At 64.9% G+C, this 53,510-nt stretch carries 39 protein-coding genes, 3 tRNA genes and 2 pseudogenes (1 of these 44 only partly in view); 17 read left to right on the plus strand and 27 right to left on the minus strand.

What is annotated here, in order from left to right; all coding sequences use genetic code 11:
• The 6 genes from ACODS5_RS14650 to ACODS5_RS14675 all read left to right on the plus strand — a co-directional run.
• Nucleotides 1–12,008 carry the 3' portion of a hemagglutinin repeat-containing protein gene (locus ACODS5_RS14650; protein WP_489109005.1) on the plus strand. The gene continues 1,111 nt to the left of window position 1, outside the view, so only the last 12,008 of its 13,119 coding nucleotides appear in the window; its start codon lies off the left edge, out of view; it ends in the stop codon at nt 12,006–12,008.
• A gap of 15 nt (nt 12,009–12,023) precedes the next feature.
• The gene (locus ACODS5_RS14655) at nt 12,024–12,758 is read left to right on the plus strand and encodes a hypothetical protein (protein ID WP_134690124.1); all 735 of its coding nucleotides are present in this window, start codon (nt 12,024–12,026) and stop codon (nt 12,756–12,758) included.
• A gap of 256 nt (nt 12,759–13,014) precedes the next feature.
• Nucleotides 13,015–13,200 (plus strand): putative toxin, encoded by a 186-nt coding sequence (locus tag ACODS5_RS14660; protein ID WP_372239486.1) that lies wholly within the window; start codon nt 13,015–13,017, stop codon nt 13,198–13,200.
• A 305-nt stretch (nt 13,201–13,505) separates the two neighbouring features.
• The gene (locus ACODS5_RS14665; RefSeq protein WP_134690126.1) at nt 13,506–14,057 is read left to right on the plus strand and encodes a DUF6990 domain-containing protein; all 552 of its coding nucleotides are present in this window, start codon (nt 13,506–13,508) and stop codon (nt 14,055–14,057) included.
• Nucleotides 14,058–14,239: 182 nt separating this feature from the next.
• Nucleotides 14,240–14,614 (plus strand): hypothetical protein, encoded by a 375-nt coding sequence (locus ACODS5_RS14670; protein ID WP_134690127.1) that lies wholly within the window; start codon nt 14,240–14,242, stop codon nt 14,612–14,614.
• Nucleotides 14,615–14,785: 171 nt separating this feature from the next.
• Nucleotides 14,786–16,996 (plus strand): TonB-dependent siderophore receptor, encoded by a 2,211-nt coding sequence (locus tag ACODS5_RS14675; RefSeq protein WP_489109006.1) that lies wholly within the window; start codon nt 14,786–14,788, stop codon nt 16,994–16,996.
• A 190-nt stretch (nt 16,997–17,186) separates the two neighbouring features.
• Here the strand turns inward: ACODS5_RS14675 and ACODS5_RS14680 are convergent, their stop codons facing one another.
• From ACODS5_RS14680 to ACODS5_RS14720, 9 genes are all read right to left on the minus strand, one after another.
• Entirely contained in the window at nt 17,187–18,551 is a 1,365-nt protein-coding gene (locus ACODS5_RS14680; protein WP_489109007.1) for a lysine N(6)-hydroxylase/L-ornithine N(5)-oxygenase family protein, read from the minus strand.
• Nucleotides 18,552–18,626: 75 nt separating this feature from the next.
• Nucleotides 18,627–19,076: a GNAT family N-acetyltransferase gene (locus ACODS5_RS14685; RefSeq protein ID WP_134690130.1), complete on the minus strand. Its 450-nt coding sequence runs from the start codon at nt 19,074–19,076 to the stop codon at nt 18,627–18,629.
• A gap of 15 nt (nt 19,077–19,091) precedes the next feature.
• Nucleotides 19,092–19,526 carry a VOC family protein gene (locus ACODS5_RS14690; RefSeq protein WP_134690131.1) on the minus strand — a complete coding sequence of 145 codons (435 nt, stop codon included), beginning with the start codon at nt 19,524–19,526 and terminating at the stop codon, nt 19,092–19,094.
• 2 nt (nt 19,527–19,528) lie between these two features.
• Complete coding sequence (locus ACODS5_RS14695) at nt 19,529–21,205, minus strand: non-ribosomal peptide synthetase (protein ID WP_489109008.1); 1,677 nt, start codon at nt 21,203–21,205, stop codon at nt 19,529–19,531.
• Nucleotides 21,206–21,217: 12 nt separating this feature from the next.
• A complete protein-coding gene (locus ACODS5_RS14700) occupies nt 21,218–22,144 on the minus strand; it encodes a 3-oxoacyl-[acyl-carrier-protein] synthase III C-terminal domain-containing protein (RefSeq protein WP_489109009.1) in 927 nt (308 codons plus the stop codon).
• 114 nt (nt 22,145–22,258) lie between these two features.
• On the minus strand, nt 22,259–22,735 hold the full coding sequence (locus tag ACODS5_RS14705; protein ID WP_489109010.1) for a cupin domain-containing protein: 477 nt from the start codon (nt 22,733–22,735) through the stop codon (nt 22,259–22,261).
• Nucleotides 22,736–22,839: 104 nt separating this feature from the next.
• The gene (locus ACODS5_RS14710) at nt 22,840–23,412 is read right to left on the minus strand and encodes a biliverdin-producing heme oxygenase (RefSeq protein ID WP_134690133.1); all 573 of its coding nucleotides are present in this window, start codon (nt 23,410–23,412) and stop codon (nt 22,840–22,842) included.
• A 107-nt stretch (nt 23,413–23,519) separates the two neighbouring features.
• Entirely contained in the window at nt 23,520–24,305 is a 786-nt protein-coding gene (locus tag ACODS5_RS14715; RefSeq protein ID WP_134690134.1) for a sulfite exporter TauE/SafE family protein, read from the minus strand.
• A 264-nt stretch (nt 24,306–24,569) separates the two neighbouring features.
• Entirely contained in the window at nt 24,570–25,172 is a 603-nt protein-coding gene (locus tag ACODS5_RS14720; protein WP_134690135.1) for a helix-turn-helix domain-containing protein, read from the minus strand.
• A gap of 113 nt (nt 25,173–25,285) precedes the next feature.
• On the opposite strand from ACODS5_RS14720, the gene ACODS5_RS14725 reads away from it, so the two are divergent.
• The 3 genes from ACODS5_RS14725 to ACODS5_RS14735 all read left to right on the plus strand — a co-directional run bounded on the left by ACODS5_RS14725 (nt 25,286) and on the right by ACODS5_RS14735 (nt 27,985).
• Nucleotides 25,286–26,446 carry an NAD(P)/FAD-dependent oxidoreductase gene (locus ACODS5_RS14725; protein WP_134690136.1) on the plus strand — a complete coding sequence of 387 codons (1,161 nt, stop codon included), beginning with the start codon at nt 25,286–25,288 and terminating at the stop codon, nt 26,444–26,446.
• Nucleotides 26,436–26,816, plus strand: coding sequence for a RidA family protein (locus tag ACODS5_RS14730; protein ID WP_134690137.1), 381 nt, complete (start codon nt 26,436–26,438; stop codon nt 26,814–26,816). Before ACODS5_RS14725 ends, ACODS5_RS14730 begins: the two co-directional genes overlap by 11 nt.
• 104 nt (nt 26,817–26,920) lie before the next feature.
• Nucleotides 26,921–27,985: a YkvI family membrane protein gene (locus ACODS5_RS14735; RefSeq protein ID WP_134690138.1), complete on the plus strand. Its 1,065-nt coding sequence runs from the start codon at nt 26,921–26,923 to the stop codon at nt 27,983–27,985.
• 75 nt (nt 27,986–28,060) lie between these two features.
• Here the strand turns inward: ACODS5_RS14735 and ACODS5_RS14740 are convergent, their stop codons facing one another.
• From ACODS5_RS14740 to ACODS5_RS14750, 3 genes and pseudogenes are all read right to left on the minus strand, one after another.
• Nucleotides 28,061–28,801, minus strand: a complete 741-nt coding sequence (locus tag ACODS5_RS14740) for a methyl-accepting chemotaxis protein (RefSeq protein WP_372239487.1) — start codon at nt 28,799–28,801, stop codon at nt 28,061–28,063.
• A gap of 114 nt (nt 28,802–28,915) precedes the next feature.
• A pseudogene (locus ACODS5_RS14745) lies at nt 28,916–29,947 on the minus strand (HAMP domain-containing protein); the annotation flags it as partial.
• Between the two features lie 135 nt (nt 29,948–30,082).
• A complete protein-coding gene (locus ACODS5_RS14750; RefSeq protein WP_489109011.1) occupies nt 30,083–30,982 on the minus strand; it encodes a LysR family transcriptional regulator in 900 nt (299 codons plus the stop codon).
• Nucleotides 30,983–31,085: 103 nt separating this feature from the next.
• Between ACODS5_RS14750 and ACODS5_RS14755 the strand changes: the two genes are divergently transcribed.
• The gene (locus ACODS5_RS14755) at nt 31,086–31,514 is read left to right on the plus strand and encodes a PACE efflux transporter (protein ID WP_134690141.1); all 429 of its coding nucleotides are present in this window, start codon (nt 31,086–31,088) and stop codon (nt 31,512–31,514) included.
• Between the two features lie 221 nt (nt 31,515–31,735).
• On the opposite strand, the gene ACODS5_RS14760 is transcribed toward ACODS5_RS14755, so the two are convergent.
• Together ACODS5_RS14760 and ACODS5_RS14765 are read right to left on the minus strand one after the other, a co-directional pair.
• The gene (locus ACODS5_RS14760) at nt 31,736–32,731 is read right to left on the minus strand and encodes a hypothetical protein (protein ID WP_489109012.1); all 996 of its coding nucleotides are present in this window, start codon (nt 32,729–32,731) and stop codon (nt 31,736–31,738) included.
• 166 nt (nt 32,732–32,897) lie between these two features.
• Nucleotides 32,898–33,341: a GNAT family N-acetyltransferase gene (locus ACODS5_RS14765; protein WP_489109013.1), complete on the minus strand. Its 444-nt coding sequence runs from the start codon at nt 33,339–33,341 to the stop codon at nt 32,898–32,900.
• 89 nt (nt 33,342–33,430) lie between these two features.
• Between ACODS5_RS14765 and ACODS5_RS14770 the strand changes: the two genes are divergently transcribed.
• The gene (locus ACODS5_RS14770) at nt 33,431–34,015 is read left to right on the plus strand and encodes an isochorismatase family protein (RefSeq protein WP_489109014.1); all 585 of its coding nucleotides are present in this window, start codon (nt 33,431–33,433) and stop codon (nt 34,013–34,015) included.
• Nucleotides 34,016–34,138: 123 nt separating this feature from the next.
• Here ACODS5_RS14770 and ACODS5_RS14775 read toward each other — a convergent pair whose 3' ends face one another.
• The 4 genes from ACODS5_RS14775 to ACODS5_RS14790 form a co-directional block, all read right to left on the minus strand.
• Nucleotides 34,139–34,825, minus strand: a complete 687-nt coding sequence (locus tag ACODS5_RS14775; RefSeq protein ID WP_489109015.1) for a GntR family transcriptional regulator — start codon at nt 34,823–34,825, stop codon at nt 34,139–34,141.
• Between the two features lie 18 nt (nt 34,826–34,843).
• Nucleotides 34,844–35,545, minus strand: a complete 702-nt coding sequence (locus ACODS5_RS14780) for a FadR/GntR family transcriptional regulator (RefSeq protein ID WP_489109016.1) — start codon at nt 35,543–35,545, stop codon at nt 34,844–34,846.
• A gap of 70 nt (nt 35,546–35,615) precedes the next feature.
• Nucleotides 35,616–36,926 carry a C4-dicarboxylate transporter DctA gene (locus tag ACODS5_RS14785; RefSeq protein ID WP_134690149.1) on the minus strand — a complete coding sequence of 437 codons (1,311 nt, stop codon included), beginning with the start codon at nt 36,924–36,926 and terminating at the stop codon, nt 35,616–35,618.
• A 210-nt stretch (nt 36,927–37,136) separates the two neighbouring features.
• Nucleotides 37,137–37,451, minus strand: a complete 315-nt coding sequence (locus ACODS5_RS14790) for a helix-turn-helix domain-containing protein (RefSeq protein ID WP_134690150.1) — start codon at nt 37,449–37,451, stop codon at nt 37,137–37,139.
• Nucleotides 37,452–37,727: 276 nt separating this feature from the next.
• Between ACODS5_RS14790 and ACODS5_RS14795 the strand changes: the two are divergent.
• The 3 genes and pseudogenes from ACODS5_RS14795 to ACODS5_RS14805 all read left to right on the plus strand — a co-directional run.
• Nucleotides 37,728–38,009 (plus strand): annotated as a pseudogene (locus tag ACODS5_RS14795) (PAS domain-containing protein); the annotation flags it as partial.
• Nucleotides 38,010–38,183: 174 nt separating this feature from the next.
• On the plus strand, nt 38,184–39,293 hold the full coding sequence (locus ACODS5_RS14800) for a methyl-accepting chemotaxis protein (RefSeq protein ID WP_489109022.1): 1,110 nt from the start codon (nt 38,184–38,186) through the stop codon (nt 39,291–39,293).
• 12 nt (nt 39,294–39,305) lie between these two features.
• Nucleotides 39,306–40,988 carry a putative bifunctional diguanylate cyclase/phosphodiesterase gene (locus ACODS5_RS14805; RefSeq protein WP_134690152.1) on the plus strand — a complete coding sequence of 561 codons (1,683 nt, stop codon included), beginning with the start codon at nt 39,306–39,308 and terminating at the stop codon, nt 40,986–40,988.
• A 4-nt stretch (nt 40,989–40,992) separates the two neighbouring features.
• On the opposite strand, the gene ACODS5_RS14810 is transcribed toward ACODS5_RS14805, so the two are convergent.
• From ACODS5_RS14810 to folD, 9 genes are all read right to left on the minus strand, one after another.
• Nucleotides 40,993–45,804, minus strand: coding sequence for a dermonecrotic toxin domain-containing protein (locus tag ACODS5_RS14810; RefSeq protein WP_489109017.1), 4,812 nt, complete (start codon nt 45,802–45,804; stop codon nt 40,993–40,995).
• Nucleotides 45,805–45,900: 96 nt separating this feature from the next.
• Entirely contained in the window at nt 45,901–46,392 is a 492-nt protein-coding gene (locus ACODS5_RS14815; protein ID WP_489109018.1) for an Lrp/AsnC family transcriptional regulator, read from the minus strand.
• 13 nt (nt 46,393–46,405) lie between these two features.
• Nucleotides 46,406–47,224, minus strand: coding sequence for an ABC transporter ATP-binding protein (locus ACODS5_RS14820; RefSeq protein ID WP_256660233.1), 819 nt, complete (start codon nt 47,222–47,224; stop codon nt 46,406–46,408).
• Between the two features lie 4 nt (nt 47,225–47,228).
• Entirely contained in the window at nt 47,229–47,942 is a 714-nt protein-coding gene (locus tag ACODS5_RS14825; RefSeq protein ID WP_134690155.1) for an ABC transporter permease, read from the minus strand.
• The gene (locus ACODS5_RS14830; RefSeq protein WP_134690156.1) at nt 47,939–48,646 is read right to left on the minus strand and encodes an ABC transporter permease; all 708 of its coding nucleotides are present in this window, start codon (nt 48,644–48,646) and stop codon (nt 47,939–47,941) included. Before ACODS5_RS14830 ends, ACODS5_RS14825 begins: the two co-directional genes overlap by 4 nt.
• Before the next feature lie 96 nt (nt 48,647–48,742).
• Nucleotides 48,743–49,525 carry an ABC transporter substrate-binding protein gene (locus ACODS5_RS14835; RefSeq protein WP_134690157.1) on the minus strand — a complete coding sequence of 261 codons (783 nt, stop codon included), beginning with the start codon at nt 49,523–49,525 and terminating at the stop codon, nt 48,743–48,745.
• A gap of 249 nt (nt 49,526–49,774) precedes the next feature.
• Nucleotides 49,775–50,821: an ornithine cyclodeaminase gene (ocd, locus tag ACODS5_RS14840; RefSeq protein ID WP_489109019.1), complete on the minus strand. Its 1,047-nt coding sequence runs from the start codon at nt 50,819–50,821 to the stop codon at nt 49,775–49,777.
• Between the two features lie 19 nt (nt 50,822–50,840).
• On the minus strand, nt 50,841–51,758 hold the full coding sequence (ctlX, locus tag ACODS5_RS14845) for a citrulline utilization hydrolase CtlX (protein ID WP_489109020.1): 918 nt from the start codon (nt 51,756–51,758) through the stop codon (nt 50,841–50,843).
• Between the two features lie 225 nt (nt 51,759–51,983).
• Nucleotides 51,984–52,838, minus strand: coding sequence for a bifunctional methylenetetrahydrofolate dehydrogenase/methenyltetrahydrofolate cyclohydrolase FolD (gene folD / locus ACODS5_RS14850; protein WP_134690160.1), 855 nt, complete (start codon nt 52,836–52,838; stop codon nt 51,984–51,986).
• A 253-nt stretch (nt 52,839–53,091) separates the two neighbouring features.
• On the opposite strand from folD, the gene ACODS5_RS14855 reads away from it, so the two are divergent.
• The 3 genes from ACODS5_RS14855 (at nt 53,092) to ACODS5_RS14865 (ending at nt 53,423) form a co-directional block, all read left to right on the plus strand.
• Nucleotides 53,092–53,168: transfer RNA gene (locus ACODS5_RS14855), tRNA-Arg, on the plus strand.
• A 40-nt stretch (nt 53,169–53,208) separates the two neighbouring features.
• Nucleotides 53,209–53,284: transfer RNA gene (locus ACODS5_RS14860), tRNA-His, on the plus strand.
• Nucleotides 53,285–53,338: 54 nt separating this feature from the next.
• Nucleotides 53,339–53,423, plus strand: a tRNA-Leu gene (locus ACODS5_RS14865).
• The last annotated feature ends 87 nt before the right edge of the window (nt 53,424–53,510 follow it).

Consider the following 53,510-nt stretch of genomic DNA (forward strand, 5'->3'; position numbering starts at 1 on the left):
TCGAAGCCGGGGTCAATGCCGACAACAGCCGCAACGCCAGCGGCGACGTGCGCCTGAACGCGCAGCACATCGACAACCGCGGCCAGAGCGTGGTGGCCAGCCGCGACCTCAGCGCCAGTGCCGTGCAGACCCTGAGCAACCAGGGCGGTACCCTGAGCGGCCAACGCCAGCTGAGCGCCAGCGCCGAGACCCTCGACAACCACGACAAGGGTCGCCTGCTCAGCGCTGGCCAGGCCAACCTGCAAGCTGGCCGGCTGTTGAACGGTCAGGGCGGCTTGATCAAGGCCGACCAGGCCATCGAGGCGCGCGCCGGACACCTCGACAACAACGCCGGTGAGGTGCTCAGCCAGGGCCGCCTGAGCGCGCAGGTCGAGACGCTGGACAACCTCGCCGGCACCTTGAACGCCGGCCAGCACCTGGGCCTGACCGCCAGCGCCGCGGTGGACAACCGCGGTGGCCAGCTCACCAGCGTGCAGACCCTCGCGCTCAAGGCCGGGCAGGTGAACAACAGCGCCGCCGGGCGCATCGCCAGCAACCAGGCGTTGAGCGCCAATGTGCGCGGGCTCGACCAGCATGATGGCGGCCGCCTGACCAGCCTCGGCGAGCTGCGCCTGGACCTCGACAAAGGCCACCTGAACAACCGCGGTGGCTTGATAAATGCCCCGCGCCTGATCCTGAACAACCTCGACAGCGTCGACAACCACCAGGGCGAGATCTCCAGCGCCGAGGCCTTCGCGCTGGTGGCGCGCAACCTCGACAACAGCCTGGGCAAGCTGCTGGGCAACCAGGGCCTGAGCGTGCGTCTGGACGAGGCGCTGAACAACGTCGGCGGCCTGGTTTCGGCCAGCGGCATCAGCGTGCACGCGGCCAGCCTGGGCAACCATGACGGCATCGTCACCAGCCGCGCCGACCTGGCCCTGACCCTGGCCGGTGCCAGCGACAACCAGGACGGCGAGATCTCCAGCGCTGGCAGCACCACCCTCACGGGCGCCAGCCTGGACAACCGCAACGGCCAGGTCAGTGGCGACGGTGCCTTGAATCTGGCCCTCGGCGGCGCTCTGGACAACCGCGACGGCCTGCTCGGCTCCGCCGGCAAGATCGACCTCGAGGCGGCCAGCCTGGACAACCGCGAGGCCGGCAAGCTGGTCGGCGACGCGGCCTTGAATGCCCGCATCGAAGGCCTGCTGGACAACCAGCAGGGCGAGATCATCGTCAAAGGCGCCATCGACCTGCGCGCCGCCAGCCTGGACAACCGCGCCGGCAAGCTGCGCGCCGACCAACAGGCCGTGCTCAACGTCGACCAGTTGGACAACCGCCAGCAAGGGTTGCTCAACAGCCTGGCGGCGCTGACCTACAACGGCACCCGGCTGGACAACCGTGGCGGCCTGCTGATTGCCGCAGGCCCGGTGCGCCTGCAGGGCGCCAGCCTGGACAACAGCGGCGGGCGCATTTCCAGCCAGCGCGCGCTGGTGGCCCAGGTGACCGAGGTTACCAACCATAAGGGCGTCATGGCCGCCGATGGCGATCTGAGCGTGAGCGGCACCCGCCTGGACAACGGCAACAGCGGCAAGCTCGGCAGCAAGCAGGCGCTAAAGCTGGAGGTGGCCGAGGTCGACAACCGTGGCGGCGAGCTGTCGAGCCAGACCGGGCTGACGGTCAAGGGCGCCAAGCTCGACAACAGTGACAGCGGCAAGCTGCTCGCCGGTGGCGACCTCGAGCTGAAGGTGGGCGAACTGCTCAATCGCAATCAGGGCCTGCTGTCTGGCAAGGCCACGGTGAAAATCGTCGGCCAGCGCCTGGACAACGGCCAAGGCCGCCTGGTTACCCGCCAGGCCCTGGACATCCGCCTGGACGCCGACCTGGACAACCTGCTCGGCGTGATCAGCGCCGACGGTCGCCTGAGCGCCAACGTTGGCCGCCTGGACAACAGCACCGGCAAGCTGTCGAGTGTCGATGCCCTGGCCGTGACCAGCCAGGGCGCGTTGCTCAACCGCAACGGCTCGATCATCGGCGACGCCAGCCTGACCCTCGCCAGCCAGACACTGGACAACAGTGAGGCCGGCCTGCTCAGCGGCCAGGGCGCGGTCAAGGTCGACACCGGCACCTTCGACAACGGCGCCGGTGCGCGGTTGGTCAGTGGCGATCGCCTCGACCTGACCACCGGCCAGCTCAACAATGGCCAGGGCAGCCGCATCGCCAGCGAAAAAGCCTTGGTCGCCAGCGTCAGCGGCCTGGCCCAGGACGGTGGCGAGTTGTTCAGCAAGAGCGCCCTGACCCTCGACCTGAACCAGGGGCGCCTGCGCAACCACAAAGGGTTGATCAACGCGCCGCTGCTGGTGCTCAAGCAACTGGCCGAGGTCGATAACCAGAGCGGCGAGATTTCCAGCGCCCAGGCCTTCACCCTGGCGGCCCGCAGCCTGGACAACAGCCACGGCAAGCTGATCGGCCAGCAAAGCCTGACCTTGCGCATCGAGCAGGTGTTGAACAACCTCGACGGCCTGGTTTCGGCCAATGGCCTGGACCTGCGCAGCCACAGCCTGGACAACAGCCAGGGGCTGATCAGCAGCCGGGGCACGCAGAACCTGGTGATCGACAGCGTGTTGAACAACCAGGACGGCACGCTGATCGCCGACCAACGCCTGGACCTGCAGGCTGGCACGCTGACCAACCAGCAAGGGCTGGTGTCCGGCAAGCGCGCACTGCAGGCCAAGGTTGGCAACCTCGACAACCAGGCCGGCCAACTGCTGGCCGGGGAAGACCTGCAACTCAGTGGCGAGGTGCTCGACAACCGTCAGGGCGGCCAGGTGGCGGCGACCCAGAGCCTGGGCCTGCAAGTGGCCAAGGTGGACAACCGTGGCGGCGAGCTATCGGGCAAGGTCGACGTGACCCTGGTTGGCGCACGCCTGGACAACAGCGACGCTGGCAAGGTCCTGGCCGAGGGCCAGTTGCAACTGACCGTGGCCGAGCTGATCAACCGCAACAAGGGCCTGCTTTCAGGCAAGGCCGGCCTGACCCTGAGCGGCGCCAGCCTGGACAACACTGGCGGCCTGCTGCGCAGCCAGCAAGCGCTGGCCGCGAGCCTGAGCGGCAAGCTGGATAACCGCGATGGCCAGATCGACGCCGAAGGTACCCTGGGCCTGGCCAGTGCCAGCCTCGACAACCGTGCCGGCGGTATTTCCAGCGGCGGCGCGTTGAGCCTCGAACATAGGGACGAGATCCTCAACCAGGGCGGCGAACTGCTCACCGATGGCACGCTGCTGCTCAAAGGCGGCCACCTCGACAACAGCGACCAGGGCATCATCAGCGCCAAGGGCGCGGCCACCGTCACCACCAGCAGCCTGGACAACAGCCGCAAGGGGCGCCTGGACAGCGCCGCCAGCCTGACGCTGGTCAGCGGCCAATTGACCAACCGCGATGGCGGCCGCCTCGGCAGCAACGGCGCGGTGAGTGTCAGTGTCAGCGGCCTGGATCAGCAGGGCGGCCAGCTGTTCAGCCATAGCGCCCTGACCTTGGACCTCAACCACGGCCTGCTGGACAACCGCCGGGGCCTGATCAACGCGCCGCTGCTGGTGCTCAAGCAGCTCGATGGGGTCGACAACCAAGGTGGCGAGATATCCTCGGCCCAGGCTTTCACCCTGGCTGCCCGTAGCCTGGACAACAACGCTGGCAAGTTGCTGGGCAACCAGGCGCTGACCCTGCGCATCGACCAGGCCCTGAACAACATCAAGGGCCTGGTGGCGGCAGCGAGCGTCGATGCCCAGGCCGCCAGCCTGGATAACCGCGGCGGTACCCTGGCCAGTCGCGGCGATCTGCGCCTGCAACTGGCCGATGGCCTGAACAACGGCCAGCAAGGGCTGATCAGCGCAGTGGACAAGTTGGCGATCAGCAGCCGTGCGCTCGACAACCAGGGCGGGGCGCTGCTCGGCAGCGCCATCGCCATCGACCTGGGCAGCGCCACGGGTGACCTGAACAACGACGGCGGCCTGATCAAGACTGAGGGCGTGTTGACCCTCACGCATCTGCGCGACCTGAGCAACCAGGGCGGCGAGTTGTCCACCCAGCAAGGCCTGGTGCTCGAGGCTCGCAACCTGGACAACAGCGCCGGCAAGTTGATCAGCAGCGCCCAACTCACACTCAACGCCCAGCGCCTGCTCAACCAGGCCGGCCTGGTCTCGGGCTGGCAGGGGCTGAACGTCACTGTCGACAGCCTCGACAACCGCAACCTGGGCACCTTGTCCAGCCGCAGTGGCGCGTTGCAGGCGCAGGTCGGCGGCGACCTGCTCAACAGCGGTGGTGGCGCCTTGGTCAGCCAGCAGGCGCTGACGGTCAAGGCCGTCAACCTGGACAACAGCGCCAAGGGCATCCTCTCCAGCGGCGCCAATCAACACCTGGATATCACCGGCCGGCTCGACAACGGCCAGGGCGGCCTGATCGACAGCGGCGCGGCCCTGACCCTCAAGGCCATGACCTTGGGCAACGTCGCCGGTGCTATCAACGCCCAGCAGGCCCTGACGCTCAACGCCACCACCCTGGACAACAGCGGCGGCACCCTGGTCGGTAATGGCGCGGTCAGCCTCGACCTGCTCGGCGCCTTGACCAATACCCAAGGCAAGCTGGCCAGCGCCGGCCCGCTGCGCATCGAGCGTGCCACCCAGGTCGGCAACCAGGGCGGGCAAATCGTCAGCCAGGGCCTGCTGAGCCTGCTGGCCGGCAGCCTCGACAACCGCAACCGTGGCACGCTGGCGTCCAGCCAGGCCTTGACCCTGAGCGTGGCCGGCGCCGTGCAGAACGACGCCGACGGCCTGATCTACAGCCAGGGCGGCGACCTCGAGGTACACGCCGCCAGCCTGAGCAACGCCAAGGGCACGCTGCAAGGGCAGGGCGCCCTGCAACTGGTGACCGGCGATATCGACAACCAGGGCGGGCGGATTCTCGCCGACAGTGGCAACCTCGACGTCAGCGCCGGCCAACTGGACAACCGTGGCGGTGTGCTGGCCAGCCTCAAGGGTGGCGTGAGCGCCGACCTGCGCGGCGTGCTGCGCAACGGCTATGACCTGAACAACAACCGCCAGGGCGGCGTGACCCAGGGCCAGTTCCTGACCCTCAAGGCCCTGGGTGGCATCGATAACTATGGCGGGCGTATTTCCGCCCAGGGCGGCGACGCCAAAATCACCACCGCCGACTTCGACAACCGTAACGGCGGCTTGTACGCCAAGGGCCTGGTGCAGGTCAGCGGCGGCAATTTCGACAACAGTGGCGACAACCACGGCCAGATCGGCGGCCAGCGCATCGACCTCGACCTCAGCGGTGCGCTGAACAACCGCTCGGGCATCATCGAAAGCGACAGCACCCTGGCGATCAAGGCCGCCAGCCTCGACAACCAGGCCGGCCAACTGCGCGCCCTGGGCAACAGCGGCGCCACTCGCCTGCAGATCGGCGGCCAGTTCGACAACCGCAACGGCACCCTAGAAACCGCCAACACCGACCTCAGCCTGGGCGTCGGCAGCTTCCTCAACGGCGGCGGCAGCCTGCTGCACGTGGGCAACGGCACCTTCGATATCGCCACCGCCCATGTCACCGGTGCCGGCGGCAGCATCGTCACCCGTGGCGGCCTGACCCTCAACGCTGGCAGCTGGCGCAACAGCAACGTCATCCAGGCCGGGCGCCTGACGGTCAATGTCGGCGATTTCAGCCAGACCGCCAGCGGCCAGCTACTGGCCAGCCAAGCGCTGGTCGGCAGCGGTGGCAACTGGAGCAACGATGGCCTGATCGCCAGTGACGGCAGCCTCAGCCTGAATCTGGGCGGCACCTATACAGGCAGCGGCCGCCTGAGCAGCCGTGGCGACCTCGGCCTTGGCGCCGGGCAGCTCAACCTTGGCGGCACCGGCAGCATCGCCGGCGGCGGCGCGACCAGCGTCTCGGTTGCCGGGCAACTGAACAACGCCGGGCGCCTGACCTCCGCGGCCGGCCTCAGCCTTGGCGCCGGCGCCGTCAACAACACCGGCACCCTGGGCGCGGCGCAGAACATGACCCTGACCACCGGCGCCCTGGTCAACGACCATGGCCTGCTGTTCAGCGGTGCCGACATGGGCCTGCGCGTCGACAGCCTGAACAACAGTTACGCCGATGTGTACAGCCTCGGCAGCCTGACCATCGACCGCGACGGCCAGGGCAGCTTGGCCAGCCGCATCGTCAACAGCTCGGGCTCGCTGCAAAGCGATGGCTCGATGAGCCTGGCCGCCAGCACCATCGAGAACGTGCGCGCGGTGCTCAAGACCGACAACAAGGGCGTGTACACCGCCCGCATCGGCGAAGTCGCCTGTATCGAGGGCTACAACGCCGGCGACTGCGGCGGCAAGCGCAACCATGTCTGGGAAATCGTCCAGCGCGACAAGTTCGATGTCACCGAGGCCAGCGCCGCGTCGAGCATCACCACGGGCGCCAACCTCACGATCCGCGGCGGCGACCTGCTCAACAGCAGCAGCACCATCGCTGCCGCCGGCAGCCTGGTGGCGTCGGTGAACAACCTCACCAACAGCGGCGTGGAGACCGGCGAGACCGAGACCACCCGTATCTTCCGCTCGGCGCGCACCAAGAACGCCGGCGGCTGGTACAGCGTCGCCAACTCGGTTACCAGCAAGTACTGGTACGAGAGCGCGGGCTACAACCCCAACGACCTGGGCGGCCTGCAAGGCGCCCTGGCCGGCTTCATCGGCATGACCGAAGCGGAGCTGGTATCGCTGGGCAGCAGCCGCAAGCTCGCAGGCGGCGACCAGAGCTACGCCGGGGTGATGCAGGCCGGCGGCGCGGTGAGCATCACGGCCGGCAACAACATCAGCAACAGCGTGGTACGTCCGGGCTACGACTACATCGGCAGCGGCGCGCGCACCGACACCTCGGCGCCGGGCACGGCGTTCTCCACCCGGATCAACCTCAACCAGCAGTTGCCGCCAGACCTGGCCCAGCAGCAGGTCAATCCGCTGGCGCTGCCCGGCTTCAGCCTGCCGAGCGGCCAGCATGGCTTGTTCCGCCTGAGCAGCGACGCAGGCAGCGTGCCGGCCAACAGCGGCCCGCAAACCTGGACCCTGGGCGGCGCCAGCCTGAGCGCGGTGCAACGCCAGCAACCGCTGCCGCTGGCGCAGGCCCGCGATATCAACCTGGCCGACGCCGCCCAGGCGGCCGCGCGTCGTACCGAACTGAGCACCGCCAACCGCGTCCCGGTGGGCAGCATCGGCGAGGCCAGCGCCCTCGACACCGCCTTGCCTGGCAGCGGCAACGGCCCGCTGTTGCCGGGGCGATCGTCGGTAGATGACGCCATCAGCCAGGCGTCGACCCTGGCCGGCCAGGCCCCGGCGCCGATCAGCATCGACCGGGTGCAGGGCCTGCCCGACAGCAGCGTGCGCAGCAACCCGCACAAGTACCTGATCGAAACCAACCCGGTACTCACCGACCTCAAGCAGTTCATGAGTTCGGACTACCTGCTGGGCAAGCTCGGCTACGACCCCGACCTGAGCGCCAAGCGCCTGGGCGACGGTTTCTACGAGCAGAAGCTGGTGCAGCAGGCCGTGGTCGCGCGCACCGGCCAGCGCTTCATTGGCGGCCAGGACACCGACGAGAAGCTGTTCAAGTACCTGATGGACAACGCCATCCAGAGCAAGCAGCAGCTCAACCTGGCGGTGGGCGTCAGCCTGACCGCCGAGCAGGTGGCGGCCCTGACCCACGACATCGTCTGGCTGGAAAACGCCGAGGTGAATGGCGAGCAGGTGCTGGTGCCGGTGCTCTACCTGGCCCACTCCAACGACCGCCTGGCGCCCAACGGCGCGTTGATCGCCGGCAGCGACGTCAACCTGATCGCCGGGCAGAACCTCGACAACGTCGGTACCCTGCGCGCGAGCAACAACCTCTCGGCCCAGGCTGGCAACAACCTGGTCAACAGTGGCCTGGTCCAGGCCGGCAACCGCCTTGACCTGCTGGCGGGCAACAACCTGGTGAACAAGGCCGGCGGCATCATCGCCGGGCGTGACGTGAGCCTCACTGCCACCCAGGATGTGATCAACGAACGCACGCTGACTTCGCACCAGAGCAGCAACGGCAGCTATGCCCAGCGGCGCGACTTCGTCGACAACGCAGCCCGGGTCGAGGCGGCCAACAACCTGGCGATCAATGCCGGGCGCGACCTGGTCAATCGTGGCGGCGTGCTCGAAAGTGGCGCCGACACTAGCCTCAAGGCCGGGCGCGATGTCAGGTTGACCGCGGTCGAGCAAGTGGTCAGCAACGACCAGGGCGTGCGCTCCAACGGCCTGAGCGTGACCCAGAACGGCGCGAGCCTCAAGACCGGACGTGACCTGGCCGTCAGTGCCGGGCGCGATATCACCGCGGTCGCCAGTGCCATCGAGGCCAAGCGCGATGTAGCGATGACCGCGACCGGGGACCTGAGCCTGGTGTCCGCCGCCAACGAGCAGCATTCGGCGAGCAAGACCAGGAAGGTCACCAGCCAGGAAGATCATGTCCAGCAAGTGGCCAGCACCGTGCTGGCCGGCGGCAACGTGACGCTCAAGGCCGGCGATGACCTGAGCCTGAGCGCCAGCCGGGTGACCGCGGGCAATGAGGCGTATCTGTATGCCGGCGGTGACGTGAACCTGGTCGCCGAGGAAAACAGCGACTACAGCTACTACCGCAAGACCAAGACCAGCCGCTCCGGACTTTCGAGCAGCCAGAAAACCCGCATCGACAGCAGCAATGCGGTCACCCAGGAAGGCTCGTCGGTCAGCGGCGACACGGTGGCGATCCGCGCCGGGCAGGATATCGGCGTCTCGGCCAGCAGCATCGTGTCGACCCACGACACGCGCCTGGTGGCGGGTGGCAACGTGCAGATCGAGAGCGCCACGCAAACCTTCGAGCAGAGCCAGTCGACTTCGAAGAAAAAGTCCGGCCTGCTCAGCAGTGGCGGCATCGGCTTCACCCTCGGCTCGACCAGCCTGGAGAACACCTCCACCAGCAAGACCGAGAGCGGCAAGGCCAGCACCGTCGGCAGCGTGCTCGGCAGCGTGTCCATCGAGGCCGGCAAGGACCTGGGCATCAAAGGCTCCGAGGTCATCGCCGGCAAGGACATCACCCTGGTCGGGCAGAACGTCGAGATCGTCGCGGCCGAACACCACAATACCAGCGAGCAGACGTCCAAGAGCAAGAGCAGCGGCCTGACCCTGGCCTTGTCCGGCACGGTCGGCAGCGCCGTGGACGCCGCCTACCAGACCACCAAGCAGGCCACCCAGGAAGAAGACAGCCGGCTCTCGGCCCTGCAAGGCATCAAGGCCGGCCTGACCGGCATCCAGGCCTGGCAGGCCGCGCAGGAAAATGGCGGCATGACCTCGGAGAACGCCGGCCAGTTCGTTGGCGTCTCCATCTCGCTCGGCGGGCAGAAGTCCAGCTCGCGCCAGACCCAGGAGCAGACCGTCAGCCAGGGCAGCAGCCTGACCAGCGGCAACGACCTGACCATCGTCGCCAAAGGCAACCAGGCAGACGCCACGGGCGGCGATATCCATGTGCAGGGCAGCAAGCTCAAGGCTGGCAACGACCTGTCGCTGGAGGCCGAGCGCGACATCTTGCTGGAGGCCGCGGCCAACACGCAGAAGCTTGACGGCAAGAACAGCAGCAGTGGCGGCGCCATCGGCGCCAGTATCGGTGTCGGCCCGAACGGCGGTGGCCTGAGCATCTTCGCCAATGCCAACAAAGGCAGCGGCAAGGAGAAGGGCAACGGCACCACCTGGAGCGAAACCACCCTGGATGCCGGTCACCAGGCCAGCTTGCTCAGCGGGCGGGATACCACGCTCAAGGGGGCGCAGGTCAACGGCGACAAGGTGGTCGCCGATGTGGGGCGCGATCTGACGCTGCAGAGCCTGCAGGACACTGACGACTACAAGTCCAAGCAGCGCAACGTCAGCGGCGGCGCGAGCGTTACCATCATTGGCGCCGGCGGAGCCAGCGGCAACCTCAGCGTCAGCCAGAGCAAGCTCGACTCCACCTACAAGAGCGTGCAGGAGCAGACCGGGCTGTTTGCCGGCAAGGGCGGTTACCAGGTCGAGGTGGGCAAGCACACCCAGCTCGACGGCAGCGTCATCGCCAGCACCGCCGAAGCCGACAAGAACCGCCTGAGCACCGGCACCCTGGGCTGGAGCGATATCAAGAACAAGGCCGAGTTCAAGAGCGAGATGGCCAGCGCCAGCATCAGCGGTGGCAACAGCGGCTCGAGCGGTTTCACCAGCAACATGCCGACCGGCACGCTGATCGCCTTCAACCACAGTGGCAGCGCCAGCGGCACCACTTCGTCGGCGGTGTCCGACGGCACCCTGCAGATCCGCGATCCAGACCAGCAGAAGCAGGACGTCGCGACCCTGAGCCGTGACGTCGAGCATGCCAACGACAGCATCAGCCCGATCTTCGACAAAGAGAAAGAGCAGCGGCGTCTGCAGCAGGTGCAGTTGATCGCCGATATCGGCAACCAGGTGTCGGACATCGTGCGCACCCAGGGCCAGCTCAAGGCCAAGGAGGAAGGCCGTGCCGAGCTGAAGGCGCGTGGAGTCGAGGAGCCGGGGAAAGGCGCGAGCCAAGAGGCGCTACAGGAGTACCAGAGAAAGCTGGCGGGTACCGATGCTTACCAGAGGATCATGGGTAAGTACGGTACCGGAAGCGATTATCAGAAGGCGACTCAGGCGGTCACAGCGGCGCTACAGGGCCTTGCCGGGGGCAACATCGGCGGTGCGCTTGCGGGCGCGTCGGCGCCATACCTGGCCGGGGTGATAAAGAGGGTTGCTGGTGACAATGAAACTGCACGGATCATGGCGCATGCGGTTCTAGGTGCAGTTGTCGCCCAGGCGCAGGGGAACTCGGCGGCGGCGGGTGCGGCGGGGGCGGCAGGCGGTGAGCTGACTGCCCGATTGATCACCCAGCAACTGTACGGCACCAGTGATACCAGTGCCCTGAGTGAAGAGCAAAAGCAGACAATAGCCGCGCTATCGACCTTGGCGGCTGGTTTCGCAGGCGGTGTTGCGAGCGGTAATGGCACGGATGCTATTGCGGGTGCTGGGGCAGGCAAGAATGCGGTGGAGAACAACCACTTAGGAACCGGCGCCAACATTTTTGGCTACCAGCTGGGCCAGAACCAAATAGCCGAGTTCAGTCAGGAACTTAAAGCTTCCTGTGGTGATGCAGGTGGCTCGCAAGATTGCCTGAAGACATATGACAAGTGGAAAGAAACCTCCTATCGGCAAGGTGGCCTGGATACGAAAGAGGCGCAAGCGGGCTGGGAGGAGTTCGTACAGGCAGTTTACACAGATAAAGTGTTACCCCTGTGTAAAGGCAACGCTGCTTGCGAGCGGAATGTCGCTACTCATATGGCTGTCACAACGATCACCTATGCGGGCGACAGCGCAGGCATAGGGCAAGCGGTGGGTGAGGCCACCCGAGCCGTCAACCTGGCCAATGGGAACTGGGTTCGTACGGGATTGCAAGTCGTAGAGGATGCAGGTTTACTAGCTACGCTTGGCAGCATGGCGGGGGTGTTCTCAAAAGCAGGTAGTGTCGGAGCAAAAGGGGGAGGGGCTGCCGGAAAGTTAGAGACTCCCAAAATCACGATGAACCGCCAGAACGGCTCAGCATTTGAGAAACAAGTAGTTGATGCGTTCAGTCATGTGGGGGGTACGAAAAATACAACTCTGGTAACTGTTCAACTCCCTAATGGAAAGCAGGTAACAACAATCCCAGATATGTGGGGTAGAAATACTGGTGGGTTGCTCGAAGTCAAAAATGTTAAAAATCTATCTATGTCTGACCAGTTGCGCGCACAGTTGCAGTTAGCCGAAATGACTGGGCAGCCATTTAATTTGGTTGTAAGTCCACGGACACAGAGTATTTCTGCACCGCTAAAGGCAAGGATAGATGCAGTTACAAGTAAGGTTGGTGGAGGTATATACAGATATGATCCTTCTACTAAATTGCTGTCAGATTTCTAATTTATTTGGTGGGTTATGCTGCGCATCTCTGTAATAACAAATTTTGATACTACAAATTGGATTGTTGGGAGTCAGGTTCTTTCGGCATTTTCAGAACGGGATTCAAAGCTTATTCCGGAAAGCTTATTTCAATGGGAAAGTCGCATTGCTGACTTTGAAAATGTTCCTGCTTGTGAGGCACATTGGGCTCAAATGGCGACAATGCAGGTTCAGGGTTCAAAAATGGAGTTTCCTATAGGGCTCCGCTGGAAGAGAAAAAAGGTAGCAAAGTATGATGCGGAGATTAGTCATACTCATAGGAATGTGAAGGGCGAGCAAATAGATGGTTCACTTATTGTGCAAGCACAATTTAATAGTAAAATCGATTGGTTCAGTGTTTTTCGAGAGACATGCTTAGCTATGAGAGCAAGCTATGCTCTGATGCATGTTTTTCATGAAAGTGAAGCCGTTAATGTAAGGCCTGGGACTTCGGAGAGCTATTTTCTTTCTGGTGTTCTACATCGTGGCACGATACCGAATATTGGCTGGGCAGTATTTTATGGTGAAGAATTCGCTGGGTCAGTTGACGTTGATCGAATTGCAGGTGCAGGATTTCCTATTGAAAAAATAGGCAGCGGTTACTTGGTAAGAGTTACAGAAAATATTCAAGATGTTGTGAACGATTTCCCTCTTTTTTCTAGGCGTCGTGCTGAGCTCAAAGCTTTGTTTCGGGAGGGTTTTTTTCTCATCCAAGACGAGCCCCTAATCTGAGTGCTTATTTATCTGATCTCTTGGAGCAAAAGGCGCAGGGGTTGTAATTGAAGTTCCGCAGATTACCCTCAATCGCCAAAATTGCACTGCGTTTGAGCGACAAGTCGTGGATGCATTCGACCATGTGGGTGGGGTGAAAAAATACAACTCCCGTAACTGTTTAGCTTCCTAATGGTGCGCAAGTAACAACGATTCCTGACTTGTGGGGGAAAACGTAGGAGGTCTGTTAGAGGTTAAAAATGTCCAGAACCTTTCAATGTCTAGCCAGTTGCGGGCGCAGGTTAAAGTTGCAAGCGACACTGGTCAGCCTTTGAATCTTGTTGTGAGTCCTAGAACAAGCAATGTCTCTGGGGAACTCATACGTCAGGTGAGAAGTGCTGGCGGTGATGTTTTTAGATGTGATCCGCCACGGGCGACTTGGCGAGGTTTTGATAATATATGAAGTCAGGGATATCGAGTGAGTGGCAAGGAAATATCCTTCGGTAGATCCTGTGGTACGGGGCGTTGTAGGCCGGATATTGTGGCTGAAGCGCCTGATGGAACGATTAGGATAATTGAGGTTAAGACGGGTAACGCTGATCTAAGTATCTGGTAGTCTGAAATTTCCCCGCAGATTCGTGATGGCAGCTCAATTCCTAGAGGGCAGGTGGCTGAACGTTTCGGTCTTATTCCAGGCAAGCCACTCAGAGAGCAAGGCTATCCCAATGGAATTCCGGTTGAGATCATGAATTTTCCAGGTGCTAAGTAGTGAAGGAAATAGAGATATTGCCAGCTCTAGAGGGGCTTGGCTGGAGATGCGGCAAAGATGAGGTTGGGGATTGTTTTTGCCTAATGGACGTTGGCGATGTCCAGGTTCAGATTATTCCGGCTATAGGGAAGCGCTCTGATCATTTTAGGGTTTCATTAATGCCATCTGTTTCTACAAGGAGTTTTACGGCGGCAGCTGCATTCGTTTTGGGTGAGGCCCGTGATTATGTACCGATCATTGTGAGTAATGACGTGCCGGAGAAAATAGTCGATTTCTCGCTGGATGATGTCGTTAGACTTTCTCGAAGTGCTATATCTTGGGCGTCTGCTCAAGATATAGAAAAAGGCTTGGCAGCTTATAGAGCTTTGCCAACAAATTCGAAGGGCGCTATGCCGTTGCGGCACTTGGCCGCGTTGGCGATAGCTGGAGACGTTAGCTGTCTTGCACACTATCAGTTCAGCTTCGAGCAGGGTGACAGATTAGGGTTTGTTCCGTATATCACCCAAGACATGATAGCGCGCGCTCTCTTGATTGCGCGAGATGTGCGTTGACGCTAATCACCCAACGCCGGCCCCGCGCCGGTGTTGTTCTATTTGCGCTCAGCGGCAGGCAGTAGCTGCCCATCCACATCGAGCATCCAGCCGGTTGCACAGAGCCGTTTCGCATGCTTAGCATGCGCCCCCTCCGCCCACGGCCATGCGGGATCAATGGCCGGTTCAAGGACCATGGACGCATGCTGGCGCTGTTTTCCCGTTTGCTGCTTCACGCGCTCGCCTGCGTGGCGTTTCCCTATCTGCTCGCGCTGGGCTTCGACCTGTATCGCCAGCATGTCGGCCCACCACTGGCTCGTGGTGTCGGCGTGGGCCTGGCCACGATGCTGGTGTTCTACACCTTCGTGTTCTGCAACCTGCTGATGGTGGTGATCCCCCGCCTGCTGATCCGTTGGGCGTTGACGGGCCTGCTGGCGCTGCTGGTGCTGTTCTACTTCAACCCCCATCACCCCGTGCGCGCCCTGGGCTTTGCCGCAGTCTGCGTGGCGCTGTGCGCAGCGGCGATCCTGCTGACCGGGCCGCTGACGGCCTGGTTGCGGGCGACCCTCAAACGCTGAAGACGGGCAGGGCGCAACCTGTAAATTTCGTAAATAAGATTTAAATGCATATGAGAATATCTATATTTACCATCCCTGACGGTTCCCCAGGCCCTGCCTGAGCGACCGGTGGGCGAGGGGCCCGCCGGTTCGGAGCCCTGCCATACGCCCACGCTTTCAGGAGATGTACCGATGCAACCGAGCACCTCACCTCGCCGTCTGGCCCTGGCGCTGATGACCCTGGCTTCACCGACCCTGGCCCTGGCGGCCGTGGAGGTCGAGGACAAGCGCGGTGGCGCGCTGGTGATCGAGGACACCTTGGTCACCGCCGAACGCGAGGCGCGCCAGGCGCTGGGTTCGTCGATCATCACCGCCGAGGACATCCAGCGCCGGCCGCCGGCCAACGACCTCTCCGACATCATCCGCCGCGAGCCTGGGGTCAACCTCACCGGCAACAGCGCCAGCGGCGCGCGGGGCAACAACCGGCAGATCGACCTGCGCGGCATGGGCCCGGAAAACACCCTGATCCTCATCGACGGCAAGCCTTCGAGCGCACGCAATGCCGTGCGCTACGGCTGGAACGGCGACCGCGATACCCGCGGTGAAACCAACTGGGTGCCGGCCGAGGCGGTCGAGCGCATCGAGATCCTGCGTGGTCCGGCGGCGGCGCGCTACGGCTCCGGCGCCATGGGCGGGGTGGTCAATATCATCACCAAGCGCCCCACCGAGGAGCTCAAGGGCAGCCTCAACCTGTACACGCAAATGCCCGAGGACAGCGCCGAGGGCGCCAGCCGCCGGGCCAACTTCAACCTCGGCGGTGGGCTGACCGACAACCTCGGGTTCCGTGTCTATGGCGGCCTGGCCAAGACCGACGCCGACGACCTGGACATCAACGCCAAGCACGCCAACAGTGCCTTGGTCGCTGGCCGTGAAGGGGTGCGCAACAAGGACATCAACGGCCTTTTGAGCTGGAAGCTCAACGACGAGCATCGCCTCGAGGCCAGCGCCGGCTACAGCCGCCAGGGCAATATCTACGCGGGCGACACCATGAACAGCAACGGCGGCGGCAATCCCGAGCTGATCTCCAGCCTGTACGGCCACGAAACCAACGTGATGCAGCGCAACACCTACGACCTGACGCACCTGGGCGACTTCGCCTGGGGCACCAGCAAGACCGTGCTGGCCTACGAGTACGTGCGCAACTGGCGCCTCAACGAAGGCCTGGCCGGCGGCCCGGAGGGTTCGATCAACGGCAGCGGCGCGGCGCTGTCGCGGCTGCGCAACACGCGCCTGAGCAGCGAGGTCAACCTGCCGTTCGCCCTGGGCAGCACCGAGCATGTGTTGACGCTGGGCGGCGAGTACCTCTACGAAACCCTCAACGACCAGGGTTCGTTCCGCCCGCAGAGCTTCGACCCCAGTGGCACCGGCAACAATGCCATCATCGGTTTCAACCGCGCCGACAGCAAGATGACTGCCCGCAGCCACGCGCTGTTCGTCGAGGACAACATCATCGTCGGCGACACCACCATCACCCCGGGCCTGCGCTTCGACCACCACGACACCTTCGGCGACAACTTCAGCCCGAGCCTGAACCTGGCGCACCGGCTCACCGAGCAGTGGACGCTCAAGGGTGGCATCGCCCGCGCCTACAAGACGCCCAACCTGTACCAGGCCAACCCCAACTACCTGCTCTACAGCCGTGGCAATGGTTGCAGCGTGCAGCAGGCCAACTCGGGAGGCTGCTACCTGCAGGGCAACGCCGACCTCAAGCCGGAGATCAGCGTCAACAAGGAGATCGGCCTGGCCTATGACCAGGGTGACTGGCGTGCCAGCGCGACGTACTTTCGCAACGACTACCAGAACAAGATCATCGGCGACACCGATGTGCTCTACACCATCAACAGCGGTCGCCGCGTGACCCAATGGGAAAACGCCGGCAAGGCGCGGGTGGAGGGGATCGAGGGCAACCTGTTCGTCGAGCTGGGCCCGAGCCTGGACTGGAACACCAACCTGACCTGGATGCTCGACAACGACAACCGCGAAACCGGCGAGCCGTTGTCGGTGATCCCGCAGTACACGGTCAATACCAGCCTCGACTGGCAGGCCACCGACAAGCTGTCGTTGCAGGTGGCGGGCACCTGGTATGGCAAGCAGAAGTCGCCGACCTACAACTACCGCACCCAGGAGAAGTACGACAGCCAGGCGCAGCAGGATGTCGAGGCATATGGGCTGGTGGACGTCAGCGCCGGCTACCGCTTCAACGCCACCTACGATGTGCGCCTGGGGCTGAACAACGTGTTCGACAAGCAGATCCTGCGTGGCGGCAATGCCAGCAGCTCGGGGGCCAACACCTACAACCAGCCGGGCCGGGCGCTGTTCGCGGCGTTGAATATCTCGTTCTAAGGCCGGCGCGCCCCCAGTGTGAGCGGCCTTGCCCGCGAACACCGGCGCAGCCGGTGCTATGCACCGCGTTGCCTGGTTCGCCAGCAAGGCTGGCTCCTACAGAGGGGCGTCTGCGTGATCCCCGTTAGCGGGCCGACGCAGCCGCAAAACAAGCAAGCTGCCTGCGTGATGTCCTGCTGGCCGGCCAACCTCAGGCCCGTGCGGGGTTGCCGTGCAGGGCCTTGACCTCGGCCTCGGCCCCCGGCAACCACTGCGGGGCGATGCCGAAGGTCTGGAACACGTTGCGGCTGCGCAGTTGGTAGTGCTCGGTGCCGGTCAGGTGGTTGATGATGCTGGCGCTGCGAAAGGCGCCCATGGCCAGGTCGGGCGCGCCGACGCCGTGTGAGTGGATCTCGGCGTTCTGCACGTAGATCCGCCCCTTGATGTGCGCCGAGGTCTTGAGGCTGTAGTCGCGGTTGACCGCGGCATGGCCCTTGCTGTCGAACTCCAGCCATTGCTCCAGGCTGCGCAGGAATGGTGGGAACACATAGTCGTAACCGGTGGCCAGCACCAGCGCGTCGGTGTTGAAACTGAAGCGCTTGTGCATGTCCAGCTGGCGGAAGTCCAATGCCAGGCGCTGGCCGTCGTTGTCGATGTGTTCAAGCTCCGTGCGCGACTGCAGCACCACCGGCAAGGATTGGTCGATCGACTGCATGTACAGGCAGTCGTAGATGTCCTTGATGGTGTCCAGGGAGATGCCCTTGTACCACAGGCTTTGCCCTTGCAGCGCCGCGAGCCGGCTGTGTTCGGGCAGGGCGTGGAAGTGCTCGGCGTAGTCTGGGGAAAAGTGCTCGGAGCCGAGCTTGGAATACTCCATGGCGATGAACCCTCGGCTGCGCGACAGCCAGTTCAGCGCATAGCCGTGACGCGGCCGCTCGCGCAGCAGGTCGAGGAAAATCTCCGCGGCGCTTTGCCCACTGCCGACGATGGTGATGTCGCGGCGGGTCTGCAGCGCTTCTTTGTTCTGCAGGTAGGCGCTGGAGTGGATGCAGTTGCCCTGGCCCATCGCCGCGTTGGCCATGGCCGGCCAGCTTGGCTCGGTGCCGACCCCCAGCACCAGGTGGCGGCCCCGATAGGTCAGCTGCTGCTGGCTGGCCTGGTCGAGCACGCTCAGGTGGAAAATGTCATCGATCACTTCCAACGCCACCACCCGGGACGAGAAGCGGATGTTGTCCATCTGCTCGCTGACCCATTGGCAGTAGCGGTTGTACTCGGCCCGTGGCGCGTAGAAGCTCTCGTAGGAGCAGAACTGGTGCAGCCGACCTTGCTCGTGCAGGTAGTTCAGGTAGGTGTAGCGGCTGCGCGGTTCGACCATGGTCACCAGGTCGGCGGTGAATGGCACTTGCAGGGTCGCGTCGTCGATCAGCATGCCGGCATGCCACTCGAAGCGTGGCTTGGCTTCGAAGAACAGGCTGTCGACCTGGTCCAGTGGCTGCAGCAAGGCGCAGAGCCCGAGGTTGAACGGGCCGACGCCCACCCCGAGCAGATCGTAGATGCGATCAGTTGAATGTTTCACGTTGGAGTTTCCATGCCCTGGCTGCCGCTGGCAGCCGTATTCCTTGAACTGAACCGCGCCCGTTGGGCGGGCGCCTCAGTCGTTCAACATCTGGTGGTAGGTGATGAAGTCCTGTTCGGCTTCATAACCCAGCGACTCGTACAGGGCCTGCGCCGCTTTGTTGCTGCGCGCGGTGTCCAGGCTCAGGCGCTGGGCGCCTTCGGCCTTGAAGGTGGCGCTGAGGTGGTTCATCAGTGTCCGCGCATGGCCCCCGCGCCGGGCGTGGGGCACCACGAACAGGTCGTACAGCCAGTAGAAGCGCTTCATCGCCAGCGAGCAGGTCGCCGGGTACAGCTGGGCGAAGGCGATCGCCTGGTCGTTGTCGTCCAGCAGCAGGAAGATCCGCGAGTTGCCGGTTTCCAGGTTCTTTTGCAGAAACGCCCGGGCGGTCGGCAGGTCGTCGGCTTCCTCATAGAACATGCGGTACTGGTTGAACAGGTCCGCGGCGGCATCGAGGTGTTGCAGTTCACAGGCAATGATGGGCATGGCTGGGTCTCGTCTTCAGTGGATCTGGCCGATTTCGATCTGCACGTTGTTGATGTCGCGGAAGAAGAACGCTCGGTACCCTTCCAGCTCGCGGGCGGTGTAAGGCTGCTCGGTGGTGGGGGTGATGCCCATGGCCTTGACCCGCGCAAACACCTCGTCGATGTTGTCGACCATGAACGCCAGGTGGATGCCGCCGGAGTCGTTGTGCTGGGAAATGATATGGCGGCCCTTGGAGCTGTGATGCTCGATCAGCTCGAAGTCGCGCTGGCCGATGCGTACCATGCACGAGGTGTAGTCCGGTTGGTGCACGTTGATGACCTGGCCCACGCCGTCGCCGCTGATGCGTACCGCCTCTTCGTAGATTTCCACGGTGGTCAGCTGGCGGTAGAAGGCCAGGGTTTCTTCGATGTTGAGGACGGTGAGGCCTACGTGGTTGAGTGTTTCAAGCATGATTACTGGCTCCGGCTTGCAAGGGTGTGGGTAAGGAAGGCAAGGGTGGGGGTTTCGAGGAAATCGATGAAGTCGACCAGCTCGCCGAACTCGGTTTCCACCGCGGACAACAGGTGCATGATGTTGATCGACGAACCGCCCAAGGCGCGGAAATCCGACGCCGGGCTCAGCGAGGCCAGCGGCACGTGCAATTCATTGGCCCAGAGCTCGGCCAGGCGCGCGAAGGTGTCGCCGTGGTCTTCGCTGCCAGCCTGCGCTTGCGCGGCCGGAACCTGAGCGGGCAACTGGCCCAGGTCGACCTTGCCGTTGGGCTTGTAGGGCATGGCCGACAGGCGCACCACCTGTTGGGGCACCTTGTAGTCCGGCAAGTGCTGGCCCAGCCGGTCGCGCACCTGCTGGCTGCTCAAGGGCGCTGGCGCGACGATATAGGCCACCAGCCCGGCCTGCGGGTCGGAGGTCACCGCCACTTCCTGGTAACCCAGGCGCAGCAGCGCCGCTTCGATTTCTTCCAGCTCGATGCGATAACCGCGCACCTTCACCTGGCGGTCGAGGCGGCCGAGGAAGTGGATATCGCCCTGGGCGGTGCGTTGCACCAGGTCACCGCTGCGGTACAGCCGCGAGGCGTCCAGGGCCGGCAGGCTGATGAAGCGCTCGGCGCTGGTGGCAGGATCGTCCAGGTAGCCGGCGGCCAGGGCCAGGCCGGCGATATGCAGCTCGCCTTGTTCGGCCGGGCGCTGCTGTTCGTCGAGCACGTACAGGCGCACGCCACGAATCGCCTGGCCGATGTTCTGCGCGGCGGTGTCGGCGCTCATGCGCTTGCAGCTGACCAGCACCGTGGCCTCGGTCGGGCCATAGAGGTTGTACAGGCGTCGGCCCTGCGACCAGGCCTCGATGGCGCGCGGATGGCAGGCTTCGCCGCCGGTCAGTACGGTGGCCAGGCTGGGGAAGCGGCTGGGGTCGAAGATGGTCAGCAGCGGCGGTGGCAGGAACGCCTGGGTGACGCCGTGGCGGGCACAGAAGCTGGCCAGTGCGGCTTCGGACATCCGCTCTTCGTCGCTGGCGATGCACAAGGCGGCGCCGCTGAGCAGGGCCGGGAAGATATCCAGCACCGAGGCGTCGAAGTTGATGGTCGAATATTGCAGCACCCGCGCGCCGGGGCCGAGGTCGAAGGCGTCGATGGCCCAGTCGACCAGGTTGAGCAGGCTCAACTGGCTGACGCTGACGCCTTTCGGGCGCCCGGTGGAGCCCGAGGTGAAGATGGTGTAGGCAGTGTCGCTGGCAATCGTCGCCACGGGCGCGGGGGCCGGGAGGTCGGCCTGGTCATGGGCGTGCAGCCACTGCGGGGTCAGCACCAGCGCGCAGCGGCAGCGCTCGCGCAACTGTTGGCGACTGTCTTCGTTCAAGGCCGGGTCGATCGGTACATAGCTGGCGCCGCTGCTCAGGATGGCCAGGATCGCCACGTAGAGGTCGATGCCCTTGCCCAGCGACAGGCCGATCTTGTCGGTGGGCGCGATGGCCCGCCCGAGTTCGCGGGCAACCTCGTGCTGCAGCAGCGCGGCCATGGCATCGACCCGCGCCAGCAACCCGGCATAGTCGAGCTGGCGGTCACCGGCGATCAGCGCGGGCATGTGCGGGTGACGCTGGGCGCTGGCGTGGAAGCGTTCGATAACGGTATTCATCGGGGCATTCGCTCAGCAGGCAAGGCGGGTGATGAGGCACGCCCCGAGTTGGAACGGCCCGGTGCTGAACAGCAGGGCATGCTCGCCCGGCTGCAGCGCGCCTTCGGCGTGCAGGTGGCCGAGGTTGATCAGGTTGTCGGCGCTGAAGCAGTGGGCATGCTGGGCCAGCGGCGCGGTCACCGCCTTGCTGAAGCTGATCCCGGCGAGCTGGCAGAACAGCCGGGTCGCCTCGAGGGTGTAGTTGTTGCAAATGAAGTGATGCACGGCGCGCGGGGCGATCTCGGCGTGTTGGCAGGTGCGCTTGACCAGCGCGGCGATGCTGCGCATGTCGGTATCGTTGGAGAAATGCTCGATCTGCTCGGTGTTGCTGCTGTACTGCACCTTGCCGCGCAGGGCGTACTGCATCTGCGCCGGCTGGCGGCTGACGACGCAGGCCGCGGCAGCGTCGCCGGTCACGTAGACGAAGTCACTGCCTTCGCCATAGACCCGTTGCAGCGCGTCGCCGGCCTGGTCGAAGGTCACCAGCAGCACATGCTCGGCCTCGCCGCTGGCGGTCAGCGCCGCGGCCATCTTCAGGCCGGCGTGGAACCCCGCGCAGCCTGCCAGGCCCACGGCGTAGAAGGGCACGGCCTGCATCTGCAGGGTGCGGCCCAGTTCCGCGAGCCACAGGGCCTCGAGGTTGTTCTGGGCATCGAGCAGGCCCGATACCAGCAGCACCGCGCCGATGTCGTCGGGCTGACGGCCACTGTCGGCCAGGGCGCGAATCACCGCGCCGGTCACCAGCTCCCAGTGCTGGCCAGGATGGTGGGAGAAGCAGCGCACGCCATTGGCTTCGGATTGCAGCAGTGCGCGCGTCTGTGGCGCCATCTGCGCCGCCTCGATGTCCACGGCTTGGCCGGTCTCACAGGCGATGCCGCCCAGGTAAACGGTTGGGTTCACGTTTTGCTCATCTTGTTCAAAGGGTGAAGGCAAGCCCGCGCCAGGCCAGCCGATGGGGCGCGAGCGCTGGCACCCGGCGCCTGGTGGCGGCGGGTGTCGGCGGTTACGAGGTGGTCAGTCTTTCCAGTACAGCGGGTGGCGCACCGTCACCTTGGTGATGGTGGCTGGCTGTTTCCAGATGCCCTTGAAACCTTGCGGCAGGACGAAGATGTCACCGGCCTGGTAGTGCTGCTGGGCACCATTGGCTTCGGTGATCTGCACCTGTCCGCTGATCAGCTGGATGACTTCGGTTTCGGGCCAACCGTGCAATTGCAGTTCCACGGGCGGGATTTCGCAAACCTCGACCGCGGCTTGTTCACCGGGGGCGGTGAAGGGCGAGAGGCAACGGTAGCGGTAATGGGTGCCGTTGAGCGCCGTATAGAATTCGGAGGTGTCCGGGGTGTTCACGGTCGGCACGCTGGCCGGAACGCTGCGCGGGATCGGCAGGGTGCTGGGAGATGGCGCTTCAGCGGCGCTGGCGTTGCTGGCGAAAACGGCCGAACTGGCGGCCACGAACACGCAGGCGAGGGGGATTGCGGACAGGCGAGACACGCGTATTGCCTCCTTGGCAACTCTTATTCTTCCGTGGGCTTTTCGAAAAAAAGCACGCGAAGATAGTCTGGTGGCAAAGCGATGTCAAACTGCCTGTGAGCGAGCTAGTCGAGCAAGGTATGACGCGCCTCGAGCCAGCGCTCGAAGCATTCGAAGGTGGTCACCGCGGCCTGGAGCGTCCGCGCCTCGCGCTCGGGCTGGCGGGCGAAGGCGCCGAGCCGCGCGAGGAAGCTGCGCCAGTGGCTGCCGGTCAGCGGGCCGTAGACGTCGAGAAAACCGCCACCGCTGTCAGCGTCGATACCCAGGCGCTTGGCCATGGCCTGCTTGAGCACCTGGCCGCCAAGGGTGGAGCCCTCGAGCACGTACATCACCCCCAGGGCACTGGCCTCGTCGTCGATCCGCGGCAGTTGCTGGCAGCGCGGCAAGGCTTCGACCTCGACGCCAAGCATGCGCAGGTCCCGGGCCAGGGCTGGTGTCTTGTCGCGCTCGCGCCCTTGGTAGTCGGCCAGGCTGGCCTCCAGTGGCGCGTGGAAGCCGTGATAGGCGACCATCAGGTCGCGGTAGCGTGCCAGGTCGAACCCTTCGCTGAAAAACGGCAGGCGTGCCTCCAGCCGTTTGTGGCTGGCCCGGGTGGCCTCGCGCAGGGCGAGCAGCAGCGATTGGGGCGTGTCAGGCATGGCGGAGGGTTCTGGGGGGGCGAGGGCTGATAGTGCCAGATCGCTCCCTGTTTGTCCTGGCGTGTCTTGTAGGGGCCGGCCTTGCCGGCGAATCCTCGCAGGCCGTCTCAGAACGCCAGCTTGTAGCCAATCAGCAACAGCATGGTCGCCAGGCACGGGCGCAGGACTCGGTCGGAGATGCGCCCGGTCAGGTGGCTGCCCAGGTAAATGCCCGGCAGCGAGCCCAGCAGCAGGTAGCCCAGCAGCGACCAGTCCATGTTGCCCATGCCGGCATGGCCAAGGCCCGCCACCAAGGTCAACGGCACGGCGTGGGCGATCTCGGTGCCGACCAGGCGGCGGGTGACCAGGAACGGGTAGAGCAGGAACAGCGCCACGGTGCCCAGGGCGCCGGCGCCGATGGAGGTGAGGGTGACCATCACCCCGAGGACGATGCCGGTGGCCACGGTCAGCACGTTGAGGGTGCGGTCGCTGAGGTGGTAGTGATCGCCCGCGTGCTTGCTGGCGAAGGCCTGCAGTTTCGATTTGAACAGGATCGCCAGGGCGGTGAGGATCAGCACCACCGCCAGGCCTTGCTTGATGATGGCGTTGAGCGCGGAGGTGTCGGTGTGCAGGGTGCTGAGGAACCACAAGGTCAGGGCCGCCGCCGGCACGCTGCCCAGGCTCAGCCAGCCGGTGATCTTCCAGTCGATGTTCTTGTTGCGGCCATGCACCCAGACGCCACTGGCCTTGGTGATGGCGGCGTAGAGCAGGTCGGTGCCCACGGCGGTGGCCGGGTTGATGCCGAACCACAGCAGGATCGGGGTCATCAGCGAGCCGCCGCCGACGCCGGTCATGCCGACGATGAAGCCCACGACCAATCCGGCAATGGTGAAACCGAAAGAACCTACATCCATACGCTACTCGACGCCCAGCTTTGCCCGTGATCGGATGCTGCCCAGCATATAGATTTTTTTATAGCCAAATAGACTTGTTCGTTATTAGGTTATAACCGCTCGCTGGTGGCATGCGCTTCTTCCTGTAGGAGCGGCCTTGTGTCGCGAAAGGGCCGCAACGCGGCCCCGGCGATCTGTGCGTCAACGCTGAAATCTTGGGGCCGCTGCGCAGCCCTTTCGCAACACTAGGCCGCTCCTACAGGGGAATGGGCCAGCATTGGATCTTCAGCGATCGGTCATCACCACCATCACTTCGGCATCGCCGCCATCCTCGCTCTCCGACAGGTAGATATGCCCGACCTGGCTGTCGAAATAGGCGGTCTCCTGCGGACCGATGCTCACCGCCTCGCCGGTCTCGAACTCGATACGCACCCGCCCGCTGATGACCATGGCGAACTCTTGCCCGGGGTGGCGAATGAAATCGTCGAACTGGCCGCGTTCGCGGGCGATGATGCGGGCATAGGCCGGGGTCATGCGGCGTTCCGGGAAGGCGCCGGCGATCGGGTAGTAGTCGTAGTTACCGGTGGAGTAACCCGCCACCGTGGCCAGCGAATCCACCACCACGGTGGCCGGTTGCACGGCGCCGCCTGGGCTGCTGGCGCGAAACAGCTGGGCGATGTCCAGGTTCAGCGCGCGGGCGACGGCGGCCAGTTTCTCGTAGCTCACCGACACCTGGGCCAGCTCCATCTTCGACAGGGTCGACAGCGGCACGCCGCTGTGTGCCGACAATTGCTTGAGGGTCATTTGCCGGCTCTTGCGCAACTGGCGCAGGCGCGCGCCGACGGCGCAGCGGTCGAGTTGGGGGCCGGTGGTGGGGGCGTCGGGCATCGGGGCGCTCAGGCAAGTCTTTGGTCGGGCATCTTAGCGTGTCGGCTTGCGCAATTCTAAATTCTCATATATTAGAATTCTCACAAATGATAATTATCCCAGCAGGAGCGCGCATGGGACCGATCCACGATACCTTGATCATTGGCGCCGGCATTGCCGGTGCCTCCTTGGGCTACCGCCTGGCTGGCCAGCGCCATGTGCTGATCCTCGAGCGCGAGGCGCAGCCGGGCTACCATTCCACCGGACGCTCGGCGGCGATGTTCATGGAGGCCTACGGCACCCCACAGATCCAGGCCCTGACCCGCGCCAGCCGGGCGTTCTACGCGCAGCCGCCGGCGGGGTTCTGCGAGCATCCGTTGCTGGAACCGCGTGGCTGCCTGTATGTCGCCAACCTGGAACAGCGCGACCTGCTGCACGCGACCTACGCGCAGAACCTGGCCAACGGCACCGCCGTCAGCCTGCTTGACAGCGCGGCGGCGCTCGCCTTGGTGCCCAGCCTGCGCGGTGAGCTGCTGGCAGGGGCGGTGCACGAGACCGACGCCATGGACCTCGACGTGCATGCCCTGCACCAGGGCTTTTTGCGTGGCTTGCGCCAGGCCGGTGGCGAGCTGCGCTGCAACGCCGAAGTGGTCCAGGCCTACTACCTGGACGACCTGTGGCATGTCGAGCTGGTCGATGGCAGCCGCGTGCACGCCCGGCAGTTGGTCAATGCCGCCGGGGCCTGGGCCGACCGGGTGGCCGAGCAGTGCGGGGTAGCCAGGATCGGCCTGCAGCCTTGCCGACGCAGCGCCTTCACCTTCCCCGGCCCGGCGCAGCACGACTTCGCGCGCTGGCCGGCGGTGATCGGAGTCGACGAGAGCTTCTACTTCAAGCCCGACGCCGGCCAGTTGCTCGGTTCGCCGGCCAACGCCGACCCGGTCGAGCCCCAGGATGCTGCCCCGGAGGAACTGGACCTGGCCCTGGGCATCTACAACATCGAAGCCATGACCACCCTCGAGATCCGCCGCCCGAGCCACAGCTGGGCGGGCCTGCGCTCGTTCGTCGCCGACGGTGACCTGGTGATCGGCTTCGACCCCGTGGCACCCGCCTTCTTCTGGCTGGCGGCGCAGGGCGGCTATGGCATCCAGTCTGCAGCCGGGGCCTCGCGCCTGGCCGCCGACCTGCTGCTGGGCCAGCCTCTGTGTGCCAGCCTTGTCCGCCAGGGCGTCGAGCCTGCTCGGCTGTCCCCGGCACGTTTCAGCCAACCTTCCATGGAGACTTCCCATGAGCAATGACATCCAGCGTTTTCCCAGCAGCCTGCCGTTTCCTTTTTCCCGCGCGGTGAAAGCCGGCGGTTTCCTGTTCCTGTCCGGGCAGATCCCGATGAGCGCCGGCGGCGAGGTGGTGAAGGGCGATATCCAGGCCCAGACCCGTGCCGCTTGCGAGCGTATCGGCGAGAGCCTGCAAGCCTGCGGCGCGCGTTTCGACCAGGTGGTGAAAGCCACCGTGTGGCTGTCGGACATGAGCCATTTCGCCGGTTTCAACGAGGTATACAAGGAATTCTTCGGCGCCGCGTTGCCGGTGCGTTCGACCGTGGCCTCGGCGCTGGCGCTGGGGGTGGATGTGGAGATCGAGGTGCAGGCCTATCTCGGCCAGGACAACTGACACCGTGGCGGCGGGCTTGCCCGGCGATCTCTGTATCGCGGGGCAGGCCGGCTGCCACGACGCCCTGCAACGACCCGATACAACAATAAGAACCAGAGGTGCACATGCAAGAGCAACTGAAGATCGCCGGCGCATTCGTCGGCGTGATCGTGGGCGCGGGCTTTGCGTCCGGGCGGGAACTGCTGTTGTTCTTCGTCGATTTCGGCCTGTGGGGCCTGGTCGGCGCGCTGGTCAGCGCCGCCTTGTTCACCTTCCTCGGCATGGCCCTGGCCGGGTTGGGCAACCGCCTGCGGGCCACTTCGCACAAAGCCGTCATCGAGGCCATCTGCGGGCGTCACCTGGGGCGCTGCGTCGACTGGCTCATCACCTTCTTCATGTTCGGTGTGACCGTGGTCATGCTTGCCGGTGGCGGTGCCTTGCTGGAGCAGCAGTTCGGCATTCCGGCGCTGGCCGGCAGCGTGCTGGTCACCGTGCTGGTGGTGGCCATAGTCTGCCTCGAGGCGCAGAAGGTGATGGTCGCCATCGGCGTGATTACGCCGCTGCTGATCCTGGTGGCGTCGGCCATCGCCTTGTACGCCGTGTGCACTCGCGGCCAGAGCTTCGCCGCCCTCGACCAGCTGGCCAGCCAGCAGGAGCCCGGCGCGCGGCATTGGTTGCTCGGGGCGTTCCTGTATGTGTCCTACAACATCGTCGCCGGGGCGCCAATCCTGGCGATCCTCGGCGGCTCGGCGCGCACGGGCCGGGTCGCGGTGCTTGGCGGCCTGCTCGGTGGCGCGGCGCTGGGCGGCTTGATGCTGGTGATGAGCGCGGGGCTGCTGTCGCGCCTGGACAGCGTCGCCGCCTTGCCGATGCCGATGCTGTCGATTGCCAGCGAGGTGTCGCCGTTGCTGGGGTTGCTGATGTGCCTGATCATCTTCGGCATGATCGTCAACACGGCCGTGGGCACACTGTTTTCGTTCCTGTCGAGGTTGCTGCCGGCAGGCACGGCGAAGTTTCGCTGGGGGGCGGTGGTGACCGGGGGCGTGGGCTTTGCGTGCAGCCTGGTGGGGTTCATCAGCCTGGTAGGGCAGGTGTATCCGCTGTTCGGCTACCTGGGGCTGGTGCTGATGGTGGCGGTGCTGGTGGGATGGCTGCGACGGGGCAAGGCGGGGAAGGTGGCGGTGGTTTGACCGGCGTCTTCGTCGGCAATGCCGGCTCCTACACGGGGTTGCTGTAGGAGCCGGCTGGCCGGCGAAACGGGCGGCTTAAATGCGGAAGCTGCCCACCAGCTGCTTCAGGCGCCCGGCCTGCTGGCTCAGGGCGTCGCAGTGGCGCAGGGTTTCGTTGAGGTTCTCCACCCCTTGCTGGTTCAGCGCGTTGATCTGGGTGATGTCCAGGTTCAGGCTCTCGACCACGGCGGTCTGTTCCTCGGTGGCGGTGGCCACCGACTGGTTCATGCCGTCGATCTCGCCGATGCGCTGGGTCACGCTGGCCAAACGCTCGCCGGCCTGGTTGGCCACCTGCACGGTCTGCTCGCTGGACACCTGGCTGGTGTTCATGGTGTGCACCGCTTCGCGCGAGCCCACCTGCAGGCTGGTGATCATGCGGTGGATCTCTTCGGCCGATTCCTGGGTACGGTGGGCCAGGTTGCGCACTTCGTCGGCGACCACGGCGAAGCCACGGCCAGCTTCACCGGCACGGGCAGCCTCGATCGCGGCGTTGAGCGCCAGCAGGTTGGTCTGCTGGGAAATGCCCTTGATCACGTCGAGGATCTTGCCGATCTCGTCGGTGCTGGCATTGAGGGTCTCGATTTGCTCGCACGACTCGCTGATGCGCTCGGACAGGGCGGTCATGGCGCTGATCGCTTCCTCGACCACCTCGCGGCCACCGTTGGCCTGTTCGCTGGCACCGCTGGCATGCTGCGAGGCATCGGCGGCGTTGCGGGCGATTTCCTGGGTGGCGGCGCCCAGCTCGTTGATCGCCGCGGCGACGCTGTTGGTGCGCATGCTCTGCTCTTCGGAGCCGGAGAGCGAGGCGTTGGAAGCACCGACGACTTTTTCCGACAGGTCATGCACCAGGCGGGTGGCCGACGATACTTCGCTGATCGAGGCGTGGATACGTTCGACGAAGCGGTTGAACGAGGTGGCCAGTTCGCCGAACTCGTCTTTCTGCTCCACGACCAGGCGGCGGGTCAGGTCGCCTTCGCCTTCGGCGATGTCCTGCATGGCGCGACCCATGGTGGTCAGCGGACGCATCAATACCGGGATCAGCAAGCTCAGCAGGCCTGCGATGACGGCCACGGCGATGAGCATGGCGATGATCGCCGAGGTGCGGAACTGGCTCAGTGGTGCGTAGGCCTTTTCTTTGTCGATCGACAGCCCGATGTACCACTGCGCCGACGGCAGGCCATCGACCGGGGCGAAGGAAATGATCCGGTCCTTGCCGTCCAGGCTGACTTCCTGGATGCCGGTTTCCACGCGCAGCGGCGAGCCTGGGTAGATGTCCTTGAGGTTCTTCATCACCCGGTCCTTGTCCGGGCTGACGATCACCTGGCCATTGCGGTCGACCAGGAACGCGTGGCCGATGCCGCCGAAGTCCACGGCGTTGATGATGTCGACCAGGGTGTTCAGGCTCAGGTCGCCGCCGACCACGCCGATCAGCTCGCCGCTGCCCTTGGCCTTGACCGGCATGGCGATGGTCACCACCAGGCCACCGACCGCCGCCATGTAGGGCGGGGTCAGCATGGTCTGGTTGGCGGCCACGGCCTGGGTGTACCAGGGACGCTGACGCGGGTCGTAGCCGTCAGGCATCTTGGCGTCGGGGCGCTGGGTGAACAGGCCGGTGTTCTGGCCGAAGTAGGTGAACTGGAAGTTGCTGGTGTACGACGGTTGGTCGACCAGGCCTGGCACGTTGTTGCCGGCGCCTTGCTGGGCGATGTCCTGGGCCAGGTTTTCCAGGACCAGGATGCGGCCGCTCATCCAGTTCTGCACGCTGCTGGCGGTCTGCGCGCCAGCCTGGCGCACCGACGACTCGATGTTCTGGCGGATGGTGTTGCGTTGCAGGTAGTCGTTGTACAGGGTGAACAGCGCGAAGGCCAACACAACGACGGCACACGCACTGAGCAGGATCTTGTGGCGGAATTTCAGGTTCATGTTTCGAGACCTTGAGCCGGTGAAAGGAGGGCGCCGCGCGCTTTTGGCACGCTTGGCAGGACCTGTTGCCACGGTTATCGGCCGCTTCTGAAAAATGTTGAAAGACTAAATGCCGCAGTTGTTGGCGGGTACGCCTTAGGGCTTGTAGGAAAAGTCTCCAAGCAACGTCAGCAAGGCGACCAGCGCCCGGGCGGCCTGGCCGAGGGGTTGCTGCTTGAGCCAGAACGCGTGCACGGGCAGTTGCAGTTCGTTGCGGGTGTTCTGGAACGCCAGGCGCACCAGGCGCCCGGCGGCCAGCGAGGGCGCGATCCGTGACAGCGGCAGGTCACCCCAGCCCAGGCCCGCCTCGACCATTTGCACGGCCAGGTCGAGGCTGTCGGTGCGCCAGTGCGAGGTGCCGATCAGCGAGCGAGGGTCGGACAGCGGCAGGTCGCGGCTGCGTACCAGGATCTGGCGCAGGTTGACCAGGTCCTCGAGGTGGCGGATACGCCCTTCGCGCAGGGCCGGGTGGTGCGGCGACAGGGTCGCTACCAGCGACTCCATGGCGATGAACTGGAAGCTGCGCCGCGGATCGACCTGCAACCCGGCGAAGGCCAGGCACAGGTTGGCCCGCCCGCTGTCGAGCAGTTGCAGGGCCTCCTCCTGAGGGGCCGCCAACAGCTCGATATCGAGCAGTGGATAGCGCTCGCCCAGGCGGGCGATGGCCGTCAGCAACGGGCGCTGGTCGATATCCGGCACCACGGCGATGGCCAAGCTGCTTTCCAGCCCACGGGACAGCTCCAGGGCATGCACTTGCAGCAGGCCCAATTGCTCGGCGATCAACCGCGCGTGCGGTTCCAGGGCCAGGGCCTGGGCGGTGGGGCGCGCCTCGCGCGAACCGCGTTGGAACAGGGCGTAGCCAAGCTCCGCCTCAAGGTTGCCAATGGCCATGCTGACCGCCGAGGGGACGCGCCCGGAGGCCCGGGCGGCGGCGGAAAACGAGCCGCGGTCGAGCACGGCGAGAAATAGCAGGATGGTGTCGCTGGAAAAGTTCATGGCAGTCTCCTTTCAGTAAATCTGAAAGGTGTCGACTTTTTCTGTCAAGGGAATTGATGCAATCTGCGCGCCTTTCGTGCAACCCGCAGCAAAGGTAAATCCCGTGCAAGGACTCAAACGCAAACTGGTCTACGTGACCTTCTATGAACTGATCGGCCTGTGCATGTCGACCCTGGGGCTGGCCTACTTGTCCGATACCGAGGCCTCGCACACCGGGCCGTTGGCCGTGATGATCACCACCATCGCCATGGCCTGGAACTTCATCTACAACAGCCTGTTCGAGTGGTGGGAAAGCCGCCAGGCCACGCGTGGGCGCAGTGTGGCGCGGCGGGTGGCGCATGCCATTGGCTTTCAGTTGACCTTGGTGGTGTACCTGATCCCGTTGATTGCCTGGTGGCTGGGCATGACGCTGCTGGAGGCGTTCCTGGTGGACCTGGCGTTCATCATCCTGATCCCGTGCTACACCTTCCTCTACAACTGGGCGTTCGACCGCATTTTCGGCCTGCCCACTTCGGCCATGGCGACTGCCTGACACAGTCTGTAGGAGCCGGCTTGCCGGCGAACACCGGCATGGCCGGTGCCATCCACCGCGTTGCCGGTTCGCCGACAAGCTGGCTCCTACGGGCATTGCAGGGCCGCAACCGGCGTAGGCACCGGCCCCGGCGATCTTTGCCAAGGGCTGAAATCCTGGTGCTGCCGCGCAGCCCTTTTCGCGACGCAAGGCCGCTCCTAAAGGAGCGTGTCGGCTTCGGATCAGGGCGCTCGATAGCCCAGCAAACTGTCCTCCACCTGGCCCGACAGGTAGTACACCCCGGCCATGGCGCCGCTCTGGCGGTTCTCCATCAACTCTTGCCATTCCTGGTTCAGCGCCACGTTGAGGATCACCCGCAACTGCTCGACCATCTGTGGCTGCTCACGGTCATGGGTGATGAGACCGTAGCCGGTCACCGCCACCGAGATCATCGCCCCGGCCGCCTTGCCCACCGCGGCGGCGATGGCGCTGGCCGCGCCGCGCGGCGCCAGCGTGGCACCGAGCTTCTCGCTGGCCTGAGTGGCCACCGACGACAGCCCCGCCTCGGTCTGGCCAGGGGCCTTGGCAGCCTGTTGGTGCAAGTGCTGGCGCAGTGCTTGCCAGGCCGGTTGTTGCTCCAGGGATTTGGCCCGCAGCAATTGATAGAGCGAGGCGTTGCGCGCCGACGGCGGGCCCAGGGCGATGATCGGGATGCGGTTGAGGCGCTGGCTGAACTGCTCGGGCGGGGCGTTGTAGCGTTGGATGATCGTCGGCAATTGCTGGCCGAGCAGTTGCAGGTACAGCTCGCTGGCGCGGTCGCGAATGCCTTCGGGGTTGATCTGCTCGGCCACCGGGTCGATCACCCGCTGGCGGTATTGCTCTTGCAGGTACAGGCCCAGGCGTTTCTCCGCTGGAACCTGGTCGTTGCCGCTGTTCATCTTGTACCAGGCCACCTTGAGGGTGAGCCATTGCTGGGTCCAGTAGCCGGTGAACCAGGGGATGAAATCGTTCTCGGTGCGTTGCTGCACCTGCTCTTTCCACACCCGCATCGAGCGCCGGGCATAGTCGTTGGCCGAGCCTGCGGCGGCAACCGAGGCTTCGACGATGTCCTGGTCGATGCGCTGCCACACGGCTGGCGGCAGGTTCTGCGGCGGCGGCGCGGCGGGCAGGCGTTTGCCAGCGCAGCCGGCCAGGGCCAGCAGCAGGCACAGCGGGACGATCACCAGGCTGGGTTTCACGCGGATGGCCTCCCAGGGAAGGGGCTATCGGCAGTATAGGTTCGTCCTGCTGGACGGGGCGCGGGACAAGCCCGCTCCTACCGGTACTGGGGGCAATACCGGTAGGAGCGGGCTCGCCCTGCGATGGGCCGCAGAGCGGCCCCCTTTGCAGGTTGGCAAGGCATGTTCAGCGCTCCAGTTTCAGGTGCAGCAATGGGTAGGGGTCGCCTTGGCCATCGACTTCGCTGCGCCCGACCTGGGCGAACCCGTGTTTCAGGTAGAAGTCCGCCGCCTGCGGATTCTGTTCGTTGACATCGACCTCGCGCACGCTCAGTTCCTCGATCACCTGGGCCAGCAACGCCTTGCCGATGCCCTGGCCCCGGCACGCCGGTTCGACGAAGAGCATTTCCAGCTTGCCGTCATGCACCCCGGCAAAACCCTGGATCTGCCCCTGGGCATCGTGCCAGGCCCGCAGTTGGACAAAGCCCAGGTACTGCTCGCGCACCAGCGGCTTCAAGCGGTCGATATAGCCCTCGGGCAGAAAGTCATGGGTCGCCCGCACCGAGGCTTCCCAGAGATCGGCGAGCCGATCGAAGTGTTCCGCGCCAACTGGCGCGATGCTGTGTTTCATAAGCCCTCCAAGGCTCCGTGGTGGAAACGCCGGGTAGGGTACGGCATTGCGCTATGCTCGGCACTTCTCTTGCGACCCTTGGAGCGCCGATGACCCTTGCCAAGGCCGATGCCCTGCTGCTGGTGGATGTGCAGTGCGCTTTCATGGAGGGCGCCGATGCGGTGCCCGCACACCTGGCCTTGCAGGCGAGCATCGCCCGCCTGCTGGCCCGTGCCCGCCAGGCCGGGGTGCCGGTGATCTTCCTGCAGAACGACGGTGTGCCCGGTAGCCCGGACGCCCCGCACAGTGCGGGCTGGCAACTGTACTTCGCGCCTGTTCGGGGTGAGCACCTGCTGTTCAAGAGCGAGGACGACGGCTTTCGTGAAACCGAACTGCACGCGCTGCTGATCGCGCTTGGCGTTCGCCGGCTGGCCCTGTGCGGGTTGCTTTCGGACATGTGCCTGGCCGCTACCGCGCGCGCCGCGCTGCAACGTGGGTTCGCCGTGCTGCTGCCCCACGATGCCCATGCCACCTACGACGTGCCACCGGGGCCGGGTGGCTCGCCAGGGGTGCCCGCCGCCCTGGCGGCGCGGGCGGCGGAGTGGTCGCTGGGTGACGAAGTGCAGATCCTGGCCGGGGTCGACGCCTTGACGTTCAGCCCGGCCAGTCTGGCTGGGGCTACTTGTCGGCGATGACGTTGGCCTGGAGGTTGCCGAAGGTGGTTTGCGGCTGTGTCGGGTGCCATCCTGGAGCGTTTGCGTGAAGTGCTCGTGACTAGCGCATCGCGTACGCCGGCGGCAAGGGCATCGTGGCAAGCGTTACCCGCAGTTGGTCTGATCGAGGTCGAGCTTGGCTTCCAAGCGGTCCAGGTGCTCATGCATCAGGGCCAGGGCGCAGGCCTCGTCGCCGCGCTCCACCGCATCGATGATCGCCGCGTGCTCCTGCCAGGCGCAGTGCTCGCAGCAGGGCGACTCATAGCGGGCGATGATCAGCGAGGTCATCGGCACCAGGCCATCGAGAAAGCGGGCCAGCGGTGCGTTGGCGGCCATCTGCGCCAGCTTCATGTGGAACTCGCCACCCAGGCGAATCGCCGTGCAGCGCTCGCCGTGCTCATGATGCTGGCGCTCGCGCTCGACCAGCAGGCGCAGTTGGCGGATCTGCGCTGGGCGCGCACGCTGGGTGGCCAGGCCGATCAGCGTGGTCTCGGCCAGGCGCCGGGCGCTGAGCACCTGGCGCGCCTGCTGTGGGTCGGGTGCTGCCAGGTGCGCGGTGTGGCTGGGGCGCTGCACCACCACCTGCTGGTCGGACAGCCGCCCGAGCACCCGACGGATCACCGTGCGGCTGACGCCAAAGGCATTGCCCAGCGCCTGTTCGGGCAGCGGGCTGCCCGGCGGCAGGCGTTGCTCGAGAATGGCGTCGAACAGCCGGGGGTAGATCTGCTCGGCCGACAGGCGGGTCTCGCCGACGCCGAGCAGGGCAGGCAGGCGGGGGGCACAGGCGCTCATGCTCGCTCTCCTTCTTTATTAAATGCCGGGGTGGTCGTCAGGGATGTTCAGGGCGATGCCCATGCGCTGGCCTTCGGCGAGGATATGTTGGCGCATCTGCAGGCTGGCCTGGGCGCTGTTGCGCTCGCGGATGGCACGCACCACCGCCTCGTTCTCGCTCAGCCGCGCGGCCAAGTGCTCAGGCGAGTTGCGCAGCATCTCGGCGCTCTGCTTGAGGGCATTGCTGGTCTGCTGCACCACGCTCTGGAAGATCGGGTTGGTGGTCAGCGCGAACAGCGCCTCGTGGAAGGCAATGTAGGCATTGACCCCGGCCTCGCTGTCCTGGGCCTCGAGGGCTTCGCGCATATCCATCAGGGTCAGGCGCAGTTGGCCAATGTCCTGGCTGCCGGCCGATTGCGCGACCAGGCCGGCGATGAAGGGTTCAAGGGTGTAGCGCAGCTCGAGCACGTCGGCCAGGCTGGCCGCGGCGACGGCTTCCGGCTCCTGGGCCTGGGCGGTGTCGGCGTCGAGCACCAGCACGCCCTTGCCCGGCAGCGAGCGCACCAGGCCCAGGGTTTCCAGCACGATCACCGCCTCGCGCAGGCTGGGGCGACTGATGCCCAGTTGTTCGGCCAGCTCGCGCTGGCCGGGCAGCATGTCGCCGCTGCGCCACTGGCCACGGGCCAGCGCCTGGCGGAGTTTCTCCACCACTGAGTTGACTACGGTTGAAGAGCTGATCACGGTTCGCTCCTTGGTTGACGCTGCATCTTTGCCGTTGGCGGGCCGGCGCGAGGCGCCGGCGGCCTGAGGCTTAGAATTCCTGTTGATGAGGTTGGCCCTGCTTGCGGGTGGTTGGGGCGTAGCCCGGTTTGTTGGCCAGTACATTGTTGGCCCGCTCCAGGTCGATATCCTTTTCCCAGCGGGCAATGGCCACGGTGGCGACGCAGTTGCCGATCAGGTTGGTCAGCGCGCGGCCGATGCCCATGAACCAGTCCACTGCCAGCACCAGCACCAGGCCCACCACCGGGATCGCCGGCACGGCGGTCAGGGTGGCGGCCAGGATCACCAGGGCCGAGCCTGGGATGCCGTGAGCGCCCTTGGAAGTCACCAGCGACACCAGCAGAATGGTCAGCAGGTCGGTCATCGCCAGGGGCGTGCCGGTGGCGTTGGCGATGAACACGATGGCCAGGGTCAGGTAGATGGAGAAACCGTCGAGGTTGAACGAGTAACCGGTGGGGATCACCAGGCCGACGGTGGAACTGCCGATGCCCAGGTGTTCGAGCTTGCGCATCACCTGCGGCAGCACGGCGTCAGAAGAGGCGGTGCCGAGGACGATGGACAACTCCTCGCGCAGGTACTTGATGAACGGCAGCAGCTTCAGGCCCGAAAGGCGCATGACGGTACCCAGCACGATCAGCACGAAGCCGGCGCAGGTCAGGTAGAACAACGCCACCAGCCCGCCCAGGTGCTGCAGCGAGCTCAGGCCGTACTTACTGGTGGTGAAGGCGATGGCGCCGAACACGCCGATCGGCGCCAGGCGCACGATCATGCCCATGATGCGGAAGATCACGTGGCTCAGCTCGTTGATCAGCCGCGAGATGCCCGAGGCCGACTCGCCCACCAGGTTCAGGGCGCTGCCGAACAGCACCGAGAACAGCAGCACCTGAAGGATGTTGTTGTCGGCGAAGGCGCCCACCACCGAGGTGGGGATCAGGTCCATGAGGAAGGTGGTGGTGCTGTGGATGTGCGCGCCGCGTTCGGCCAAGGCGCCGGCATCGCTGCTGGAGAGCTGGTCGAGGTGGATGTTGGCGCCGCTGCCGATGCCGCTGGTGAAGGCGAACACCAGGCCGATCACCAGGGCCAGGGTGGTCAGCACTTCGAAGTAGATCACCGATTTCAGGCCGATGCGTCCGACCTTCTTCAGGTCGCCGGCCCCGGAAATGCCGCTGACCACCACGCAGAACACGATCAGGCCGATGAGCATCTTGATCAGCTTGATGAAGCCGTCACCCAGGGGTTTGAGTTGCAGGGACAGGTCGGGGAAGCTCAGGCCGCAGACAACGCCAAGGGCGAGGCCGAGCACTACCTGGAGGAAAATCGAACGCGAACACCATTTGAGCATGGGAGGAGTCTCTGGTCGGTGTCCTTGCCCCCCAAGCCACACGGAGCGAAAGAGTGCAGGACTTAATTATTGTGGTCTTACCGGTTTGTTCACTGCGAGGGCCATGAAACGCCGAAATTTTCGACTTTGCAAGGCTTTTTGGCCTGACCGGTCTGACCAGTTATGGTGCATCGACACGGCACTTGCTCTAGGGTGGTACACGGCGGGATTTCAGGCTTTGGCCAGGACCTGATCGACGGCGGCGATCAATTTGCCCAAGTCCTTGGGCGGGGCGTTATGGATGACACCGAAGAGGTAGGCACGCTGCTCTTGCTCGTCGTCGGGTTCGACGAAGAAGGCTTTCGGTTTGACCCCCAGCGCCTCGGCGAAGCTCACCAGGGCCTCGATGCTGGGGGTATAAGTGCCGGTTTCGAAGCGGCTTATGGTCTTGGGGTCGAAACCGGTACGCTCGCCCAGTTGTGCCTGAGTGAAGCCCGCCAGTTTGCGGTAGCGGCGCAGGGCAGGGCCTAGACCTGTTCTCGTCATCGCTCAATTCCCATTTAGAATCAAGCACTTAACGATATATAGCGTTATAGCGCAACGCCATGATCCATCACCTTTATTTGCAAAATGTGATGGAGTTCGTAGAATTGGCCGCTTTGATTGATCAGTCATTCAAGTAATTGTCCAGGGCGATCCGGCCAACTGCCGGCCCGTGCGCAAGCGTTGTCGGACATTTGAACTGATCCACGATGAACGGTTCCGGCACCCCTGGCGTTCTGTCAGGCAGGTCGTCGGGCTGTGTATGAATGGAGTCTCAGCGTGCGTCAGAACCTGCCGGTCAACCCGGTCGAGCAAAGCTTTCCCGAGCACCAGCGGCTCATTTCGGCGACCGACACGGCCAGCTTGATCACCTACTGCAACGCCGAGTTCGCCGCCATCAGCGGTTACAGCCAGGACGAGCTGATCGGCAGCCCGCACAACCTGGTGCGCCACCCGGACATGCCCGAGGCGGTGTTCGAGCTGATGTGGCAGTACCTCAAGGCGGGTCATAGCTGGATGGGCATCGTCAAGAATCGCTGCAAGAACGGTAATTTCTATTGGGTCAACGCCTACGTCACGCCGATCCTTGAACAGGGCCGGGTGGTTGGCTATGAGTCGGTGCGGGTATGCCCGACCCGCGAGCAGGTCTCACGGGCCGAGGCCCTGTATGCACGTCTGCGCGAGGGCAAGGCAGCACTGTCGCCCGCGCGCCGCCTGGCCCTGCTGGGCCGTGCCCTGGCCGTGCCCCTGGCGGGCGGTGCGCTGGCCGTCGGCGCCAACCAGCTGTGGCCGGGCCTACCGGCGCAGGGGCTGACCCTGGCGCTGTTCGCCGGCATCGGCCTGTGGGCGCAGAGCCGCATGGGCCGGCACCTGCGGCGTATCGTCGAGGGCGCCGACAACACCTTCAGCGATCCGCTGGCGGCGCTGACCTACAGTGACCTGGCCGGTGCCGCCGGGCAACTGCAACTGATCCTGATCAGCGAGGAAGCCCGATTGAAGACCGCGCTCACCCGCTTGAGCGACCTGGCCGGGCAAATGGCCGGGGCTGCCCAGGATGCCGGGCGGCTGTCGCGCGGTACTGAGTCGGCACTGCTCGAGCAGCGCGCCGAAACCGACCTGACGGCCACCGCGATGACCGAGATGGCCGCCTCCATCAGCGAAGTCGCCGGGCATGTGCAACTGACTGCCGAACAGGCCCAGACCGCGCACCTGCTGGCCCAGCAGGGCAGCCAGGTGGCCGATGCCACGGGCGCGGCGATCCATGGTTTGGCCGATACGGTCGGGCAGATCAACCAGGCGGTCAACGACCTGGCCGGTCAGACCGGTGCCATCGCCGAGGCCGCCGGGATGATCCGCGCCATCGCCGAGCAGACCAACCTGCTGGCGCTCAATGCGGCCATCGAGGCCGCCCGGGCCGGCGAGCAGGGCCGCGGCTTCGCGGTGGTGGCCGACGAGGTGCGCGCCTTGGCCGACAAGACCCGCCAGTCCACCTTGCATATCCAGAGCATCATCGACAGCCTGCGCGGCGGCGCCGAACAGGCGGTGAGCATCGCCAGCCAGGGCATCGCCGGCGCCGAGCAAGGCGTGACCCAGGTGGCCCTGGCGCAGGAGGCCTTGCAGGGCATCCGCCACGCGGTGTCGCGGATCAGCGACATGAGCCAGCAGATGGCTGCCGCCGCCCAGGAACAGTCGGCCGTGGCCGAGGATGTCTCGCGGCAGATCAACGGCGTGGCCGGCACGGTCCAGCAGAGCGCCCGCAGTGCCAATGCCGCCGCTTCGCGCGGTACCGAGCTGGAGCAGGTCTGTGCCGGCTTGCGGGCGCTGGTGGAGCGCTTCAACCGCTAGGTTGCCAAGGTTATGGACGACAATTACCGCACGGCCGTGGATGCGGCCGCGATCTTTTCCGAGACCGACCTGCGCGGTTGCATCACCTACGTCAACCAGCAGTTCTGCAGCATCTCCGGCTACAGCCGCGAGGAGCTGCTGGGGGCCAACCATCGCATCCTCAATTCCGGCCTGCACGAGCCGACGTTCTTCCTCGACATGTGGCGCGCCCTGGCGGCAGGAAGGGTGTGGAAGGGCGAGATCTGCAACCGCGCCAAGGATGGCTCGCTGTACTGGGTCGATAGCACCATGGTGCCGTTGATCGATCCGCACACCAACAAGGTGCGCAAGTACGTGTCGATCCGTTTCGACGTCACTGAAAAGCGCCAACTGTTGCATACCCTGCAATGGCGCGTGGGCCACGATGTGCTGACTGGGTTGCCCAACCGCGCCTACCTGTCCGACCTGCTCAACCAGGCCTTGGCGTTCTCGCGTCGCGAGCGCATCCCGCTGGCGGTGTGCATGCTCGACCTGGACGGCTTCAAGGCGGTCAACGATGGCTACGGCCATGCCACCGGTGACCTGTTGCTGATGGAGGTCGCCCAGCGCCTGCAGAGCATTCTGCGCGGGGGGGATGCGGTGGCGCGGCTGTCGGGTGACGAGTTCGTGCTGATCCTGCGCCATATCGAGGGCCGCCAGCAGTTGCATGCGGCATTGCAGCGTATCCTGCACGCGCTGGCCGCGCCCTATGTGGTGCGTGAGCACGCGTTGCGCCTGAGCGCGAGCATCGGCGTCACCTTGTTCCCCCAGGACGACGAGGATGCCGACGCCTTGGTCCGGCATGCCGATCAGGCCATGTACGTAGCCAAGCAGCAGGGGCGCAACCGCTATCACGTGTTCGATGTGTCCCAGGCACTGGAGCTCAAGGCCACCCACCAGACCGTGGCGCGGGTGCGCCGCGCCCTGCGCCAGGGCGAGCTGTGCCTGCATTACCAGCCCAAGGTGAACATGCGCAGCGGCCAGATCATCGGTTTCGAGGCACTGCTGCGTTGGATGCACCCGTCCAAGGGACCGGTGCCGCCTGGAGAGTTCCTGCCCTTGGTGGAGCAGACCGATCTGATCGTCGAGCTGGGCGAATGGGTCATCGAGCAGGCGTTGGCGCAATTGCAGCAATGGCAGTTATCCGGGCGTGACTGGTCGTTGAGCGTCAATATCGCCGCCCGGCAATTGCAGCGCGGCGACTTCGCCGAGCGGCTGGCGCGCTTGCTCGAGCGCCATCCCGGTGTGGACCCCGCGCGCTTGGACCTGGAGATCGTCGAGTCGGTGGCCATCGACAACTTGCCCCGAGTGGGCCGCTGCCTGGATGCCTGTCGGGCGTTGGGCGTGCGTTTTTCCCTGGACGACTTCGGCACCGGCTATTCGTCGCTGAGCTACCTCAAGCGCCTGCCGGCGCAGACCATCAAGATCGACAAGTCATTCGTGCGCGACATTCTTCACGACCACGACGACCTGGCCTTGACCACCGCGGTGATCGGGCTGGCCCAGGCCTTCGGCCGCGCGGTGGTGGCCGAGGGCGTGGAAAGCGTCGAGCAGGGGCGGATGCTGATGGACCTGGGCTGCGAGCTGGCCCAGGGCTATGGCATCGCCCGGCCTATGGCGCAGGCGCAGGTGGCGAGTTGGGCGGCGGCCTGGCGACAGCCGCCCGAATGGCGCTAAGCCGTTATTGCTCCTGGTTCGGCGCGCGCAAGTGGGCCTGTAGCAGTGCCTCGGTCAAGTGCCGGACCAGCGCGGCGTCGGCACGTCGGCGCATGTCGAGCAGCACGCCACCGGCGCGCTCCAGCAGGCTGGGTTCGAACTGGGCGAATGCCACGGCGCTCAGGTCGATGCGCTGCAGCCTGCCCTGATGCCGCCAGGTCAGAGCGGGCACATCAGCGAACGCTTGCTGTAGGGCCTCGACGAAGGTTGTCGGGACCGGCGGGCCGGCATAGTCGCCGTCCATCCCGCCAGGGCTGGCGAGGGCGTCGAAATACTCCGAGGCCCCTGCCCATTGTTGGGTCAACCTCTCGAAGAGTTCAGGTGCGAGACGGCGCAGCCAGGCGGGCCAGAAGTGCTGGTCAACCAGCCAGTGGGCGAGGTTGTCGGCGTTGGCCTGGCCTTGCACGGCGGTTGCCAACCGTTGCAGCGTGGCTTCGCTCAGGCGTGCGAGGTAGTCGTAGAAGATCGCCGTGGGTTGCACCGGCAGGCCGAGACGTTGGCGCAGGTGCATGCGCGCATGCAGCACCATTTCCAGTTCGTCGAGGAGAAAATTCGGCTCGCTCAGTTGCGTGTCGCTGATGTCGTCGTCCTGGTGCAGGGACGGCGGGTCAGTGGCCTCGGCCAGGGCTCTACGGCGCGCCACGCGCCCCTGGAAGAGCTCGCCGATGCGTGCGTCAAGCAGGCGTTGGCGATAGAGGCCGGCCACGGTCGCCACCGCGACCTCTTCGTTGCTGGCCCCGGGTGCGGCCTGGGACACGGTCTGCCAGAGCTGTACGTCGGTCTCGATCTGCTGGAACAGCAGGCTGGCCTGGTCTACGCAGTGTTGGCCGGCATCGACGAGCAGGTCATTGACCTGTTGTTGCAACTGCGCCTGGCCCCAGCCTGCGTCAGTGACAAGGGCGCGCAGCACGTGGCGCATGCGCAGGTCGAAAGCGCTGGGACTCTGCTGGTACTCGGCCGTGCCGGGGAGGCGCTCGTACAGCGCGTGCAGCGCTTGCCAGCGGTGTTGCTGCGCGGATTCGGTCACCAGTGTCTGCAATTCGACAGGCCATTGCCGCGACCACTCCCCGCTGGTGCGTGGCGATTGATGAACTTGGAAGCCCGCTTGTTCCAGGCGTTGTTGCGCGGCAGCGCTGAAGGGGTTGTTGTCGAAGGAATAGGCGAACTCGGGCAGGTTCTCGGCAAGGGCCCGGGCGTAGGCGCTGCCTTGTAGGGGCGGTGCGTCGACCAGGGCATTTGCGCTCAGGTCCAGCTGGCGCAGGGCGGTGGGTTCCTGGAACATCAGGGCCGTCAACCCTCCGGGCCAGTGGCTGATGTCGGTGTTCTGCAGGTCCAGCTGGACCAAGGCGTTCCAGCCAGTCAGATCGGGGGCTAGGGATAGCGGGTTGTCGTATAGGTGCAGGACTTCCAGGCGGTTGAGGCCGGCCAATGCGGCCCGGCTCGCGTCGTTCAGCACGATGTCGTTCTGCCCCAGTTGCAACCTGCGTAGTGCGGGCCAGCGCTGCAACGCCTGAAAATGTTCCGTGCCAAGGGCCAGATCGTTGAGGTCGGCTTGCAGCCAGTGCAGTGAGGGCAGTCGGGCAAGGCGGTTCAGGGCGGTGACCGGCAGCCCTTGCACGGCGTCGTTCAGGTTCAACTGACGCAAGGTGCTCAGGCGCTCGAGGACGGCCAGGTTGTGTTCATCCTCCAGGTCGAGATTGTTCGCGCTCAGGTCCAGGGTCAGCAGCTCGCTCATTTCGCCCAGTTCCGTGGGCAGTTGAGCGAGGGCGTTCTCGCCAAGATCGAGGTCGCGCACCCCGGGAAAGGCCCTCAGGAGCTCCCCGAGGCCGGTATCGCGCACGAGGTTGAGGCCATTCAGGGTCAATTGGCGGACATGGGGCAGGGGGACGGGCACCGCCGGTAACTGGTCGAGTTGGTGAAGCTCCAGGGTCAGTACCACATGGTCGATGTCGCCATTGGGCTGATCCGGGTCCTCTCGACGCCAGGCGCTGCGGATACGCTCGGCTACGGCCTGACGCTGGGCACGTCGTTGCTCGAACAGGCCTACCGCAATCCCCTCGGGGTCATGCACCCAGCGCTGCAAGGCCAGGTCCAGGCGTTGGTAGCTGGCGCGCAGCCGCTCGAGCAGCCGGGCAAAGGCACCGGGGCGATCACCGGCTTGGTAGCGCAGACGCAGGCGCAGCATCTCCCGGTCGCGCCCGGGGTTGGCCGGGAACAGTTGATCGAACTGTTCGTCGTCACTCAGGCGCCCCCTGCCGCGGCCACTCAGGCGGTAGCCCAGGCGTGGATCGCCTGGCAGGCGCGAAGGCAGTCGATACTGCGGGCGCACCGGGGCCAGGCCCAGGTCCGTGGCGCTTTGCTGGCGATCGCCGGCGGCCAGGTCGAACAAGCGGTCGCGCAGTTCCTGGGTATCGTGGATAGCGAAGCCCAGGGCATCGCGCTCGCTGTCTGGCAAGGTGTGCAGCAGGGCGTCGAACAGGTTGCTGCGGCTGCTCAGCGCGCTGCCGCGCTCGTCGTAGGCGGCATAGCCTTTTGCCGTTCTGACGACGACCTTGGTCGGTGTGGCCAGGGGGCCGGCGCGATTGACCACCGCCCCGCCAGGAAGCCCTTCGCGTAGCTCGATGCCCAGGGTCGCCGTCCATCCGGGTAGGCGTTGCAGGTTGGCGAAGACCAAGCTATCGCGATCGATCCGCGCGCCGCTGGCCGTGTGGAAGCCGCTGAGCGCCTTGTTGATGCGCCCGTCCCGGAGGAACAGGCGCGCGGTTTCGGCGATGGGCAGGGGTAGGCGCCCGGTGCGTTGCAGTTGCAGGAAGTCCCGGGCGCTGGCCTGTGCCAGGATCTGCTCGCGAGCTCTTGGGCTCAGCCCGGGGAAGTCGCGTGCCAGGACTGATGCGACCTGCGGCTCGCCAGTGAGCGGCAAGGGCAAGCCGCCGAAGGCTTCCAGGCTATCGAGCAGCAGGGCCGGCAGCGGTTGGTGGTCGAGCAGGGCTTTGCGCAGGAGTGCGCCGTCGTAGCCACTGCAGCGCAGAGCCTGAGCCAGTTGATTGCTGTCCAGGGTGCCTGCGGCAGGGCCGAGGCGTTTGAGCAGGGTGCTGGTATCCCAGCTCAGTGGCCGGTCATGCTCGAGTAGCCAGGTGCCCTGACCATTGCCCTGTAGCCGCGGTGGGTGCCCCAGCCGATGGGGGGAAGCCAGCTGCCAGTCATGCTTTGCCGAGCGTTGCAGCGCCAAGGCCGTTGCGTCCCGTTCGAGCCAGGCTTGGCCCTGCCAGCGGCGCAGGCCCTGACTGTCGTATGGCTGGCCTTCAGGCCAGGGGCGAGGACGGGTGAACGGCGCCAAATCGGCGGGCCAAAGGCGCTCGTGAGGGCCATCGCCGATGCGCTGCCAGTCGTGCAGAATCCCGGCCGGCTCGATGAAACCGCTGGCGGCGCCGATGGCGGCGAACTGTGCCAGGCTTTCGAACACCGCGAACAAATGGCCGATGGCGGCGTCCGCATCGCCCTGGTTGGCCGCGTGCACGCCGTCGAGGAATTCGTCGACCAGTTGCGCGCCACCGACCACCATCATCACTTCACTCAACCCCGGAACGAACAGGGCGGCGACATTCAGCAGCGTAAGGCCCGCGCTCAGCCAGCCCTCGATACGTGCCAGCTGGGCAGCCGCATCACGCTTGGCCACTGGCACCGCGAGGACGGCGGCATCCGCCAACTTGCGTTCGACGCGGGTGCGGGCCCGTTCGCTGAAGGCATCCTTGCGCCAGGGCGTGTGGGTGAAATGCAGGCGGGTGTTCTTGTCCAGGGTTTCCTGCCAGAGGTCCGTGGGCGATGGGAACAGGCGGTGGAGCCAGTCGAAGCGCTCGCCCGGTTCAAGTACCGGCGGGGTGGGGTGCAGTTGAGTGTAGGGGTAGCGTGGATAGAGGCTGGCGCGCAGGCGGGCGCTGAAGCGGGGTTGTTCGGCCAGGCTCACGTAGCGCATGAAAAAGGTGCGCTCCTGCTGCTGCCACAGCAACTGCGTGAGCCAGGTTGCCGCTGCTTGCAGTGATGGGTGCTGACGCAAGGGCTCGCGGTTGTGCCCTGGCAGGTACAGCAGGCAAGCGCCGAGCTGGCGTCGCGGGTCGAGATGAATCAGCAGCGGACCGTCGAGCGGGCAATCGAACAGGCTCAGGAAGCTGCAATGCAGCGACGCCCGGGCGGAATCGGCAAGGCCTGACAGCACGGTCTCGCCGATCGCCGCGCCAAGGCCGTCCACATGCCCCTGCAGGTGAGCCATGCTCAGGGTCGCGGCGAATGCCGCATGGTCCTGTTGGCGTAGCAGGTCGCGCAGGGTGCGGGTGTCGAGGTGTTCGGCCAGGTGCTGGTGATAGCGTCGGCCCAGGTCGAGGTTGCGCACGCCGGCGACGAAGCGTCGGGCATCCAGGCTGGAGCGGTGTATCACCTGGGCATCTTCGTACAGTTTTGGTTGGGCATCGGCGTCGAAGTTCTGCAGGGCGGCCTCGAGCCAGGTGGGGTCGCGGCCCAAGTACCAGACCCGGGCATGATCGATGGCTGGCAGCACGGCATCGGGGTACCAGTGGCGCAGGGCGTCTTCGAGCAGAGGGCGACAGAAGCTGGCCACGTCCTGCACCGGCGCCAGCGCATGGGCCAGTTGGCGGGTGCTGGCATGGCTGCGGCGGATACGGTGTTCAAGGGTGCGTCGTTGCGCACGGGTGGCCTGGGCCAGCCAGGCCGGCAGGCGGCGTTGGATGAAGGCCAGGTGCGGGGAGAGGGGGGCATCGGTCATCGCTGCTTTGCGTCTATGGATGGAAAGCAGCGAGGCTAGCGTCACGAACAGGGGCGGCTCGGGTACATAATTGATACCTGGCCGGCGCGGCCGCGGTCAGGGTTGTGGCGCGGTGCTTTTCACCGCCGCCAGCTCTGGATGAGCCACCAGCTTGTCGATATGCAGTTCGTCGTTGTTCATCCAGGTTTCGGTCAGCACCCGGTAGTGCTCCATGTCCCGGCAGCGCATGCGCAGGCTGTAGTCGAAGTGGCCGCTGATCAATTGGCACTCGTAGACCTGCGGGCAGGCCCGCACGGTCGCCTCGAAGGCCCGCTGCGCCGAGCGACCGCTCTGGTTGGACAGGGCCACCAGCACCAGCAGCGACAAGCCCGGGGACACCTGCTGCAGGTCGATGATCGCCCCGTAACCGCGAATCACCCCGCGCCGCTCCAGCTTGCGCACCCGCTCCAGGCAGGGCCTGGGCGTCAGGTGCACGAGGGTGGAGAGCTTTTCGTAGGTGATCCTTCCTTGGTGGCGCAGCACGTCGATGATGGCTTCATCGATGCGATCCAGCGGTGCTGCGACGGGTGTGGTGGCCTTGATATCCATAGGCGGCGTGACTTCACTTCAGACGATTGGAGAGGAACTGCCGCAGGCGCTCGCTCTGTGGCCGGTCGAGGATTTCGGCGCTGCCGTGTTCCTCGACCAGGCCCTGGTGCAGGAACAGCACCTGGCTCGAGACCTGGCGGGCGAAACCCATTTCGTGGGTGACCATGAGCATGGTACGTCCTTCCTCGGCGAGCGTCTGTATCACCTTGAGCACTTCGCCGACCAGCTCCGGGTCCAGCGCCGAGGTGGGTTCGTCGAACAGGATGATCTCTGGCTCCATGGCCAAGGCCCGGGCAATCGCCACGCGCTGTTGCTGGCCGCCGGAGAGGAACGCTGGGTACTGTTCGGCGGCCCGCGCCGGCAGGCCGACCTTGTCCAGGTACTTGCGCGCCCGTGCCTCGGCTTCGCCGGCGCTTACGCCCAGTACCTTGCGCGGCGCCAGGCAGATGTTCTCAAGCACCGTCAGGTGGCTCCACAGGTTGAAGTGCTGGAACACCATGGCCAGGCGCGTGCGCAGGTTCTGCAACTGGGCCGGTGGCGGGGTGCGGGTGCCGGGGTGGATCTCCAGGGTCTGGCCGTCGAGGGTGATGCTGCCGGCATTGGGCTGCTCGAGGAAGTTGATGCAGCGCAGGAAGGTGCTCTTGCCCGAGCCGCTGGCGCCGATCAGGCTGATCACGTCACCCTTGCGCGCCTGCAGCGAGACGCCCTTGAGCACCTGGTGCTCGCCGTAGTGCTTGTGCAGGCCCTCGACGCTGAGCTTGATCGCGCCAGTGTGGGCGTAAGCCCTTGGGGCCTGGGCGAAGGTGGAAAGTGGCAGTGCGGTAGCAGTCATGATTTCAGCCTCGGGCAGGGTCAAGGAAGCGCATCCAGCGCCGTTCGGCCACGCGGAACAGGCCGACCAGGGCGAAGGACAGCAGCATGTACAGCAGGGCGGCCACGCCGAAGGCCTGGAAGGTCAGGAAGGTCGCGGCGTTGGCGTCGCGGGCGACCTTGAGGATGTCGGCGACGGTGGCGGTGAAGGCCAGCGAGGTGGCATGCAGCATCAGGATCAGCTCGTTGCTGTAGGCCGGCAGCGAGCGGCGCAGGGCGGCGGGCAGCACCAGGAACAGGTTGAGCTTCCAGCCGCGCAGGCCATAGGCCTGGGCCGCCTCCAGCTCGCCAGCGGGCAGGTTGCGGATGGCCCCGGCGAAGATTTCCACGGTGTAGGCGCAGGTGTTGAGCACGAACGCCAACAAGGTGCAGTTGAGCGCGTTGCGGAAAAACTGGTCGAGCAGGGCGTGGTCGCGCACAACCTGCAGGCTGTAGAGCCCGGTGTAGCAGATCAGCAGCTGGATATAGAGCGGCGTGCCGCGGAACACGAAGGTGTACAGCTGCACCGGCAGGCGCAGCCAGGCATGCCGCGAGGTACGCGCCAAGGCCAGGGGCAGCGACAAGGCGAAGCCCAGCACCATGCTGGCCAGGAACAGCCAGAGGGTCATGGCCAGGCCCGAGAGGCCGGTGCCATCATTGTAGAGATAGGCCAGGCCATATTCCTGAAGGAGTTCGATCATCGCGCCAGCTCCTTGATGCCGGTGTTGTAGCGCCGCTCGAGATGCTTGAGCAGGCGATTGGACAAGGTGGTGATGACCAGGTAGACCAGGCCCGCCAGGCACAGGAAGAACAGCATGTCATTGGTGGTCTTGCCGGCGTTCTGCGCGGCCTTGACCAGGTCGGCCAGGCCGATGATCGACACCAGCGCGGTGGACTTGAGCAACACCAGCCAGTTGTTGCCCAGCCCCGGCAGGGCGAAGCGCATCAGCTGCGGGAACAGCACCAGCCGAAACCGCTGTGCCCGGCTCAGGCCATAGGCGGTGGCGGCCTCCAGCTGCCCGGCGGGCACGCTGAGGATGGCGCCGCGAAAGTTCTCGGTGAAGTAGGCGCCGTAGATGAAACCCAGGGTGACTACCCCGGCGCTGAATGGGTCGATTTCGACATAGTCCCAGCCCAGCATCTCGGTCAGGTCGTTGAGCCAGATCTGCATGCTGTAGAAAATCAGCAGGATCAGCACCAGGTCGGGAACGCTGCGGATCAGCGTGGTGTAGAGGGTGGCCGGTAGGCGCAACAGCCTGGATCGCGACAGCTTGGCACTGGCACCGACCAGGCCCAGTGCGAGGCTGAGCGCCAGTGACAGCAGGGCCAGCTTGAGGGTCATCCAGGTGCCCTGGGCCAGCAGCGGGCCGAAGCCTTGCAGGCCGTGGGAGAGGAAGTCGTTCATGAGAGGATCTCGCGGGTAGGCCATCGCCGGGCAAGCCTGCTCCCACGCAGTGGTGAGCCTGTGGGAGCGGGTTTGCCCCGCGATCGGCGCTGTGGGTCACTCGTTGTAGATATCCACGTCGCCGACGTACTTCTTCTGGATCTCGGCGTAGGTGCCGTCGGCATGGATCATGGCGATGCCTTTGTCGAGCAGGGCCTTGAGTTCGGGGTCGCTCTTGCGCAGGCCCATGGCGATGTCCAGCGGCAAGGTTGGGTCCTTGATCGCCGGGCCGCTCCTGAAGTCGGCGCCTTCGGGCTTGGAGAGGAAGTTGAGCTGGGCTTCGAGCTTGTCGGTGACGGTGGCGTCGAGACGGCCATTGATCAGGTCGGCATAGTTCTGGTCCTGGCTCTGGTAGGCCTTGACCTGCGCGCCCTGCGGCGCCAGCACGGCTCGGGCGTAGGCTTCCTGCAGCGAACCCTGGAGCACGCCGACCTGCTTGCCCTTGAGCGATTCGCTGGTGTCGCCGAAGTCGGCCGACTTGCGCACGATCACCGAGGTGGGGCTGAGGAACAGGCGGCTGGTGAAGTCGATCTGCTTCAGGCGCGCCGGAGTGACGGCCATGGAGGACATGATGGCGTCGAACTTGCGGGCGCGCAGGGCCGGGATCATGCCGTCGAACTCGTTGTGCACCCAGGTGCACTTGACCTGCAGCTTGGCGCAGATGGCATTGCCCAGGTCGATGTCGAAGCCTTGCAGGCTGCCATCGGCGGCAACGGATTCGAAAGGTGGGTATTCGGGGAAGACGCCGAAGCGGATCTCGGTCCACTCCTTGGCCTGGGCAACGCTGGTGGCACACAACGAGAACAGCAGCACGCCGAGGCGTTTTCGCATGGAGAACATGGTCTTGGGTCCCTGGGTGTTGTTATTGGTAGTAGGGCGGTTGATGCGTTTAGGTCCGTCGGTGACTCATGGGTCGCGCTCAGAATGCGCGAGATAGACAGGTTTTTTGTGTCGTTTGCCAGCACGTGGGGGGCCGGATTCAGCTGTTAGTGGGCGAGTTGCAGCCGAAACGGCTGTTCCGACAAAGATTTATGGATGTGCGACAGCCGTTTCGGTCACTGGGGCCGCCAAGCGGCCCCGAGTGTTCGGTCAGGCAGCATTGGCCTTGCGCTCACACCCTTTTGCTTGCAGCAAGGCAAACAGGTCCTTCGGGTTCTCGAGTTCAGGCACCAGCGCAATGTCGTGCCCGATGTCCAGGGCGCGGGCGACGTCCAGCACATAGCGCAGCGCCGAGTAGTCCTCCAGGGCGAAGCCGACCGAGTCGAACAAGGTGACTTGGCCGGCGTTTTCGCGGCCTGCGGCGCTGCCCTCGACCACCTGCCAGAACTCGGTGGTCGGCGAGTCGGCGGGCATCTGCTGGATCTCGCCTTCGATCCGGCTCTGCGGTTCGTACTCGACGATCACCCGGGCGCGCTCGACGATGTCGCGGTGCAGCTCGGTCTTGCCCGGGCAGTCGCCGCCCACGGCATTGAGGTGCATGCCCGGTTCGATCAGCTCCGCGGTGAGGATGGTGGCGTAGGCCTTGTCGGCGGTGACCGTGGTGACGATGTCGGCGCCGCGCACTGCCTCGGCCACGTTGCCGGCGATGGTCAGCTTCAGTTGCGGGTAGCCGGCCAGGTTGGCTGCCAGCTTTTCAGAGGCGCTGCGGTCGATGTCGAACAGGCGGATTTCCTCGATGCCCAGCAGGGTGTGGAAGGCGATGGCCTGGAACTCGCTTTGCGAGCCGTTGCCGATCAGCGCCATGCGCTTGCTGTCCGGGCGCGCCAGGTAGCGGGCGGCCAGGGCCGAGGTGGCGGCGGTACGGATGGCGGTGGTCAGGGTCATCTCGCTGAGCAGTACCGGCGCGCCGGTATCGACATCGCCCAGGGCGCCGAAGGCCATCACCGTGAGCAGGCCGTTGTGGGTGTTCTTCGGGTGGCCGTTGACGTATTTGAAGGCGTACAGGCTGGCGTCGGACACCGGCATCAGCTCGATCACCCCGTCCGGCGAGTGGTTGGCCAGGCGCGGGCATTTCTCGAAGTCGTGCCAGCGCAGGTAGTCCTGGCGGATGTAATCGGCCATCTCGGCCAGGCAGGTGGGCAGGCCCTTGCGGTTGACCAGGCGGGCGAGGTCATTTACGTCGATGTAGCGGGTCATGATGGTTCTCCTTGACGGGTCAGTGGCGCGAGGGCAGGTGGATTTCGGCGAGCATGCAGCGGGCGCTGCCGCCGCCGATACGTTCGATATGGTCGATATTCACCACCAGCGGGTGGCTGTGACGCTCCACCTGCTGGCGCTGGCGGGCATCGAGGGAGGTCCAGGCGCTGCGCGACATCACCAGCAGCGAGCGGCCATCGCGGTCGTGGACCTCGAGCATGTTGCCGGCGAAGTTTTCCAACTGGTCGAAGTCCAGGGCCAGCAGTTGCTTACCGGTGTCGCGCAGGGAATGCTCCAGTGCCCGGCGCTCATCGGCGTGGGGCAGGGCGGCGAGGCAGACCACGGCGAGCTGGCGGCCAACGTTCATCATCACGTTGCTGTGATAGATCGGCGCTTGCTGGCGGTCCACGGCGTGGAACAGGCACAGGCGGTAATCGAGGTGTTCGGCGAACTGGCGCAGGGCGCGTTCGTGGGTGCGCCCGGAGTGGCAGGCGTAGCTGATCCGGTGCTCGCGGTCCAGGACCATGCTGCCGGTGCCCTCGAGGAACAGATTCTGCTGTTCCAATGGGCTCAGGTCGATGGTGCGCTGGATGGCGAAGCGCTCGCTCAGCACGCCCAGTACGCCCTTGCTGCGTTCCAGGCGGCGATTCTTGCCCTCCATCGGGTAGAGCACCAGGCTGCCGTCGGCATGGCTGCTCCAGCAGTTGTTGGGAAAGATCGAGTCGGGGGTATGGGGCTCTGGGGTATCCTGCACCACCAGTACGTCGACGCCGTGCTGGCGCAGGCTGTCGACGTAGCCGTCGAACTCTTCCAGAGCCTTTGCGCTGGCGGTCTCAGGGTCCAGCGGCGCTTGCTGGAAGCGGTTGTTGGCGGCGGTGTCGGGATTGAAGGCGAACCGCGCCGGGCGAATCATGAGGACGGTATTTGTTGTTTGCATTGGGCACGCATCCACAGGTGGGCTGTGTGACCATTGTGTGATGGTTCGCGGTGAGATCCCGGCTGAAGCGGGCGGGGCGGGCAGCGGGTCCAGCTGAAATGGCTTGTTTGGCAGCAGAATCGGCTGGTGCCACAGAAAAAGGTCGCCATCCTCGTGGGAGCGGGCTGTACAACTGAAAACGGCGCCTCGAAGGGCGCCGTTTTCTTTATTGCCGGAACACCTTGATTACTTGTGCAGCTCTTCAGCCGCATACAGGGTGTTCTCCAGCAGGCAGGCGCGGGTCATCGGGCCCACGCCGCCCGGTACCGGGGTGATCCAGCCCGCGCGAGGCAGGGCGGTGTCGTAGACCACGTCGCCGACCAGCTTGCCGTCCTCCTGGCGGTTGATGCCGACGTCGATGACGATGGCGCCTTCCTTGATCCATTCACCCTTGACCAGGCCCGGCTTGCCGGCAGCCACCACCACCAGGTCGGCGCGGCCGACGTGGCCGGGCAGGTCCTTGGTGAAACGGTGGCAGACGGTGACGGTGCAACCGGCCAGCAGCAATTCCATGGCCATGGGGCGGCCGACGATGTTGGAGGCGCCAACGATCACCGCGTTCATGCCGTACAGGTCCTGCCCGGTGCTTTCCAGCAGGGTCATGATGCCCTTCGGGGTGCATGGGCGCAGCAGCGGGATGCGCTGGGCCAGGCGGCCGATGTTGTAGGGGTGGAAACCGTCTACGTCCTTGTCCGGGCGGATGCGCTCGAGCAGCAGCGAGGCGTCCAGGTGAGCCGGCAGCGGCAGTTGCAGCAGGATGCCGTCGACAGCCGGGTCGTCGTTGAGCCGGTCGATCAGATCGGCCAGGGCTTGCTGCGTGGTATCGCTGGGCAGGTCGAACGCCTGGGAAATGAAGCCGACCTCTTCGCAGTCCTTGCGCTTGTGCGAGACATAGACTTGGGAGGCCGGATCGGTGCCGACCAGGATCACCGCCAGGCCCGGGGTGCGCAGGCCTTGCTGGCGGCGCTCGGCGACACGTTGGGCGATCTGCTGGCGCAGGTTGGCGGCGATCGCCTTGCCATCGATAAGGTGTGCAGTCATAGACGCGTGATTAACCATCGAGAAGGGAACATATAAGAAGCGCGTATTCTCGCACGACCTGGCCCGAGGGCAAAGGCGGGTGGTCGGGCAAATCCCCTAACCCCTTCAATAATTTAAATTTTTTAGAGAAAGGTGTTGACGGCCTAGAGGGTCGCCTATAAGATTCGCCGCACTTGTCGGGCACTGCCTGGCACGGGTTGGCAAGGTCAGGCAGAATAAGCGGTTCGTTTGTTCGGTCGGACTGATAGCTTAAGCGCCCGTAGCTCAGCTGGATAGAGCATCCGCCTTCTAAGCGGATGGTCGCAGGTTCGAGTCCTGCCGGGTGCGCCATCAGGCCTGGGCAAGTAAGCAATAGCAGTACCGCACTATGGTGGGCGTAGCTCAGTTGGTAGAGCGCTGGATTGTGATTCCAGTTGTCGTGGGTTCGATTCCCATCGTCCACCCCAGATTCTTCAGGGGCGCCTCGATTGCATGATCCGGCGCCTTTGTTTTTGAGTTATGCGGACGTGGTGAAATTGGTAGACACACTGGATTTAGGTTCCAGCGGCGCAAGCTGTAAGAGTTCGAGTCTCTTCGTCCGCACCATGTTTCTGTAAGGCTGTACCGTAACACCGCATTATGGTGGGCGTAGCTCAGTTGGTAGAGCGCTGGATTGTGATTCCAGTTGTCGTG

Source organism: Pseudomonas sp. FG47 (assembly GCF_057809115.1).

Coding starts and splice junctions, on each gene's coding strand:
- ACODS5_RS14835 (WP_134690157.1), bottom strand. CDS start 49,525: ATGTTCTCCATGCGAAAACGCCTCGGCGTGCTGCTGTTCTCGTTGTGT.
- ACODS5_RS14785 (WP_134690149.1), bottom strand. CDS start 36,926: ATGCTCAAATGGTGTTCGCGTTCGATTTTCCTCCAGGTAGTGCTCGGC.
- ctlX (WP_489109020.1), bottom strand. CDS start 51,758: ATGCAAACAACAAATACCGTCCTCATGATTCGCCCGGCGCGGTTCGCC.
- ACODS5_RS14830 (WP_134690156.1), bottom strand. CDS start 48,646: ATGAACGACTTCCTCTCCCACGGCCTGCAAGGCTTCGGCCCGCTGCTG.
- ocd (WP_489109019.1), bottom strand. CDS start 50,821: ATGACCCGCTACATCGACGTAAATGACCTCGCCCGCCTGGTCAACCGC.
- ACODS5_RS14805 (WP_134690152.1), top strand. CDS start 39,306: ATGGACGACAATTACCGCACGGCCGTGGATGCGGCCGCGATCTTTTCC.
- ACODS5_RS14725 (WP_134690136.1), top strand. CDS start 25,286: ATGGGACCGATCCACGATACCTTGATCATTGGCGCCGGCATTGCCGGT.
- ACODS5_RS14695 (WP_489109008.1), bottom strand. CDS start 21,205: ATGAATACCGTTATCGAACGCTTCCACGCCAGCGCCCAGCGTCACCCG.
- ACODS5_RS14735 (WP_134690138.1), top strand. CDS start 26,921: ATGCAAGAGCAACTGAAGATCGCCGGCGCATTCGTCGGCGTGATCGTG.
- ACODS5_RS14710 (WP_134690133.1), bottom strand. CDS start 23,412: ATGCCTGACACGCCCCAATCGCTGCTGCTCGCCCTGCGCGAGGCCACC.
- folD (WP_134690160.1), bottom strand. CDS start 52,838: ATGACTGCACACCTTATCGATGGCAAGGCGATCGCCGCCAACCTGCGC.
- ACODS5_RS14685 (WP_134690130.1), bottom strand. CDS start 19,076: ATGCCCATCATTGCCTGTGAACTGCAACACCTCGATGCCGCCGCGGAC.
- ACODS5_RS14820 (WP_256660233.1), bottom strand. CDS start 47,224: ATGACTGCTACCGCACTGCCACTTTCCACCTTCGCCCAGGCCCCAAGG.
- ACODS5_RS14825 (WP_134690155.1), bottom strand. CDS start 47,942: ATGATCGAACTCCTTCAGGAATATGGCCTGGCCTATCTCTACAATGAT.
- ACODS5_RS14670 (WP_134690127.1), top strand. CDS start 14,240: ATGCTGGCGCTGTTTTCCCGTTTGCTGCTTCACGCGCTCGCCTGCGTG.
- ACODS5_RS14715 (WP_134690134.1), bottom strand. CDS start 24,305: ATGGATGTAGGTTCTTTCGGTTTCACCATTGCCGGATTGGTCGTGGGC.
- ACODS5_RS14815 (WP_489109018.1), bottom strand. CDS start 46,392: ATGGATATCAAGGCCACCACACCCGTCGCAGCACCGCTGGATCGCATC.
- ACODS5_RS14690 (WP_134690131.1), bottom strand. CDS start 19,526: ATGCTTGAAACACTCAACCACGTAGGCCTCACCGTCCTCAACATCGAA.
- ACODS5_RS14740 (WP_372239487.1), bottom strand. CDS start 28,801: ATGCGCACCAACAGCGTCGCCGCGGCGATCAACGAGCTGGGCGCCGCC.
- ACODS5_RS14765 (WP_489109013.1), bottom strand. CDS start 33,341: ATGAAACACAGCATCGCGCCAGTTGGCGCGGAACACTTCGATCGGCTC.
- ACODS5_RS14775 (WP_489109015.1), bottom strand. CDS start 34,825: ATGAGCGCCTGTGCCCCCCGCCTGCCTGCCCTGCTCGGCGTCGGCGAG.
- ACODS5_RS14655 (WP_134690124.1), top strand. CDS start 12,024: ATGCTGCGCATCTCTGTAATAACAAATTTTGATACTACAAATTGGATT.
- ACODS5_RS14790 (WP_134690150.1), bottom strand. CDS start 37,451: ATGACGAGAACAGGTCTAGGCCCTGCCCTGCGCCGCTACCGCAAACTG.
- ACODS5_RS14660 (WP_372239486.1), top strand. CDS start 13,015: ATGTCTAGCCAGTTGCGGGCGCAGGTTAAAGTTGCAAGCGACACTGGT.
- ACODS5_RS14720 (WP_134690135.1), bottom strand. CDS start 25,172: ATGCCCGACGCCCCCACCACCGGCCCCCAACTCGACCGCTGCGCCGTC.
- ACODS5_RS14770 (WP_489109014.1), top strand. CDS start 33,431: ATGACCCTTGCCAAGGCCGATGCCCTGCTGCTGGTGGATGTGCAGTGC.
- ACODS5_RS14675 (WP_489109006.1), top strand. CDS start 14,786: ATGCAACCGAGCACCTCACCTCGCCGTCTGGCCCTGGCGCTGATGACC.
- ACODS5_RS14750 (WP_489109011.1), bottom strand. CDS start 30,982: ATGAACTTTTCCAGCGACACCATCCTGCTATTTCTCGCCGTGCTCGAC.
- ACODS5_RS14810 (WP_489109017.1), bottom strand. CDS start 45,804: ATGACCGATGCCCCCCTCTCCCCGCACCTGGCCTTCATCCAACGCCGC.
- ACODS5_RS14730 (WP_134690137.1), top strand. CDS start 26,436: ATGAGCAATGACATCCAGCGTTTTCCCAGCAGCCTGCCGTTTCCTTTT.